We start from the raw sequence: 57,671 nt of genomic DNA, 5'->3' as shown, positions 1-57,671 counted from the left end.
TTTTCCGTCATCGTCATCGCCATCATCTATGCCGGTGTACAGAACGGAATCGAACGTGTTTCGAAGTTTATGATGCCGATTCTCGTCGTGCTGTCCGTGATCATCGCCGTCTATTCCGTGACGAGACCAGGTGCCTTCGAGGGCGTGAAGTACTTCCTCGTACCAAATGTGAAGAACTTCTCCTGGATGACCGTCGTAACCGCGATGGGCCAGATGTTCTACTCCCTGTCGATCGCCATGGGTATCCTTGTCACCTTCGGCTCCTACATGCGGAAGGAAACCGAAATCGAAGCGGCGACCGAGCAGGTTGAGATCTTCGATACCGCGATCGCCATCATGGCGGGTCTCATGATCATCCCGGCGGTCTTTGCCTTCAGCGGCGGAGATGCCGCGACCCTTCAGGCGGGTCCGTCTCTCATGTTCATCACGATCCCGAAGGTCTTCGCAAGTATGGGCTTCGGAACCCTGACCGGTGTGATGTTCTTCGTGCTGGTGCTCTTCGCAGCCCTCACCAGCTCCATCGCGCTGACCGAGAGTGCGGTTTCGACCTTCGAGGATGAGTTCAAGTGGAGCCGTAAGAAGTCGACGACCATCATCGGCCTCATCATCGTATCCCTCGGCACCCTGTCCGCCCTCGGCTACGGTCCACTCGCAGAGGTCACCATCATTGGCATGCAGTTCCTGGATTTCTTCGATTTCCTCACGAACACCGTCATGATGCCGATCGCCGCGATCGCCACCTGCCTGCTCGTCTCAAGAGTGATCGGTGTAGAGAAGATCGAAGCGGAGGTCACCGCAGACGGGGCACCGTTCAAGCGGAAGAAGATCTTCGCTTTCATGATCCGCTTCCTCTGCCCGGTCTTCGCCGCCATCATCCTGATCAGCTCGATCGCAAACGCCTTCGGCTGGATCTCGATGTAAGATTTTACCTCGTAACGATTAAAAAGCTGACGCTTCTGCGCCAGCTTTTTTTGTTCACGGATCCGATTCCGGCCACCTGTCTGAACTCTAATAAACCTCCATCTGATTTGGTATAAAATTCACAAATTTCTTGTATTAGGCTTTAATTTTTAGTAGAATACTAACTAATGAATACTTCGTATGCACAGGAGGGAAAGACTTATGAAGGTATATGACACCGGAAACATACGTAACGTTGTTCTTTTGGGACATGGCGGCGCAGGTAAGACGACCGTAGCAGAGGCTCTGGCCTATGTCACCGGCACCACCACCCGGATGGGAAGCGTCCCTGAGGGCAACACAGTTTCGGATTACGACAAGGAAGAAATCAAGAGAAAGTTTTCGATTTCCGCAACCACCGTTCCGATCGAGTATAAGGGTGAGCACGGAGATCTCAAGATTAATATACTGGACACTCCGGGTTATTTTGATTTCGTGGGCGAGGTGGAGGAAGCGATTTCTGTAGCGGATGCTGCCATCATCGTGGTGAACTGTAAGGCTGGCATCGAGCCGGGCACACTGAGAGCATGGGACATCTGTGAGAAGTTCCGCATCCCACGTCTTTTCTTCGTGACGAACATGGATGACGATCACGCATCCTTCCGTCAGCTGGTACTGAATCTGGAGAAGCAGTTCGGACGTTCCGTCGCACCGTTCCAGATCCCGATCCGCGAAAATGAGAAGTTTGTCGGCCTCGTAAATGTCGTAAAGATGGAGGGCCGTAAGTTCACGAAGCCGAACGAGTATGAGCCTTGTGAGATCCCAGAGTACGTTAAGAAGAACCTCGGTATCGCAAGAAATGCTCTTCTGGAGGCCGTTGCAGAGACCTCCGACGAGTTCATGGAGAAGTATTTCGGTGGTGAGGAGTTCACCGTCGAGGAGATCCAGACCGCACTTCGTCAGAACGTGAAGACCTGCAGCATGGTTCCGGTGCTCATGGGCTCCGGCGTAAACGTACAGGGCTTCAATGTCCTTCTTCAGGTCATCGACAAGTACTTCCCGGCACCGGACGAGTTCGAAACCGTCGGCGTCGATGTATCGAACGGCGAGCGTTTCACCGCGAAGTATAATTCTGATGTAACCCTGACTGCGAAGGTATGGAAGACCATCGTGGATCCGTTCCTCGGAAAGTACTCCCTCATGAAGGTCTGCACGGGTACCCTGAAGCCGAACACTGAGGTCTATAACGTAAATAAGGAAACCACCGAGAAGATCGGTAAGATCTACGTTCTCCGCGGTAAGGAATCCATCGAGGTTCCGGAGCTTAGGTCCGGTGATATCGGTGCCGTTGCGAAGCTCAGCGTCACGGCGACCGGTGATACGATGGCAGTTCGTAATGCGCCGATCATGTACCACGGCCCGCAGTTCTCGACCCCCTATACCTTTAAGGCATACGCTGCCGAAAACAAGACCGAGGAAGATAAGCTCGCGACCGCTCTCGCCCGCATGATGGAAGAGGATAAGACCCTCAAGACCGTTTCCGATCCGGAGAACCGTCAGTCCCTCATCTATGGTATCGGCGACCAGCAGCTCGACGTCGTGGCTTCTGAGATCAAGGAGCGCTACAACGTAACCCTCGTCCTGTCGAAGCCTCGTTTCGCATATCGTGAGACCATCAAGAAGAGCGCGAAGGTACAGGGCAGATATAAGAAGCAGTCCGGCGGACACGGCCAGTTCGGTGATGTCATCATGCAGTTCGAGCCGTCCGGTGATCTCGATCATCCATACGTATTCGAGGAGCAGGTATTCGGCGGATCCGTTCCGAAGAACTACTTCCCGGCGGTTGAGAAGGGCGTACAGGAGGGCTGTGAGAAGGGTCCTCTGGCCGGATATCCGGTAGTCGGTGTGAAGGCGATCCTCCTCGATGGTTCCTACCATCCGGTTGATTCCTCCGATATGGCGTTCAAGACGGCTTCGAACATGGCGTTTAAGGATGCCTTCATGAAGTGTCAGCCGATCCTTCTCGAGCCGATCGCGTCCATCAAGGTCACGGTTCCGGATGCCAATACCGGCGATATCATGGGTGATATGACGAAGCGCCGCGGTAGAGTCCTCGGTATGGAGTCGATCGGCCATGGCAAGCAGGTCATCCAGGCGGAGGTTCCGATGTCCAATCTGTACGGCTACGGCACCGACCTTCGTTCCATGACCGGCGGTACCGGCGATTATGAGTACAGCTTCGCTCGCTATGAGCAGGCACCGGGCGACGTTCAGAACCAGATCGTAGAAGAGAACGCAGCACAGGGAAACTAAGCCACTGTCATACGTAGTAAACCATATTCGGGCAATGTCTACATCAGGCATTGCCCGTTTTTTGCCGAATAAACAGGGCACAGCGGGCGGTGATAGACGCTCCTGCAGAAACATTGGCCAAACAACTGCCTGTTTTTTCACGTAAATTTCTGCATTCGAATTGCATTAAAGGCGTCGAAATTTTATACTTTAAGAGCAAAAGTGTCGATTTACTGAATGAAATAAAGAGATTGAGCAGGAAAAAACTATGATTTTTGAAGAGATTTTTATGGTGAATGGCACCGCTATCATCATGATGGCGTTTCTGTTGTATTGCCGCCATCGAAACAGAGAGAGCATACATGGGGATGATCGAATCTATGACTGGATGACGCTCATCACGCTGCTGGGGGCCGTGAATGACACCCTCACGTTCCTCGTGGATGGGCAGAGCTTCGTCAGCGCGCGCTTCCTGAACTATCTCACGAACAGCCTTGCGTATATGGGCACGGTCGTTATCGGTTTCCTCTGGTGTCTCTATGTCGACCTGCATATCTATAAGAACCATGCGCGGTATCGGCGGAACCTCCGCTACGTCGCGCTCCCGCTCCTGTTCGAGTTCGGCTGTCTCCTGTATAACCTGTGCGGGAACGGCTTCATGTTTACGATTTCAGCGGACAATATGTACAGCCGCGGCTTCTACTCGATCATCGGTTTTACCTCGGTTTATCTGTATCTGCTCTACAGCATTTACCTCGTATATCACTCGAGGGAAGTAGGCATAAACCTCGATTTCTTCCCGATTTTCTACTTCATAGGACCTTGCGTGCTCGGTATCGTCATTCAGTTCCTGTGCTATGGCATCACGAGCTCCTGGATTTCGGTCGCCATTTCGCTTACCTTCGTGCAGATGCAGGTGTACTCCGAGAATATCTCGACGGACTCGCTGTCGGGACTCTATAACCGACGTTACCTCGACCGTGTGCTCGCAAATAAGGAAAGACTATCGCGATTATCCGTCTACGGAATCATGATGGATGTCAATGACTTCAAGCAGATCAACGACCACTACGGTCACAGCATGGGGGACCAGGCGATCCGCGTGATGGGCAATATCCTCTCGAAGGCTCTTCCGGACGGGGGAATTCCGATCCGCTATGCTGGTGATGAGTTCGTGGCGCTGCTGATCTGCGAGGACTCGAACGAGGTCTTCGCGACCATGACGGAAATCAACCGTCGCCTCGATGTCTTCAACCGCTCCGGTGCGGAGCCGTTTAAGATCAGCGTCTCGATGGGTTATGCGAAGCTCGACCCGAGTGACACCGAAACCTTCCTCCGCGAGATGGACGAGCGGATGTATGAGGAGAAGCGACGCTATCATCAGCTGATACATGCGTGATTACGTGATTTCATGCTTTCAGAGCCCCGGAGGGCCTGCCTGAACCTTAAATGCAATTCTTGCAAAATGACTGTGTTCATATTAGAATAAAATGATGTTTTGATGTTAAATTCGAGATGTTTGCATCCAGAGTCTGAGCGATAGCGATGAATAGCAGCACGAAATTCCGGATACGGCAGTTCTCGAACAAAAAGGAGTATTATGGTCAGAATAGCAATCGACTGTATGGGTGGTGATCAAGCGCCTTCCGCGATCATGGATGGTGCGCTTCGTTCCCTTGCAGCTACGAAAGATACGAAGCTTTTTCTTTTCGGTCCGGAGGGACTTCTGAAGGAGGAGCTTCAGAAGAGTGCGAAGGCAGCCGGGGTGTCGGAGGCGGATCTCGCGGCGCGTGTCGAGATCTGTGATGCGGCGGAGGTGATTTCTCTGCATGAGGCACCGGTGCTTGCAATCCGTCGCAAGAAGGATTCCAGCATCGTGAAGGGTCTTCATTTCGTGAAGGAGGGCCATGCGGATGCCTTCATTTCCGCGGGCTCCAGTGGCGCGATTCTCGCCGGTGGTCAGCTCATCATCGGACGTGCGAAGGGTGTGCCACGTCCACCGTTCGGCGCACTGATTCCGACCAGCAGGGGCGTGACCCTGCTTCTCGACAGTGGTGCCAATGTTGACGCCAAGCCGGAGTGGCTGGTCCAGTACGCGAAGATGGGCTCCATCTATATGAAGGAGGTCTGCGGTATCCAGAACCCGACGGTCGGCCTCGTCAATGTCGGTGCCGAGGAGGAGAAGGGCAATGCCCTCGTGAAGGAGACCATGCCGCTCCTAAAGGAAGTGAAGGACATCAACTTCATCGGTTCCTGCGAGGCACGTGAGATTTCCTTCGGTGCCTGCGACGTCGTCGTATGTGACGCCTTCGTCGGCAACTGTATCCTGAAGATGTATGAGGGCGTCGGTAAGATGCTCCTCGGTGAGATCATGAGTGCCATCAAGTCCACCCCGATCTCACTCATCGGCGGAGCCCTCATTAAGGGCACCCTCAAGGGTACGCTGAAGAAGTTTGATGCGAAGCAGTATGGCGGTGCACCGATCCTCGGTCTCCGTAGCCTCGTCGTAAAGGTGCACGGTAACACCGACGGTCGCGAAATCACACACGCCATCCAGCAGTGCTACGACTTCGTCCACGCCGACGCGGTGCAGAAGATCGCCGCCAGCATCGAAGCCGAGAACGCCCGCGAATCTTAAGAATTTCGTAAGGGGGTCTGACCCCATTAAATTTTTATAAACAAAATCTAAAGTTGAAGTTTATGGGGTCAGACCCCATAAACAGATAGGAGAAACCATGGAATTTGAGAAGCTGAAGCAGATTATCGTGAATGAGGTACCGCGTGTGGATCCTGCGAAGATCACCCCGGAGGCTCGCTTCGTGGATGACCTCGAGATGGACTCCCTCGATGTCGTACAGGTCGTGATGGCCATCGAGGATACCTTCGGTATCCAGGTACCGGATGACGCCACTGAGCACATGAGCACCGTTCAGGATGCGGTCGACGCTATCCGGGAAGCGGTCAATCAGTAATTCTTAATCAAGCGGACGAAGTCGGAGCACAGTATGCACGGCTCACTTAGTTCAAAGTACAGAACCTTCAGCGCTGTTCGTGACTGACATACAGGCAAGCCAATCTGTCAGTCACGGACATCTCTGAAGAACCTGTTCTTTGAATGCGCAAGCTCGTGCATACTGTACCTCCGACTTCTGTGTAATGACGATCCTAAAAGGAGTTTTATGGAACAGAATTTAGATGTTTTACAGGAGGCGATCGGTTATCGCTTCCGGGATGTGTCTCTTCTGAAGCATGCGTTGACGCATCCTTCGTATAGTAATGAGAGCGGAGAACCGAAGGAGGCTTCGAATCAGCGTCTTGAGTTTCTCGGGGATGCTGTGCTGGAGCTGGTTTCCAGCGTTTTTCTTTTTAACCGCCGTCCGGTGATTCAGGAGGGTGTCATGACCAAGATTCGTGCCGCACTGGTATGTGAGCCGACGCTCGCAGAGGCAGCCCGAAAGGTGAACCTTGGTGATTACATCATCCTCGGAAAGGGCGAGGCGCGCGAGGGCATCAATCGTCGGGATTCCGTCATTTCCGACGCCTTCGAGTCTGTGATCGGCGCGATGTACCTCGATGGGGGCTTCGCACCGGCGGAGAAGTTCGTGCGTCGTTTCGTGCTCTGCGACATCGAGAACGCAGGGCTCTATCGTGATGCGAAGACGGTGCTTCAGGAGTACGTGTCGCAGAACAAAAAGTCCCTCGAGTACCGTGTCATCGAGGAATCCGGTCCATGTCACGACCGCTACTATCGAGTCGAGGCAGTGATTGATGGAGAGGCCTACGGGATCGGCGAGGGCTCCAGTAAAAAGAAGGGCGAGCAGGGCGCAGCGTACCAGACACTCAAGCGCATAAAGGCGGAAACAGGTTATGTATTTAAAATCTATTGAGATTCAGGGCTTCAAGTCCTTTGCGAACAAGACCGTCCTGGATTTCAGTAAGGGCATCACGGGCATCGTCGGCCCGAACGGCTCCGGAAAGTCGAACATCTCCGACGCGGTGCGCTGGGTACTCGGTGAGCAGAAGGTGAAGCAGCTGCGTGGAAGCTCCATGCAGGATGTCATCTTCGCCGGCACACAGCTCCGCCGCCCGCAGAGCTCGGCCTTCGTGGCGATCACCCTCGATAATTCGGACCGCATCCTGAACATCGATTACGATGAAGTCACGGTTTCCCGTCGCCTCTACCGCTCGGGCGAGTCCGAGTACATGCTGAACGGCACCGAGTGTCGTCTGAAGGACATCAACGAGCTTTTCTACGATACCGGTATCGGTAAGGACGGCTACTCCATCATCGGACAGGGCCAGGTCGACAAAATCCTCTCCGGTAAGCCGGAGGAGCGTCGTGACCTCTTCGATGAGGCCGTCGGTATCGTGAAGTTCAAGCGCCGGAAGGCCCTTGCCGAGAAGAAGCTCAGCGACGAGGAAGCGAACCTCACGCGTGTGACGGACATCCTCACCGAGCTCGAGCGCCAGGTCGGCCCGCTGAAGCGCCAGTCCGAGCAGGCCCGCGAGTACCTTTCGATCCGTGACGAGCTCGTAAACGCCGACGCGAACCTTTTCGTACGCGACATGGAGGACACGCTGAAAGGCCTCGACACGGTAAATGCCAATGCAGACACCGTCGAGCAGGACCTCGCCGCAATCAAGCAGGAGTCCGAGCAGCTGAATGGCAAGTACAACGCGCTCGAGGAGCAGATTCACGCCCTCGATGAGAAGCTTCAGCAGGCGAAGGATACCGTCAGTCAGTCGGATGTCCTGAAAACAAACCTCCAGGGACAGATCGATGTCCTGAACGAGCAGATCAACACCGAAAAGAACAACGCACTGCACTACACGCAGCGAATCAACGCCCTCGGAAAGGACGTGTTCGACCGTATCGCGCAGATCGAGGATAACCGGAGTCTTCTTCGCTGGATCCGTGATCAGATCACCTTCATCCGTGACAACAAGGCGGCGACCGACGAGATGATGGAAAACATCGACCTCGATCTCGAGATGATCGGCTCCACGATGGACGAGACCGAGCTCACCGTGTCGAGCTGCATGGGCCCGGACTTCGAGCTCGAGGAGCGTCCGGTGAAGGAAGCCGAGTCGAGCTCCCCGGTGAAGAACGACCACTTCCTCACGAACATCGAGGACCAGCGGAAGGAGCTCGCAGCGCTCGGTCAGCGCCTCGAGGAGGTCAATGCCATCATCGCGAGTGATACCGCGCTGGTGGATCGGCTCGGCACCGAGAATCAGCAGCTGCGTGAGCGGATCGTCGAGAAGAACCGTGAGCTCGATCGTCTCAAGAACCGCCTCGAGACCCTTCGTAACCTCGCGGAGCGCTATGAGGGCTACGGCAATGCGGTCAAGATGGTCATGGACCAGCGTGACCGGAGACGCGGCATCCTCGGCGTCGTAGCAGACCTCATCGAGGTCCCGGCGAAGTACGAGACGGCGATCGAGACGGCCCTCGGCGGCGCGATTCAGAACGTCGTCACCGAGGACGAAGCGACGGCGAAGGACATGGTCCAGTTCCTGAAGCAGCACCGCTACGGACGTGCCACCTTCCTCCCGCTCAGCAACATTCGCGGACGCCGCGATAACAACTGTGAGCAGGCGTCGCATGAGCGCGGCGCCATCGGACTCGCGTGCGACCTCATTGACCTCGACAAAAAGTACATCAGTCTCGCAGAGTTCCTGCTGGGCCGTGTGCTGGTGGTCGACAACATTGACAATGCACTGCAGATCCAGCGGAAGTACCGGCAGAGCCTCCGTATCGTAACGCTCGAGGGCGAGCAGCTGAATCCGGGCGGTTCGATCTCGGGTGGTGCCTTCCGCAACAGCTCGAATCTGATGGGCCGGAAGCGCGAGCTCGACGAGATCGAGGCGCAGATGCTCGAGGGCGAGAAGCAGGCTGCGGAGCTGCGTGCGAAGCTGAGCGAGGGCGAGAACCGTCGTGCGCTCGCGAAGGCGTCCGTGGAGGCGCATCACGAGGAGATCGAGCAGTTGAAGCTCGATCAGAACACGAAGACGATGGCGATCACGTCCCAGATCAATGTCGAGTACTCGTCCCTGTCGACCCGTACCGACTTCGTGACGGAGACCCTGCACCGCCTGAACGGCGAGCTCGAGGCCCTCACGACCGAGAAGGGTGAGATGGAGGATGCGCAGCAGAACAGCGACCAGGTGCTCGCAGAGAAGGCGGATCGCATCACCGAGCTCCAGGATCTGATTGCCAATGCAGACAACGTGGCGGCAGAGGCCCAGGCGGAGACAGCACGGGCCACGGAGGAGAAGGAGAAGCTCGTCGCCGAGCGGAAGTCCTTCTTCGGCCGCAAGGATGAGATCTCGCAGCGACTGCTCGATATGGAGAAGGAGTCGATGCGTGTGCAGAATAAGAAGGAGAAGCTCGACGAAAAGATCGACAAGCTCACGAGCTACATGTTCGACGAGTACGGGCTCACCTTCGATGAAGCGAAGAAGCGCTATTCCGAGGAGTATAAGAATACCTCGGAGGTGCGTTCCCTCGTGTCGAAGCTGAAGAATCAGCTGAAGGCGCTCGGTCCGGTGAATGTCGACGCGATCGAGCAGTATAAGGAGGTCAGCGAGCGTTACGAGTTCCTGAATAATCAGTACCTCGACCTCACGGAGTCCGCGAAGTCGCTCGGGAAGGTCATCGAGGAGCTCGACCAGGGCATGCGGAAGCAGTTCAATGAGAACTTCCAGCGCATCCAGGTGGAGTTTGACAAGACCTTCAAGATCCTCTTCGGTGGCGGACAGGGCCGTCTGGAGCTCGACACTTCGGATCCGGATGTGCTGACGACCTCGATTTCGATCATCGCCGAGCCGCCTGGAAAGAAGCTGCAGAACATGATGCAGCTGTCGGGTGGCGAGAAGGCGCTGACGGCGATCGCGCTGCTCTTTGCGATCCAGTGTCTGAAGCCGTCGCCGTTCTGTCTCCTCGACGAGATCGAGGCGGCACTCGACGACTCGAACGTTTCGCGTTTTGCCGAGTACCTGCATAATCTGAACCAGACGCAGTTTATCGTCATCACGCACCGTCGTGGTACCATGGAGAATGCGGATCGCCTGTTCGGAATCACCATGCAGGAGAAGGGTGTGTCGACGCTCGTGTCGGTGGATCTCGTCGCGGATCAGCTCGACGCGTGATTTAACCGGACGGATTCTGGACCACCCCCAGAGAGCACTCACTCAGTTCAAAGTACAGAACTGAGTTTACACGAACGGAAAATTCGACCGTCATATGGGGCACTCACTCAGTTCAAAGTACAGAACCTTCCGCCTTGTTCGTGCCTGCCATTACAGGCAAGCCTGTATGGCAGGACACGTACAATTCGGAAGAACCTGTTCTTTGAATTCGCAATCAGCCCCATATAACGGCTCGAATTTTCCTGTTGGTTTATAAAACAGCATTTGTTTTGATTTAAATAAATACAAAAGAGACAGTTACTTTCTGTTGTTTGATAAATATATTACGAAAGACTAAAGGAGCTTCTATGGCAAATTTTTTCTCGAGATTAATTAATAATATATTCCAGTCAAATGAGGTCGCGGATGACGCGTTCTATGAGGATCTGGAAGATGCGATGATCATGTCGGATGTGGGTGTGACGACGACGCTGAAGATCATTGATGCGGTGAAGTCGGAGGCGAAGCGTCAGGGTGTGAATACGACGCGTGAGGTGAAGAAGATTCTGAGGGACTATCTGTATGAGCTGATGCGTGTGGATGAGTCCTACTATGATTTCGAGCGGCAGAAGAGTATCATTTCGGTCATCGGTGTCAATGGCGTGGGCAAGACGACGTCGATCGGTAAGATGGCGTACTTCTTCCAGCGTCAGGGAAAGCGGGTGATCCTGGCGGCGGCGGATACCTTCCGTGCGGGTGCGATCGAGCAGCTGAAGGAGTGGGGTAAGAGGATCGATACGGATGTCATCGCGCAGAAGGAGGGTTCTGATCCGGCGGCGGTGGTGTTTGATGCGCTGCAGTCCTTCAAGTCGAAGAACGCGGATCTGCTGATCATCGATACGGCGGGTCGTCTTCATAATAAGAAGAATCTGATGCAGGAGCTGGGAAAGATCAACCGTATCATCGATAAGGAGTTCGCGGAGGGCTTCCGTGAAACCCTGGTCGTACTGGATGCGACGACGGGGCAGAATGCGATGTCACAGGCGGAGATCTTCAAGGATGCCTGCCAGGTGACCGGTATCATCCTCACGAAGATGGATGGCACCGCGAAGGGCGGCATCGCCCTCGCGGTCCAGTCCGAGCTCGGTATTCCGGTGAAGTACATCGGCACCGGCGAAAAGGCCACCGACCTGCGCCGCTTTGATGCTAAGGAGTACGTCGACTCGATCTTCGCGGATTAACAGCTTTAGAACGGGCCACGGGACATTCATATGCTGTCAACAAAAATAGTTGACAGCATATTTTTATGTGCTATACTAGCAAAGGTTTGAGGGTGATTATGGATGAATTTGTAGTGCGCGGCAACCTTTTCGAGCTGTATGGCGGGTTGCTGAATGAAAATCAGCGGAAGGTATATGAGTACCATGTCATGGATGACATGAGCTTCACCGAGATCGGTGAGGAGCTGGGCGTCACACGGCAGGCAGCGCAGGAGCTGTTCCGTCGCGCGGATAAGAAGCTGCAAAGCACAGAGGAAATCCTCGGACTTCAGCATAAGCTGGTGAGCATTCGTGAGAAGGCGGAGCGGATCTTCGATCTAAGCGGAGATGACGCGATTCGAGCCCTCGCGGGTGAGATCATAGATGGCGTCTGAGACTGCGTAAAGGCCAGAAGCATTGGCCGGACGAGGGGCGGACGCAGATGCACAGAGACGTTTGAAAATGCAGGAGAGTATATGGCATTTGAAAATCTGACAGATCGATTAAGTAATGTATTTTCAAATCTCGGTCGGAAGGGAAAGCTTTCCGAGGACGATGTCAATCAGGCGCTCCGCGAGGTGCGTATGGCACTGCTCGAGGCCGATGTCAACTTCAAGCTGGTGAAGGAATTCATCGCGAAGGTGAAGGAAAAGGCCATCGGTGAGGAGGTGCTGAACAGCCTCACACCGGCGCAGACGGTCGTGAAGATCGTCAACGACGAGCTGACCGAGATGATGGGCTCGGAGACCACCGAGATCACACTTCGTCCGGCGAGCGAGATTTCCGTCATCATGATGGTAGGTCTTCAGGGTGCCGGTAAAACCACGACGGCAGCGAAGCTGGCCGGAAAGTTCAAGTCGGCGGGCCGGACGCCTGTCCTCGTCGCCTGCGATATCTACCGTCCGGCGGCGATCGATCAGCTGCGTGTCAATGCTGAGAAGGTGAAGGTTCCGTTCTTCTCCCTGGGCGACAAGATCAGCCCGGTCGAGATCGCGCGGAGAGCCATCGAGGAGGCGAAGGCCCAGCACTACAACGTGGTGATCCTCGATACGGCGGGTCGTCTTCAGATCGACGAGAAGCTCATGGATGAGCTCCAGAACATCAAGAAGGCGGTCGATGTACAGTGGACCGTCCTCACAGTCGACGCGATGACCGGTCAGGAAGCGGTCAATGTTGCCGAGACCTTCACTGAGAAGGTGGGCATCGACGGTGTGATCCTCACGAAGTGTGATGGTGATACCCGTGGTGGTGCGGCGCTTTCCATCAAGGCGATGACCGGGAAGCCGATCCTGTACTTAGGTATGGGCGAGAAGCTCGACGACCTCGAGCAGTTCTATCCGGATCGTATGGCGGGTCGTATCCTCGGCATGGGTGATGTCCTTTCTCTCATCGAGAAGGCACAGAAGAACATCGATGAGGATAAGACGAAGGAGACCATGGGAAAGATCACCCGTGGCAAGTTCGACTACAACGACTTCATGGATCAGATGGAGCAGATGAAGAAGCTCGGCGGCTTCGGCGGTATCATGAAGCTGCTGCCTGGTATGTCGGGGCTCGGTGACATCGATACAGACGATGCTGAGAAGAAGATGAATCAGGTGAAGTCGATCATCCAGTCCATGACACCGAAGGAGAGAGCGAACCCGGATCTCATCAATCCGTCCCGTAAGCGTCGGATCGCGCGCGGTGCGGGTGTCGATATCGCAGAGGTGAACCGCCTTGTAAAGCAGTTCGAGCAGATGCGGAAGATGATGAAGCAGTTCGGCGGTGCGATACGCAGCAAGCATGGCCGCGGCGGTTTCGGAAACCTCGGCGGACTCGGAAATCTCGGCGGCTTGGGCCGTGGCCGGTTTCCGTTCTGATAAATATTCTTAATAGGAATCGCAGTTTTCGGAATCGGGACGGAATTTCCGTTCGTATAAGCCTTCCGGACAGCGTACGCAGCACGGAAGGCAACCGCACCGTCCCCGGGCGGGTACGTGCACAGAGGCCGATGACATTGGCCTCCCGATAAGTAACAGGATTCAACAGCACTGCTGTTAATCATATATATGTACATTTATTTTTAAAACAGGAGAAAAAGACATGTTAAAGATCAGATTAAGAAGAATGGGACAGATTCACGCACCGTTTTACAGAGTTATCGTAGCAGATTCCAGATCCCCGAGAAACGGCCGTTTCATCGAGGAGATCGGTACCTACAATCCATGCGTAGAGCCGTCTGAGATCAAGATCGACGCTGAGAAGGCGAAGCAGTGGATCGCAAACGGTGCACAGCCGACCGAGTCCGTTGCAAAGCTCCTCAAGAAGGCTGGTATCTGCTGATTATTTAGCCGAGAGGAGACCTCATGAAGGAATTACTCGAAACGATTGCCCGGGCGCTGGTGCAGAATCCGGACGACGTCAAGGTCGTCGAGGAAGATAAGGACGGCGAGATCGTGCTCACCCTCTCTGTAAATGAGCAGGATATGGGAAAGGTCATCGGTCGTTCCGGTCGCATCGCCAAGGCGATTCGCTCAGTGATGTCTGCCGCTGCCAGCAAGGCTGACGTTAAGGTTTCCGTAGACATCCGCTGAGACCATCCGATTACGGATCATAAGGATTTAATATGCAGGAAAAACTGAGAGTTGGTACAGTTGTTACCACCCATGGCCTCAAGGGCGAGGTGAAGGTTTATCCTACGACAGAGGATCCAGACAGATTTTTCGATTTAGATAAAGTCTGGCTGGATCTTTCCGGTTCTATGGAAAACCTGCGCGAGCTCCACGTCGAGCGCGTGCGCTTCTCGAAAAACCTGGCCATCGTAAAATTCGAGGGCATCGACTCGATCGATGATGTCCTCCCGTTCCGCCACGGCGAGCTGTACGTGGATCGCGCCGATGCGATCCCGCTCGAGGAAGGCGAGTATTTCGTCGGCGATCTGATCGGCATCGACGTCCTCGACGATGTGTCCGGCGAGTGCCTCGGCACCGTCAAGGACATCCTCGAGACCGGCGCGAATAATGTGCTGATCGTGAAGAATCAGAAGAAGGACCTCATGATCCCGTATGTACGCGGCCAGTTCATCACGGACGTACAGCCGGAGCAGGGATTTCTGAAAGTGCATCTGATTCCGGGCATCCTCGATCTCTGATACCTGGACCAGGCTATGCCAAGTTTCCGACGGACAGCAGATGGCTGTCCGCTGCAGAACCGGCTTCATCCATCTATGCGGCTGGTTTTCGGCGGACAGAACACTCCTGTCCGTCGATGATTTCTTATCCCCAGAAAGGCGGACGAATGAAAAACTACTATGTGATGACCCTCTTTCCGGAGATGATCGAAAACGTCGTCCGCGAGAGCATCAGCGGTCGTGCGATCAAGGCAGGACTTATAAATGTCGAGGCCTTCAATATCCGCGACTATACGAAGGACGCGCATAACCACGTCGACGACTATCCGTATGGCGGCGGTGCCGGCATGCTCATGCAGGTGCAGCCGATCGTCGACTGCTATCAGCATATCGTCGATCAGATCGGCCATCGCCCGGCCCGCGTGCTCTTCATGTCGCCGCAGGGACGCACCTTCGATCAGAGGATGGCCGAGGAGCTCGCTGCGGAAGAGGATATCCTGTTCCTCTGCGGACACTATGAGGGCATCGACGAACGCGCCCTCGAGATTCTCGACGTCGAGCATGTCTCGATCGGTGATTACATCCTGACCGGCGGTGAGCTGCCGGCGCTCAGCATGATCGATTCTATCTCGCGTCTCGTGCATGGTGTCCTGAATAAGGATGCCTCGCATGAGATCGAAAGCTTCTCCGACGGCCTCCTCGAGTACCCGCAGTACACGCGCCCGGAGGTCTACGAGGACCGCCGCGTTCCAGCGATTCTCCTCTCCGGAGATCATAAGAAGGTCGATGAGTGGCGCCACCAGATGAGCCTTGAGCGCACGAAGGAACGCCGCCCGGATCTGTATGAGGCGTATGTCGCCTCGCATGCGAAAGAGTTCGCACCGAAGAAGCCGAAGCGCCGCCGGAAACGTGCTGAATAGTAGCTGACTACTTCCGGAAAAAGAATTGCCATTTGATTGATTAATGGTAAAATTATTTATATAAGTTGATCAAGAGAAACGGACGGAAGGAGTAAGCGTATGGCTACACAGAACATGGGTATGGATATTCTCACGAGGGTAAATGGAATTCGCGCTGCAAACGGATTGAAACCACTTCGGTACGATACGAATCTGGATGCGCCTGCACTCGTAAGAGCGACCGAAGCTTCTACATTTTTTTCTCACACAAGACCAAACGGAACCGAATGGTACACTGTAAATGAGAACCTTATGTATGGTGAGAATCTGGCGGAGGGCTACCACACTGCAGATGAAGTTGTCAATGCATGGATGGCATCTCCTGAGCATAAGGCCAATATCTTAAAGCCGGATTTTACCACGATGGGCATCGGAATCGCAAATAAGAACGGAAAGAACTACTGGGCTCAGATTTTTGGCATGGCCTGAATGCCAGCATGCCTGCGTGGCGAAGTGCACAGCGTATAAAGTACGGAAAATCCCATGATGGAGCCTCTGTCATGGGATTTTAAATGCGTTCAAAAGACTCGTCCGGAAGGTAAAAACCGCTTGCAATTCCTCCGTATCTATGGTAAATTGTCAAGGTTGTGACTAAGAGAGATATTCCGCTGACGGTTCCATCTGCTTGGAATAGGTGATTCGGCTCGGGCCGAACGAGAAACTCCGTGAATGAATGTCGAATAGTACTAGGAGGTACACAATGTCTAATAACGAGATTATCAAGAACATCGAGCAGGGTCAGCTCAAGGCTGAGGTTCCAGCATTCAACACTGGTGACACCGTTCGCGTTTACAACAAGATCAAAGAGGGTAACCGTGAGAGAACTCAGATCTTCGAGGGTACTGTTCTGAAGATCCAGGGTGGTTCCAACAGAACTACTTTCACCGTTCGTAAGTCTTCCAACGGCGTAGGCGTAGAGAAGACCTGGCCGCTTCACAGCCCGATGGTTGAGAAGGTTGAGGTCGTTAGAAAAGGTAAGGTAAGAAGAGCAAAGCTCACATACCTTAGAGAGCGTACTGGTAAGGCTGCCAAGGTTAAGGCACTGTAATCAGAAGCGATGAATCATTGGGGGGCGTTCCGTTTTACGGGATGCCCCTTTTCAATGGTTTTATTTACTGGTAAAATCCCAGTTATGAAATGGTTTATGGGAAGGGGTCTGCCCCCATACGGGGTCAGACCCCTTGGCCTCCCGGCAGGTTATGGAGGGCGTTTTCCGGCCTTCGGATGAGTTTGCCAGCCAGGCAGAAGATCCGGTCGGTGACTGGATTATCGTTGCGGGAAAGGGGTCACCCCTGGCTTCCCAATATTGTTATGAGGTGAAGAATGCGAGAGAAGAGTCCGATTCAGAAGTTTGTCGGCACGGTGACGAACGTGATCGTCGTGATCGCGCTTGCGTGGTTTCTGGTGCACAGCTTTCTGACGACCGAGGAGATTTCCGGTCACAGCATGGAGCCGGCGATATCCGCGAGCGATCTCGTGCTGGTCGATCGGCTCACGTATAAGTTCATGAAGCCGAAGCGTATGGATGTCGTCATCTTCCAGCGAAGCGACGCGACACGGAACGTGAAGCGCGTCATCGGACTGCCGGGCGAGACTGTCGTGATCCAGAACGGTCGCATCTACATCGACGGTACCCTGCTGGAGAGTGATCAGATCTCCGACATCTCCCTCGGCGGTATCGCGGAGAAGCCGGTCGAACTGATGGAGGACGAGTATTTCCTGATCGGGGACAATGCAGACTCCTCCGAGGACAGCCGCTTCATCAATGTCGGTAATGTCAAACGCTCACAGATCCTCGGACGCATCTGGTTCCGGCTGTTGCCGTTTAAAAAGATCGGTTTCATCCGATGATGCTGCCCACTGCATCCGCAGCTTAAAGTGCATCTGGTTCCGGCTGCTGCCGTTTAAGAAAATCAGTTTCATCCAATGATGCAAGGTAATGTACATATAAGAAGTATAGAAGACAGGTGAATTATGACGATTCAATGGTATCCAGGCCATATGGCCAAAGCAAAACGAAACATCCGTGAGGACCTGAAGCTGGTCGATCTCGTCATCGAGGTCATCGACGCCCGCTGCCCGGAATCCTCCCGTAATCCGGACGTCGACAGCTTCGCGAAGGATAAGGCCCGCATCCTCCTTATCAATAAGGCGGATCTCGCGGATCGTCGTGAGACGAAGCGCTTCGCAGACTACTTCGCCGCCCGCGGCTACTATACACTCGAAATCGATGCGCGAAACAAGGGCAGCCTGAAGAAGCTGAATCCGCTCATCGATGAGGCGACGAAGGCGCTCGTCGAGAAGAACCTGAAGCGCGGCATCAAGACCCCGGTCATCCGTGCGATGGTTCTCGGTGTGCCGAACGTCGGCAAGTCCACCTTCATCAATTCCTATGTCGGAAAGTCCATGGCGAAGACCGGAAACAAGCCGGGCGTCACCCGTGGTAATCAGTGGATCAATGTCAATAAAAAGCTGCAGCTGCTCGACACCCCGGGTATCACCTGGCCGAAGTTTGAGCGCGAGATCGTCGGCCTGAATCTGGCCCTCATCGGCTCCATCAACGACCAGATCCTGAACATTGACGAGCTCGTATTCTACCTCATCAAATACCTCGTGCGCTATTACCCGGAGGCACTGATCGCGCGCTACGGCAGCTCCCTCGAAGGCCTCGAGGAAGCGATTCAGGTCTTCGACGAGATCGGCCGCCGTCGCGGCTGCATCATGAAGGGTGGAAACATCGACTACACGAAAACCGCGAAGATCATCCTCGACGACTTCCGCAGCGGACGCCTCGGCGCCATCACCCTCGAGCACGTTCCGACCACGGCCAGCCAGGAGACGGCAGAAGCAGACGCAGTGGAAAGCCAAGGGGTCTGACCCACGCCTGAATTCTGTGACCTCCTTGCGGCTTTCGGAAGGGGGTCAGACCCCTTTCCCAACACCATTTCACAACGATACCAGTAACAACCAGAAAGAGGAATTTCATGTCGAGAGAACTGAAGGGCGAGCGTCTGGAGAAGGAGCTCGCGCGTTTAGCAGCGATGCACGAATATGAAAACGCACATGCCGATGTCCGCTTCATCGCCGGCATCGACGAAGCCGGCAGAGGTCCGCTGGCGGGCCCAGTCGTGGCCGCCTGCTGCATCCTCCCGAAGGATGCCGTGATCCTCTATCTCAACGATTCGAAGAAGGTGACCGCACTCCGCCGCGAAGCGCTGCTGCCGGAAATCCAAGAAAAAGCCATCGCCTACGGCATCGGCATCGTGGATGAGAAACGGATTGATGAGATCAACATCCTTCAGGCGGATTATGAAGCGATGCGCATCGCAGTTCAGAAGACGAGCGCGATGCTCCAGGCGAAAGGACTCGCCGACGCACCAGGTCTCCTGCTGAACGACGCCGTCACGATCCCAGGCCTCGAGATCCCACAGGAGTCGATCATCAAGGGCGACGCGAAGTCCGTCTCCATCGCCGCCGCCAGCATCCTCGCGAAAGTGACGAGGGATCAGCTCATGGAGGCGTACGACGCGCAGTATCCGGAGTACGGCTTCGCCCGTAATAAAGGCTACGGCACGAAGGAGCACATCGAAGCCCTGAAACGCCTCGGCCCATGCCCGATCCACCGTCGCTCCTTCATCGGCCATTTCGTCTGACCCCTGTTGCTCACCGATTCCCGAGAGGCCAAGGGGTCTGACCCACGCGTGAATTCTGCGACCCCCTTTCGGCTTTCGGAAGGGGGTCTGACCCCTGAAACTAAAGGAACATCATGTACTTCAAAGAACTCCCCAAAATATTCACCGAGAAAATCGAGGATCCGAAACCTAGTCAGAAGCGCTCCGACGCGCGTCGTGGCAACCACGCAGACGGTGTCCGCGGGGAGGACATGGCCGCAGCATACCTCGAGACGGCGGGCTACCGGATCGTCGCACGAAACTGGCGCTTTCACCGGAACGAGATCGACATCATCGCGATGGACGGCGACACGCTCGTCTTCGTCGAGGTGAAGAAACGCCAGGACAGCGCCCACGGCTACGGTTGCGAGGCCGTAGACCATGCGAAACAGCAGCGGATCCGCCGGGTAGCGGAAGCCTATCTCGCCTGCACGAAGCGCTCACAGGCCGACACGAAGTGCCGCTTCGACGTCGTCTCGATCGACGATGACAAGATACTACTGTTTAAAAACGCATTTTAGTATGCTATACTCATAATAAGTTTGTGCATTTTATGGAGGCAGGCATGTTAGCAAAAGATTGTAAGCGTAAAGTTATCCTGACGGGCGATCGTCCGACCGGAAAACTTCATTTAGGACACTTTGTGGGTTCTCTCCAGCGGAGAGTACAGCTTCAGAACTCTGGTCAGTTCGACGAGATCAACATCCTCGTCGCGGACGATCAGGCCCTGACCGATAACTGGGATAACCCGAAGAAGGTACGTGATAACATCATCGAGGTCACCCTCGATTATCTCTCCGCAGGTATCGACCCGGATAAGTCCTTTATCTGCATTCAGTCCGGCATCCCGGCACTGCACGCACTGACGTTCTACTATATGAACCTCGTAACTACCCAGCGTCTGTCCAGAAACCCGACCGTCAAGTCCGAGATGCTCATGCGTGGCTTTAACGGCAGCGAGTCGGAGGATGACAATGTTGCCGGCCTTCCAGCCGGATTCTTCACCTATCCGGTATCGCAGACCGCCGATATCACAGCGTTCAAGGCGACCACCGTACCAGCCGGTGAGGACCAGATGCCGATGATCGAGCAGGCACGCGAGATCGCACATCGTTTCAACACGATCTACAAGTGCGATGTCCTCGTCGAGCCGGATATCCTGATTCCAGAGAATGCGGCACAGCGTCGTCTCCCGGGTATCGATGGTAAGGCGAAGATGTCGAAGTCGCTCGGCAACGGTATCTTCCTGTCCGATGACGCCGCGACCGTAAAGAAGAAGGTCATGAGCATGTACACGGATCCGACGCATATTAACGTTGCGGATCCTGGTCATGTCGAGGGCAATATGGTCTTCACCTACCTCGACGCCTTCCTGCGTGATGACAGCCAGTTCGCGGACTATCTCCCGGATTATAAGAACCTCGAGGAGATGAAGGAGCACTACCAGCGTGGTGGTCTCGGCGATATGAAGTGCAAGAAGTTCCTTCTCAAGGTCATGGAGGATCTCCTTCAGCCGATTCGTGAGAACCGTGCGAAGTGGGAGACAAACATCAACGACGTCTATGACATCCTGAAGGCCGGTACGGATCATGCGGTGCAGGTAACGAACCAGACCCTCCACGAGTGCCGTGATGCGATGCGCATCAACTACTTCGATGATAAGGACGCGATGGTGAAGAGCTGGGAGTCCTGGCTGAACGAGAGCCATACGAAGAACTGATGGGCACCTGGAAGTCCCGCGGGCTCCGTGGCTCACAGCTGGAGGAGCTCATCAACCGGACGAACGAGGCCTACCTAGAGAAGAAGCTGGCGGTCGTGCAGAAGATTCCGACGCCGATCACACCGATCAACATGAACGAGGACCATACGCAGATCACACTGGCCTACTTCGATCAGAAGTCCACGGTCGACTACATTGGCCTCGTACAGGGCATCCCGGTCTGCTTCGACGCGAAGGAATGCGCCACGAATTTCTGGCCGCTGCAGAATCTGCATCCGCACCAGGTCCGATTCATGCAGGCCTTCGAGGAGCAGGGCGGCATCAGCTTTATCATACTTTCATTTACGACCCGGAAGGAGATGTACTACATTCCCTTCCGGGATATTCAGTATTTCTGGAACCGTATGCAGAACGGCGGTAAGAAATCCTTTAATATTCAGGAGATCGATCTGAACTACCGGATCCGGTCTCACAAAGATATGTTTGTGCATTATCTGGAGCCGCTGCAGCGGGATCTCGACGAGCGGGACCGCGCCGGATCGGCAGAAGAGGATGGTGCAGACATCCCGTGACCCGAACCGCCTGGGTGGATCGTACGGATATCCTCAGGATGGATGCCGGTCGACACGGATCAGTTCGATAGACGATGGAGGAGCGTAGAGCTATGAACATTATTGTGGTTGGCTGTGGTAAGGTGGGATATTCTCTCGCCAGTCAGCTGAACAGGGAGAACCATAACGTAACGATCATCGACAACAACGAGAAGGTTCTTCGACATGCGGTAGATTCACTGGATGTCATGGGTATCAACGGAAACGGCGCGATGCTGGCGATCCAGCAGGAGGCCGGTGTCAAGAATGCAGATGTCCTCATCGCCGCAACCAACTCCGATGAAATCAACATGCTGTGCTGCCTGATCGCAAAGAAGGAAGGTAACTGTAACACCATCGCGCGTATCCGTAACCCGGAGTACAAGGATGAGATCACCTACCTCCGTGATGAGCTGAACCTCGCGATGGTCATCAATCCGGAGATGGCGGCCGCAAAGGAGGTCGAGCGTCTGCTTCGCTTCCCGTCGGTCATGAAGATCGACAGCTTCTCCCGTGGCAAGATCGACCTGATCCGCGTCAAGGTGCCGGAGAACAGCAACATCGTCGGTATCCGCATGTATGACATCCCGCGTATTCTGAAGGTCAACGTCCTGATCTGCTCGATCGAGCGTGGCGACCAGGTCATCATCCCGAGTGGTAACGACGCCATCATGAACGGCGATGTCATCAGCTATATCGCGAGTGCGGATCAGTCCAACGAATTCGTCAAGCAGCTGGGCGTCGATTATAAGCCGATCCGCAGCTGCATGATCGTCGGTGGCGGCAGGGTCACCTACTACATCGCGAAGTACATGCACGACTCCCATATGAAGTGCAAGCTGAAGGTGATCGATCACGATCGTGACCGCTGCGAGTTCCTTGCCGGCGAGTTCCCTGATGCGACCATCATCAACGGTGACGGTACCGACCAGGATCTTCTGATCCGCGAAGGCATCGAGAAGACCGACGCCTTCTGTTCCCTGACCGGCTTCGACGAGGAGAACATCATGCTGTCTCTCTATGCAGGCAAGCTTTCCAACGCGCGTCTCATCACGAAGATCAACCGTATCGCCTTTGAGAACGTCACCTCTGAGATGAACCTCGGCTCTGTCATCTACCCGAAGCAGATCGTCGCGGATCACATCGTACAGTATGTACGTGCGCTGAAGAACTCTGAAGGTTCGAACGTCGAGACCCTGTATAAAATCGCCGATGGAAGAGCAGAGGCCCTCGAGTTCAAGGTGGGCAATGATCCCGCCCTCTGCAATCATACCTTCGCGGATCTGACATTTAAGAAGAACGTTCTGATCGCGGCCATCGTCCGTGAAAACCAGATCATCACGCCGCGCGGCTCCGACTTCATGCTGCCGGGCGACAGCGTCATCGTGATCACCACGAATACCGGTTTCAACGATCTCAAGGATATTCTCGCATAAGGAGCGTTCGGTAATGAACTTTAGTATGATTATTTACGTGCTCGGATGGGTGCTGAAGCTGGAAGTCGTCATCATGATCCTGCCGATCATCTGTGCACTGATCTATCAGGAATTCTGGGCTGTACAGGCCCTGGCGGTTTCCGCCGTGCTAGCGCTCGTCATCGGTACCCTGGCCACCATAAAGGGGCCGAAGCGTACCGACTATTATGCGCGTGAGGGCTTCGTCATCTGTGCACTGAGCTGGATCGTAATGTCGCTGATCGGCGCATTGCCGTTTTATCTGACCGGCACGATTCCGTCCTACATCGATGCGGTCTTCGAGATCGTATCCGGCTTTACGACGACCGGTGCCTCGATTCTTGCGGAGGTCGAGCACCTTGGCAAGGGACTGCTTTTCTGGCGTTCCTTCAGCCACTGGGTCGGCGGCATGGGCGTTCTCGTCTTGGTTCTGACGATCCTTCCGCTCGGCGGCGGCTACAATATGATGATCATGAAGGCCGAGTCCCCGGGACCGGATGTCAGCAAGATTGTGCCGCGTGTTGCAGATACCGCGAAGGCACTGTATAAGATTTATGCTGCATTGACCCTCTTCTGGATCATCCTTTTCCTCCTGAGCGGCATGAGCATCTATGACTCGATCTGTATCGCCTTCGGCAGCGCCGGCACGGGTGGATTCGCCGTCCGTAACTCCGGTATGGCCGACTACAGCATGCTGAGCCAGTTCCTGATCGCCGTGTCGATGATCATGTTCGGTGTGAACTTCAATGTCTACTACCTGATGCAGAAGCGGAAGTTTCACGATGCGTTCCAGTGTGAGGAAGCGCGTGTCTACCTCGGCATCGTCGCTTTCAGTACCTTTTTCTTCGCGTTCAACATCGTGAAGATGTACGGCGGTGACTTCCTGTATGCACTGCATCACAGCTTCTTCACAGTCGGCGCGATCATCACGACCACCGGTTACGCGACCCTCGATTTCGCGACCTGGCCGCAGGCGAGCCAGATGCTCCTCCTGTTCCTGATGTTTACCGGTGCCTGCGCAGGCTCCACCGGCGGTGGCTTCAAGATTTCCCGACTCATCATCATGGTGAAGGAGATTGGAAAGGAGCTTCTCGTACTGGTACACCCGGAGGCCGTCAAGCACATCCGCCTCGAGCATAAGAGCCTCGAGCACAGCGTCGTGCGTTCCGTCAACTGTTACCTCATCATGTACGTGGTGATCTACATGGTCTCCGTGTTCCTGATCGCATGGGCAGATGATTTCGACTTCACGACGAATTTCTCCGCCGTAGCTGCGACCTTCAACAACATCGGACCGGGCCTCGCAGCCGTAGGTCCAACCTGTAATTTCAGCGCATATTCCGATTTCAGTAAAATCGTCCTGACCTTCGATATGCTCGCCGGAAGACTGGAGATCCTCCCGATGCTGCTTTTATTCCTGCCGAGAACCTGGCGGAAGTCGAACTGATGCTTCGGCATCCAGCTGGGAAACCCGGTGGAAGGCGAAGCAGATCCGTTGGCATGTACGCCATCGACAACATGCTTCATGATACGTTATATTTTGAAAGAAGGATGCATCGCGCATCCTTCTTTTTTTCGAGAGACCACTCATTTATCTTAAGAATTTCGTAATAGGGTCTGACCCCATTAAATTTTTATAAACAGAATCTAAACGGAAGTTCATGGGGTCTGACCCCGTTAAATTTTTATAAACAGAATCTAAAGTTGAAGTATAAGTCAGCCTTTGTAAACTAAAGAGTGATGATTAAACGGCATGTGTCGAGCAAATTTATGGTGATTCCGTGAATAACGTTTGATTTTAGCACAATATTGCGTTAAACTATGGTTATGCGCAATAATTCGGATTGCGAAGTGTCCGGGTGCTCTGCTTCACGGATGCCCGTATTCCGGCCCGCTGCCCCTGAATATATAAATATATATATTCTATTTATCATGTCTGTAGTCAAGCATTTACAATATATCCGGTGGATATTTATTTCTTCGCGCGATGCATGAACGCGATCTGCAGATGCAGACATGCACGCACTTATGAATGATACAGAAGGTGTTTCTTATGGCTTTAAAATACTATGAACAGATCGACCGTGACAATACAAAAAAGCTTCGTGAACTGCTCGATGAGCTTCCATATTTCTGCACGATGTATTTCCGCGGCATCGAAACGACGACGAGCTCACGTACCCGCATCGCCTATGCCCGTGATCTGAAGATATTCTTCCAGTTTCTTATCCATGAAAACCCGCTCTATAAGGACTACTCTCCGCGTGATTTCCAGCTGGAGGACCTTGATAAGCTTAGCGTCACGGATCTCGAGGATTATCTCGAGTATATCAAATATAGAACGGATGTTTCTGAAGATAAACATGGCAATAAAATCGAAAAGGAAGTCATCAACTCGAGAACCTCGATCAAGCGCAAGGTCGCGTCGATCCGAACCTTTTACCGGTATTTATACAGAGACCGGCTGATCAAGACGAATCCGGCGGATCTCCTGCAGATGCCGAAATTAAAGGAAAAAGACATCATCCGTCTCGATGCAAATGAGGTAGCGGACCTTCTTGACGAAGTCGAGAACGGCGAAAAGCTGACCCCCCAGCAGCAGGTCTTCCACGATAAGACGGAGCTTCGGGATGAAGCTATGATGACGCTCATGCTCGGTACCGGCATCCGTGTATCGGAGTGCGTGGGCCTCAATATGAACGACGTCGACTTCAACAACGACGGCATTCACATCCATCGTAAGGGCGGCAAGGAAGTTACGGTCTATTTCGGTGACGAGGTCGAGAATGCACTCCGCCCGTATGTCGAGTGGCGGAAGCACCAGGCCACGGCGCCAGGCCATGAGGACGCCCTCTTCCTCTCCCTCCGTATGCAGCGCATGAGTGTCCGCTCCGTCCAGTACATGGTGAAGAAATATGCAAAAACCGTCACACCGACGAAGCATATCACCCCTCATAAGCTGCGCTCCACCTATGGCACAAACCTCTATAAGGAAACCGGCGATATCTACCTCGTGGCGGATGTACTCGGCCATAACGATGTCAACACCACGAAAAAGCACTACGCCGCGCTCGAGGATGAGCGTCGACGCAGTGCCCGCAACAAGGTCCATCTGCGCTCGGATGACGAGTGAGTTTATAAAAATTTAACGGGGTCAGACCCCATGAACTTCCGTTTAGATTCTGTTTATAAAAATTTAATGGGGTCAGACCCTATCGCAAGCGAACGGCAACAAAAAGTGGCAGGCTCCGTGATGGAGTCTGCCACTTTAAAATTCATATTCACTTCATGCCGAGTCGCACGAGGCCGATGACCTTTCCGAGGATCTGGCAGTCCGGAACGATGATCGGATCCATGCTGTCGTTTTCCGGCTGGAGACGGATGTGGTCCTTTTCCTTATAGAAGCGCTTCACGGTCGCACTGTCGTCGACCAGCGCGACGATGATCTCGCCGTTCTCGCAGGTGTTCTGCTGCTCCACGATCACACGGTCACCGCTGAGGATACCACAGTTGATCATGGAATCACCCTTCACGGTGAGCATGAAGACCTTCTTGTTCGGCAGCATATCGACCGGCATCGGATAGTAATCCGTGATGTTCTCCTCCGCAAGCAGCGGTAGACCGGCAGCTACCGTACCGACCAGCGGAATCTCTGCGATCTCCCGCTCAGAAGAGGTCACCGTCGCACTCGCGGCACGCTCCGCGAAGGAATCACGCATCGTATCCTGACGGAACTCCTTCTCCGTGATCATCAGCGCACGAGGATGCGCCGGGTCCTTCTTGATGAGGCCCATCGTCTCGAGGTCGTTAATATACGTAAATACACTGGATGTAGACTTGAGTCCGACGGCCGCGCAGATATCACGCACGGATGGCGGGTAGTTCCGCTCCAGCACGCACTGCTTGATGTAGTCAAACACGGCCTGCTGCTTCGGCGTCATATGATTCGGATCTGGCTGCTTCTTATGTCTGCCCATGGTATACTCCTTTTCATTTTATGTTATTTCCATAATACCACGAACAGGCGTTCATTGCAAGACAAACATAAACATCTGTACTCAGAAATGCCATCAGAGAATCGGCATGATGACATTGACCCAGAACCAGCTGATCGGCATCACGAGGACCATCGCCGGAATCATATCCGCGGTCGGGAACATCTTCACCTTGATCATGCGGAAGCCAGTCGCAAGGAGCAGGATGCCGCCGCAGGCCTTGAAGTCACCGATCATCGCCGGGGTCGTCAGCGGATAGATCACGCCGGCGAGTGCGTACAGCAGCATGAAAATCACGAACTGCGGAAGCGCGATGAAGGACACGACCGGACCGAGGAGACAGGCGAAAATCATCGCCGTAAAGATATCGAGGATGGACTTCGCGATGAGGATCGTCTGATCGCCGGTCATGCCGGCCACGATCGACCCATAGATGCCGGTGCCGCTCGCACAGAACAGCACGATGATCGTGATCAGCGTCGAGCGGAACTCCTCCTCACTGATCGCGGACTCCTTTTTCGGCAGGACCTTCGAAACCACGCCCTCCATCACGGCGCATCCCTTCGCGATGAGCGCACCGAAATGAATCGCGAGACCGATCGCCGTGCCGACCACCACGGCGAAGATGACCGCCGGCATATTTTCCATAAGCACGATGCTGCTGATGCCCATCGTCATGGCACAGACGCCGAAGATCATATTCAGATTTTCCTTGAAATCGAGGCTCAGCTTATGGCCGACCAGCGTGCCGACGAGTCCTCCGATCGCAACCGATAGTACATTGATGATGATTCCTGTAGGCAAGGTCACAGCTCCTCCACTGATACGATCTTCTTTCCATCCGACCAGATGCGCTCGAGGTCGTAGAAGAGACGCTGCTCCTTATCGAAGATGTGCACGATGATGTCGTTGTAGTCGAGGAGGATCCAGCCGCTGTTGGTCACACCCTCACGGCGGCGAAGCTCGTAGCCGTGCTGTGCCATCTTATCCTCGACCTCGTCGCAGAGTGCATCCACCTGACGGATATTGTCCGCGGTCGCGATCACGAAATAATCCGCGATGACCGACACGCCGCCGATGTCCATGATGGAGATATCCTTGCCCTGCTTCTCCTCGAGTGCAGCGTAGACTACCTTTACCATATCCTTTGAATTACTCATTTCGTTCTCCTTTTTCTAAGGTTTTCAATGTCTGTAGATGCCGGCGGCTACCCGGGTGCCGCTTCGGCTTACGAAGCCTCGCCACTGTACGAAGCCTCAGGCTGTCAGCACATCAATCCGAGACCGTCAGGCCTCTCTCCTGCATCCGTGTGCGGTAGTACTGATAGGTATCGTACGAATCCTTACAGATGTAGCCGCCGGATGCCTCGAGGTAGTGGATCGTATCGTGATTGATCTCATACACCGCTCGCTCGAGGTCAGTAAATGCGAGCTGCCGGATCTCCGGGAGCCGTGCCGCCTTATCCCGCCGCGCCTCGATGTAGTCTGCCGTAAACACGATGGCCTCCAGAAGGCTCATATCCGGCTTTCCAAGCGTGTGGAAGTAAATGGCGGACAGAATCTCCGGATCCTCGATCCCGAAGCAGGTACGGGCGTACGTGGCGCCGTAGACGCTGTGAATCACCTGCGGTGCCCGCAGCATATCCTCCGTCAGCGCCACGCCGTCCTGCGCGCACGCCTTCAGGAGCTCCTCGTTCGAAAACTGCTTCGCACAGTCATGCACGAGCCCCGCAAGCTCCGCCTGATGGAGATCCACGCCATAGCGCATCGCGAGGCAGATACAGGTGAAGCTCACACTCAGCGAATGCTCATAGCGCGCCGGCTTCAGCATCGTCTGCAGCTTCGCACGGATCTCCAGGATGTTCTCCAGATCGGTCTTTCCGTTCCCCGTAGCTATATGATTTCCCATAGTGCTCCTTTTCGTAAATGTTCTTTCAGCTGCCCCGGAGGAACCGGTCTCGGAGTACTGTGCCTCCATTGCCGGCCCCTCCGGGCAGCGCTCTGCACTGAACTTCAGCGATACAGCTGATGCGCCTCGATGTACGTAGCGACGGCCGCCGGCACGAGCGCGGTGATGTCCTCGCCGCGCGCCGCCCGCTCCCGGATCTCCGTACTCGAGATATCCATCTCCTCGAACGGAAGCACCGCGACATCCGCGCCATAGCACTCCTCGAGATAACGCACCTGAGCCCCGAAGCTCCGCGGCCGGTCCGCATACTCCCGCTCCGCCGCCACCAGCGTTGCAAGACGCAGGATCGTCTCCGGCGCATGCCAGCGCTCGAGCTGGTAGAGGGAGTCCGAGCCGACGATGAAGTAGAAGTGTACGTCCGGATACCGCGCATGCAGTATGGTCAATGTCTCTGACGTGTAGGTTTCACCGCTCCGTTCCATCTCGAGCCGCGACAGGCGGAAGCCCGGATGACCCTCGATGGCGAGCGCCGTCATCGCCGCACGATCGGCGGCCGGACTTACCTTCCGGCTGTGCTTCAGGTACGGATCCCCGGCCGGCATAAACCAGACCTCATCGAGCGAGAGCTGAGCCTTCGCACACTCCGCAAGCGCGATATGCGCGTGATGGATCGGGTCGAAGGTCCCGCCCATGATCCCCACGCGTTTCCTGTTCTCCTTCTCCATCGCCTGCCTCACTTTCTATCCGCACCTGGACTGAAATCCAGCTGCACCGCATAAACCATCTGTGCAGTCTGTCCCGTCGTACGCACCCGCGTCCGCAGATGCATCCTCACGGCGATCACTCGCCGTCAAACTCGTTATCGAACTCCTCGTCGTCTTCCTCGACGAAACGAAGACTGAAACCGCCAGATCTCGCTGCATTCTTCGCATCCGCGATCTCCTGCTTGTGACCGGGACGCTTCGTACCCTTCGTCTGCTTCTCGAGCTCTGCCTTCGAGGTCTCGTACTTCCGCTTCTTGAAATCCGGATTCGGCTTATACAGCACGATCTTCCGACCGATCACCTGTACCACCTCGGACTGTGTACGTCCCGCAAGTGTATAGGCGATCTCGTTCGCATCATCATCGCAGTTCTTCAGAATATTGATCTTGATGAGCTCGTTCTTCACGATGTTCTCACGAACCGCATCGATAAACTCCGGTGTCAGGCTGTTCTTACCGATGGAAAGCACCGGCTCGATGGTCATGGCTGCGCCCTTCAGCTGGGAACGCATCTTACTGTCTCTGATATATTTCTTCATTTTATTCTCCTGTGTTAGTCGTCCTCGTTACCCTCGTCGTAGCCAATACCTTCGTCCTCGACCTCGTCACCCTTCTCCGCATGTCGCTTCGGGAAGGCCAGATCGATGGCCGACTGGAGGTCGCCCTCCTCATACGCATCGGTATCATAGAACTCGAAGGTATGACCATAGATCTTGATGGTATCGCCCTCCTGGATGCCCATCTTCTTCAGCTTCCGGATGATGCCCTGATCCACCAGGAACTGCTGGAAGAACTCGAAGCCCTTCTCTGCCTGCAGGTTCGTATAGCCGAGCATCTTCTCGATCTTCGGACCCTCGACGGAGTAGGTATCCGCATTCAGCTTCTTGAACTCGATGGCGAGCTGCTCCTTATGACCGAGCGTCTCGAGATCGACCTCGCTCTCATAGACCTCCGTCTTCTCCGCACCCGCTGCCTCGACATAGGTCCAGGCGGCCTCGAGCAGATCGCGAAGACCAGTATTCGTCGCTGCAGAAATTGCAAAGACCTTCACGCCCTGTGGCTCGTAGATCTCCTTGATGCGCGTGAGTGCACAGTCCGTCCCCTGCTCATCGATGATGAGATCCGTCTTATTGCATGCGATGATCATCGGCTTCTGGAGAATCCGCGGATCATACTTCGCGATCTCATCATTGATCGTCCGAATATCCTCGACCGGATCTCTGCCCTCCGAGCCGGAAGCATCGACCACGTGGATCAGCACCTTACAACGCTCGATATGACGCAGGAACTCGTGACCGAGGCCGACCCCCTCCGAGGCACCCTCGATGAGACCCGGAATGTCCGCCATGACGAAGCTGCGATCACCCTTCAAACCGACCACACCGAGATGCGGCGTCAGCGTCGTGAAGTGATAGTTCGCGATCTCCGGACGCGCATTACTGCACATCGAAAGAATCGTCGACTTACCCACGTTCGGAAGACCGACGAGACCGACATCCGCGATTACACGAAGCTCCATCTGTACCCAGAGCTCACGGGAATCCTGACCCGGCTGCGCGAACTTCGGTGCCTGCATGGCCGGTGTCGCGAAATGCATATTACCGAGACCGCCCTTACCGCCCTTCAGCAGAACCATACGCTGGTTCTCGCCGGACATATCCGCGATGATCTTCTTCGTCTCGAAATCACGAATGATCGTTCCCTCCGGAACACGGATCACCAGATCCTGACCATTCTTACCATGCATACGCTTTCCGCCGCCTTCTTCACCCGGCGTCGCGATATACTTCTGACGATTACGGAAATCCTCGAGCGTATTCAGCCCCTTATCCACCTCGACGATGATATCACCGCCCTTACCGCCATCACCGCCATCCGGACCACCCGCCGGCACGTACAGCTCACGACGGAACGACACATGACCATTTCCGCCCTTACCACTCTTGATGAAAACCTTTGCAATATCTGCAAACATAGAATCTTTCTCCTTTCCCGACTGTATCCTAGCGCCAGCTACAGAAGCCGTCGCTAACAACCGGAGAGCCATTAATATAACAGATACATTATATACTATGTATTCACAAAACAGAAGCCGAAGCATGGCGGGCACTAGCTTACGCATTCAAAGAACAGGTTCTGCTTTATGGTACGTGTTCTGACATACAGCTTGCTGCTATGACAGACGCGAACCATAAAGCAGGTTCTGTACTTTGAACTAAGTGAGCAGTGCCCACCATGTTCGGCTTCGTACGGAACATAATATAGGTAGCAAAAACCCTGTACTGAAGATTCAGTACAGGGTTTGATTCTTGTAGAAGCGCTCAGTAAATTACTCAGCATCCACTGGCATAACGGAAACCTGCTTCTTGTCTCTGCCGAGGCGGCCGAACTTAACGACGCCATCAACCTTTGCAAAAAGAGTGTAGTCATTGCCGAGACCTACATTAAGACCCGGGTGAATTCTTGTTCCGTTCTGCTTGTAAAGAACATTGCCAGCCTTTACGAACTGACCATCTGCTCTCTTCTGTCCAAGTCTCTTGGACTCCGAATCTCTACCATTCTTGGTAGAGCCCATACCTTTATGATGAGCCATGATTATCCTCCAAAAAACAAACTGATTAGCCGATAGAATCGATCTTTACTTCTGTAAAGAGCTGTCTGTGACCATTCTTCTTATGGTATCCAGACTTTCTCTTGTACTTGTAAACGATTACCTTCTTGGCCTTGCCATTCTTAGTTACAGTGGCAGATACCTTAGCACCATCAACGACCGGTGTACCGATCTTCATAGCGCCATCATTAAGAACAAGCACCTGATCGAAAGTAACCTTGTCGCCTTCCTTTACATCAAGCTTCTCAACTCTAATGATATCGCCTTCGCTTACCTTGTACTGCTTTCCACCTGTAAGGATTACTGCATACATTACGAGGGTCCTCCTTTTTATCATTACTCGCTGGCTTCGGTGGTGTTTTCACACACTTCTACCTCGCCACGCGGCATACTCATATAAATTACTCTTCCATACTCGATTTGTCAATAAGTTTTGCAAAATTTATTTCACAGGATTCGACCCTCCGTAACAGTTCAGACGACAGGGAGGGGACCCGGAGGGCCCCATCATCTGAACGGTTACGACCTCCGGGCCTTATTCGATCAGTTTCCGATAGTACGGATAGTTCGCCGTCACCTCACTCACCGACACGTTATTCGCGCCGGAGTTCTCATGGATAACGATCATGTTTCCGTTGCCGGCCCACTGCAGGAACATCACGACATGCGAGTCCGCGCCGACACGAACGATGATATCGCCCGGCTGCAACTCCGATCGCCGGATCTTCTGTCCCTCACCGATGAGCGTCGCCGTACTGCTCGCACCATTCAACCTTTTCCCGATCGCCGACCAGTAGACCCACTGTACCCAGCCGGAGCAGTCGAGCCCCCGCAGCACACGTCCCTTATAGTCCGCCTCGATGACACGACCGAAGCCGTTCTTCTCATAGCTCGCCGCACTCGCCTTTCCGCCCCAGTAATACGGGATCTTGCCGACCGATGAAAGCGCAAATTTGATAACCGCCTTCCGCGCCTCTGAAATATCGTCCGGCAGCGAGGACAGGTACTTCGAGATCTCCTCCTCTGTCAGCGGCTGCTTCGGATTGATGGTCGAGATCGAGAGACCATAGGTCTTGAACCAGTCCTGCGAAATCAGCTTCTGCACATAGCCCATCTGCTCCTCGGTCCAGCCATTCCAGCCATTCCGCGCGAGCGCTGCATCGAGGCTCTTCGTCGCCTCGTTTTCGTCCTGATCATCCGCCGAGAGCGCCACCGTGCGGAGGCCCTTCGCATCCTCGAAGCCGTAGATCGTCACCTTCACATAGAGGTCCACATGCCCCGGACAGTAGTTCTTGCTTTTGACATCGGTCTCCGTGTTCGCGCTCTGCTTCTCCTCTTCGGCTGCGAGGCTCTGCTGCACAAGCTGGCGAAGCGTATTCTCGTCCATGTTCTTGAGCTGCTCCCCCGTGAAGGTACCAATCACGGTCTGCGCGCTGTCGGCCAATGCAGTCGTCGACTGAACGTCACCACCCACACTGCTGTTCGCGTCCGCTGCGGTTGTCGCCTGCTTATTCACCTCATCGATGCCCTTGCCGGCTTCGTAACCCGCATAGCGCTTCTTTTTCTGCCCGTTCTCGTCCGTCTCGTACGTCGTATCCTCGGTACTCGTCGGTGTCGTCTGAGAAACGGCAGCCTGCGTCTCACTCGCTTCGGTCGAAACCGCTGCTGTCTCCGGCACCGCACTCGCGGCTGCAGTATCACTGTCTCCGAAGACCAGCATGCTGCTGGTCAGGGAAGCTGCTGCACGCGCGTTTTTCTGCGCCTCCGCATACTCCCTCGCCGTACCATAGCTGCCCGGCGCACCATAGTGAACGCCGTTCAGCGACGCCAGGGTCTCCTGCGCGGCCTGTGTGCTGCGCGTCGACATCTTCTTCACCGGCTTCATCGCCCCGAGCACCAGCATGCCACTGTTGCCGGACGCGGCCTGCGTCTGTGCGGCTGCCGCCTGGGTCTGGGACTGGGTCGGTGCAGCAGTCTGTGCCGGTGCTGCCGTCTGTGCGACTGCCTGCGTCTGGGCTTCCGTCGAGGCCGCCGCACTCTCCGGCACACTCGTCACTGCACTCTGGCTGCCTGCGCTTCCGCTGCCGCTGCCATCCGAGTGAAAGATGATCCCCTTGCCGCCGGCATTGCCCTCGGCGTCGGTCTGGGTTTCATAGTTCTTCATCTCCGCCGTCGTCGTGGTGCTGTCACCCGTCAGATTCAGTACCTGCTGGTTCTCAGCGGAAATCGCCGCGCTGCCCGCGGACAGTGCGTCCTGCGTGAGGAGTCCCTCGCTCCGGTTCGTCGCCGCCTGAAGCTGCAGCTTCAGCGCAGCCAGTGCCTCCTCGACCTTCTTCGCATCATCCGCCTCTTCCTTCGCCGTCCGGTTGATACAGCCGCTGTCGTAGTAGACCTTGCCGATGCTGATCGTGTAGCTTCTGGACTTGCTGTACAGCTCCTCACAGTACTTCTCGAAGGTATCGACGTCGAGGTAGTTGTGCGCATAGCCGTAAACGGACGCCATCGCCATGATGTCCTTGACGTTCGAGTACTCGTTCACCTGCTCGCCATCTGCGTTGTAGAAGGAGACATTGACATTTTTAAAGTTCGGGATGTACCAGGTCGAGGCATCATTCGGATCCTGCCCGCCGGCGTTCGGGTTATACTTACCCATGACGCGGCTTGAGCTCACGCCGAGGCGCTTCGCGAGATTGAGTGGCGAAACGCCCGCCTCATCGTAGATCTTCGCCAGGTACTCGTTATCCGCCGTCATCAGCTTCTGGTACACCTCACCGGCGTAGCTGTGGATGGTATCGCTGGTATCCGCGCCGTCGCGGTAGAAGTACGCGAGGTTCAGCTTATCCGGCGCCGGCTGGAACTGCGACGCGCTCTCGCTGTCCATGAGATTCGCGAGGGAGGAGCGCAGCCCACCGAAATTGAGGCCGTTCGCCTTCGGCAGCTCGCTGAGGGTGGCCAATGTTTCCTCCTCGACGACAGTCTCGGCCTCTGTTTCTGCAGCCGCCGTCTCTGCCGGTGCAGCGCCGTAGTGCTGCGCCGCGATGGACACAACAAGACCGGCAGCCAGTAAAACTGCTGTGGCTGCCGTCTGCTTTTTATTCATATGTAAATGGGAATCTTTAATTTTCATAGGCTTCATCATAGCACAGCCCAGCGCCCGAAAATTTTAATTTTTCTTGAATTTCAGCGAAGGGTCCCCTGCCTTAACTGTTATATTTATTCCGAAGCTTCGTCAGAAGCTCCTCGAAATACGCCGGATACGGCGAGCTGAACTCGACGTACTCCCCGGTCCGCGGATGAATGAAGCCCAGCACCTGCGCATGGAGACATTGGCCCTGAAGATCAAACGGGCACTTCTTCGGCCCATAGACCTCGTCCCCGAGCAGCGGATGACCGATGGAGGCCATGTGCACACGGATCTGATGCGTACGCCCCGTCTCGAGCGTGCACTGCACGAGGGTGTAGGCCCCGCCGAAGCGCTCGAGTACGTGATAGTGCGTCACAGCCGGGCGGCCGTTCAGCTCATCGATGGCTTGCTTCTTCCGGTCCTTCTTCGAGCGGCCGAGCGGTGCATCCACGGTGCCCTCGTCCTCCCGGAGGTTCCCGACCACGATCGCCACATAACGGCGGGTGATGGAGTGGACCTTCAGCTGCGCCGCGAGTGATTTATGAGCCTGATCATTCTTGCAGACCACGAGCAGTCCCGTCGTGTTCATATCGATGCGGTGGACGATGCCCGGACGCATCACCCCGTTGATGGAGCTCAGCTCCGAACCACAGTGATACATCACCGCATTCACGAGCGTGCCCTGCGCATGCCCCGCCGCCGGATGCACGACCATCCCCTTCGGCTTATTCACGATCAGCACATCCTGATCCTCGTAGATGATATCGAGCGGGATGTTCTCCGGCTCCACGTCGAGGGCCACCGGTGCCGGCAGGTCCAGTGACAGCACATCGCCCGCCTTCAGCTTCGTACTCGCCTTCGCCGGCTTCCCGTTCAGAAGGATACGCTTCTCCTTCAGCAGCTTCGCCGCATAGCTCCGCGAGATTTCCGGCTCCTTCAGCGTCGCGAGATACTGATCGATCCGGACCGGACACAGCGCCGATGGTACACGGATTTCTACGAAATTCATCTCACACCTCTTTGCTGCGATGCAGGAAGCCAAGTTCCTCATCCTTATAGTAGAAAAGGAAAAGCACGACCATCAGGGCGCAGCCCACCGTAACGTAGATATCGGCGACATTGAACACAGGAAAATCGATCGGGCTGAAATAGATGAAATCGACGACATACTGCTGACGGACACGATCGATGAAATTACCGAGCGCACCCGAAAAAATCAGCTCGCATACGAGCAGCAGCGGCAGAAAATGCCGGTCTCCCTGCGGGATGCGGTGCACGACATAGAAGATGCCGCACAGCACCACCACGGTGATGATATAGAAGAAAATCTGTGCCCCCTGCAGGCTGCCGAACGCTGCCCCGCGGTTCTCGATATACAGAAGGTACAGCACATTCCGGATGATCGGCACACGGTCTGCCCCCATGAGATGCTCTACCGCAAGCTGCTTCGTGAACTGATCGAGACCGACCAGCAGCAACGCAAGCAGCAGAAAAATACCCCAACGTTTCAAATTCTCTTTCATCTTACTCCCTGTTTTCCAGTGCTTCGCCCGCCTTTCACGGCCGCCGCACGGTTCTCATCCCGTGGCATAAATCAGCGCACCGACAGCGCCCGGCCCGCACTCCATGTTTTGTTCTCAGTCTGTCTGCATGATGGACCGAAGCCCCTCGAGCATCTGCGCATCCGACACGGCAAGATCGATATAGGCCTCGCCGAGCTGCCGAAGCAGGATGAAGCGCACATGACCATGGTCCATCTTCTTATCCTTCCGCGTCGCCTGGAGGATCTCCTCCTGGTTCATCGCCCGGCAGCGGGTCTCGAGACCGACCGTCGCCATCAGTCGCTCAATGCTGTCGACCTCCGCCGCCGTCATCGTCCCGGAAATCTGCATCGCCGCGAGACAGCCGAACGCCACGCACTGGCCATGGCTGTAGCTGAAGTTCGAGCACTTCTCGATCGCATGTCCTAAGGTATGACCGAAGTTCAGCAGCTGACGCTCCCCCTTCTCGGTCGGATCGACCTCGACCACCGCACGCTTGATGAGATTACTCTGGTAGACGGTCTCCATCAGTACGGCCATATCCCGAAGCTCAAGCTCCGCCTGATGTGCCTTCAGGTAGTCAAAGTAATCACGGCTTCGGATGAGGGCATGCTTGATGACCTCTCCCATACCGGAGGCATACTGGATTGCATCCAGACTCCGAAGCGTCGCCACATTGCTATAGACGAGGGACGGCATGTGGAAGGCACCGACCATGTTCTTATAGGCACGGAAATCCACGCCCGTCTTTCCGCCGATCGAGCTGTCGACCTGTGAAAGCAGGGTCGTCGGAATCTGAATGAAACGGATCCCGCGCATATACGTTGCTGCCGCAAAGCCCGTCATATCACCGACGACACCACCACCGAGGGCGACGAACACATCATTTCGGTCGAAGCTCGCCTCGACCGCCGCCGCATAGATCTCCGCGATGGAATCTGTATTCTTATGCTCCTCCCCCGGCACCAGCACCAGCTCATGAAGCTCACGGAAGCACGGACGAAGCGCCGCGCGCACCTCCTCGAGATACAGCGGTGCCACATGCGCATCCGTCACGATCAGCGCACGCCGCTCACGAAGCCCCAGCGTCTCTACAGCCGCTGCCAGCCCCGCGAAACTCTCCTCGATATAAATCGAGTAGGAAAAAGCCCCCTGATACATCACATCTAATTCTCTCGCCATCGATCGATCCCCCTGCAAAAAACTCTTCTCATTCTATCATACAGATCCCATAAAATACAGTTCAGAAAACTACTCACTGAGATACCTTACAGTTACATCCGTAATCTTTCAGGCAGGTGCCCCGGAGGGCCGGCAACAGAAGCCATACGGAGCGGTCGTGAAAGATCAAGCAGGAGCCCCTTAGCGGCACTTGGTGTTATCTCTCCTTGGAACCCTCTGCAACGCTGAGTTTTCATAAAGAAAACTCAGCGTTGCAGAGGGCCTAGTGCCGCTTAGGGGCTTCGGCTTAGAGCTTTCCGAGCGCGCAGTACTGTGCTTCTGTTGCCGGCCCTCCGGGGCACCTGTCCTAAGATGTAAAAAACGGAGGGACCTGCGTCCCTCCGCCCTGTATCCGTTTCGATTAAACCCGAAGATTCAGACCACCGATGTTTACATCTGCGCTCGCTGCCAGAATATTCTGGAAATCACCGGACAACTCCACATTTGGCGGTGTCGCGATGAAAATATAGTTCGAGATCTTCTGAAGATTTCCCTCCAGAGAATACGCTGCACCGGATGTGAAATCGATGATGCGCTGCGCGATCTCCATATGAAGGCCCTCCATATTGAGAACAACGGCCTTCCCCTGAAGCAGGTAATCACAGATCTCTCTGGAATCATCCATCGAGGTCGGCTTGATCATGGTGACCTCCATACCTCTATGTGTCGGCTGCGGCTGTGCCTGTGACTTTCTGGAGAAAAGTGTCGGCTTTAACGGGCGATCCTCTGCCCCGTCGTCGTCCATATCCTGCGACTTTGATCTCGTGAAGATGTTACCACCACGCTGTGACTCCTCATAATAATCGTCGTCATAATTATAATCGTCATCCAGATCGTAATCATCATCCTGATCGACGCGCATGGATTTCATGATATTACTGATAAAGCTCATTTACTTAACCCCCGTGTACACACAGTTTCCCTACTATTCATAAGGTCTATTTTATACAATTATCGTTCCTTGTCAATAAATACAACTCCGTGTTCTGACATGAAAACACAGAATAGTGAAATTTTACACCATTTTCACGGCTTGTAAAGTCTTAAATCACTGGTAAACGAGCTGTCCGTCCTTCACGAGTGACGCATTCAGTACGATATGATCATAGACCGAGATGCCGTAATCTGTATTCTCGGCGACGACGAGGTAATCCGTGTTCTGCTCGATCGGCACGATCTGTCGGAAGATGCAGTAGCCACGGTTGATGTTGTAGACACCCTGCAGGGACTTCACCGGTCCCACCGGATAGGTCATCGTCGAGTCGAGCTGACCGCTCGCCGCCGCTTCCGGTCGCACGAGGATGTTATTCGTTCGGATCGAACTCGTATTACTGTCATCTGGAATGCTGAGGTAGCAGTACTGATCATCGATACGGTAGATGTCCGTCGGTACGAACTCGACGGAAGCACCGGAACCATCCTGAGCCACGGCCTCACGATAGAAGCCGGTGCTGCCATCCGGCCCCGTCGTCTTAAACGCCTTCGGAACGATATAGAAATCCTTCTCCGTAACCGCGGTCACTGGAATCTTGAGTCCCTTCTGATCATTCGTCACGATATCGAACTGGATGAAACGCTCGTCACAGAACTGTTCCATCAGCTCTGTAAAATCGAGCTGACCATAGCTGTTTCCATCCTTGCCCGTAAAGACCTGAAGCGTCGCGTTCACCGTCAGATCCGATTCTGTAAAGTGAACCTTTACACTCTTCACATCCTGATACTTCGCCTTCCCTGCGTCATCGAGCTGGAACACGAGGCTCCACTTCTCACTGGTGATCAGCTTATACACCGGCTGACCGCTCTCTATCAGCGCACCCGGCTTCGTGATGTTCCGCTTATAGCCACTCATCGTGAAGAGATCCGCAGTTACTGCGTCTGCCGTCAGCGCCTCATCACCGTCGATGGTATACGAGACCACTCCGGCCTGATCTGCACTCACCCGCACATAGTTGATACCGAGCTTCTGCAGTACATCATCGAGGTCCTGCGCATTCGCTACGCTGGAGTACTCGAGTGCAGACGCATCGAGGGCGTACTTCGTGTTATACAGTGCAGAGAAATTGCTGTTTTTAAAGGACTGTGAAAACTGGGACAGACGATAGCGGATATCCGAGATCTGCTCACTCGTCATCTCCGTCGTAAGCTCCGGATGCTCCTTCAGATAGGACTGGAGTGCACCGGTCTCATCGATGGTATAGACATCACTGCCGACAGCCACTCTCCGGCCATCCTGGATATAGTAGTGCACATAGCCGGAGCTGGTTGCATTCACGGCCTGCTCCTGACGGATGGCGATGCCTGTATACTGCTGGTCACGGACGATGCTCCCCTTCTGAACCTCATAATATCGAATCTGGTCCCGGGAAACATAGGAGTATACACTAAAAACAATGTAGAGAAAGATAATCGCGAAGATTATCATCCCTACATTGAATTGAAATGGTCTTCTGTATTTAGCTGTAGATTTTACTTGCTGTTTAACGGCCATTGTGAACTGTGGATTAAAGCGCGATCGCTACATCCTTCTTAACGCTGTCAGGAAGCTCCTCGGCATCCATCGATACGCTCAGTACGAAGGTTACCTTGTACTTATCGCCGAGATCCTCTAAACGCTTGATGCAGTTTGTGATATCTGCGCCCTCAAGAGAAGAAAGCTTAAGGAAGCTGTCCAGGAACATGTACTCGAGGTCGTGATCCTGAGAAATAATACCGCTTACGAAGCCGATGAAAGCATCTTCGGAATCGATTGGGAACTCATTTACGTTAATAAGACGGATCTTATTACTGAGCTCATACATATGCTGTGCCGACTTATCAAGGAAATCCACGCTGCCGTTGGCTTCCTTTACTACTGAGTTTGCCTTATCAAGAAGCTGCTTGGTCTTACCTTTGCCTCTCTTGCCTACAATCAACTGTACCATAGTCAAGTACCTCCTAACTTTTGTAGGTTTAGTATATCTCATTCGGGGGTCTAATTCAAGGAGCAATCACAGAACATGGCTTCTAAAAATCCGAGCGCACACCCCGGAGAGCCGGCACCAGAAGCACAGTACTGCGCGCTCGGAAAGCTCTAAGTCGAAACCCATAAGCGGCACTAGGCCCTCTGCAATCACTGAGTTTTCTTTATGAAAACTCAGCGTTGCAGAGGGTTCCAGGGAGAGATACACCAAGTGCCGCTAATGGGTTGCGACTTGATCTTTCACGACCACTTCGTATGGCTTCTGGTGCCGGCTCTCCGGGGTGTAGCTCAGTGGATCTTCTCCAGTAGCATCGTCATATTTGCGTAGAGATCATCGCGGGTTTTCGCCTTCATGACGGTGCTGATGAACTCCTCGCCGGTGGCTTCTTTTTCCGTCGCCTGGGTGAGGCAGTAGCCGGCGGCCTTTGTGGTGCCGGTCTTTCCGCCGAGGACGCGGAGGCCGTCCGGTGTCTCGACTTCACCAAGCATGTACTTGTTCGAGACGGTCCACTCCTGCTTCTTCGGCATGCCGTTCGCGTCCTTGTACTCCGGATCGTAATGCACGCTTCCGACGATCTCACGGAAGGCGTCATACGCGAGGGCTGCATGCAACGTCAGGTAGATATCATACGGCGTCATATAGTGATTCTCGTCCGGCAGTCCGTTCACGTTTACGAAGTGACAGCCGGTGGCACCGATCTCCATTGCCGTTTCATTCATCATCTCCACGAAGGCGTCAACGGAGCCGGCCGTGGCCTCCGCGACAGCCACCGCGGCATCATTTCCGGACGGCAGCAGCATACCATAGAGAAGCTCCTCGATGGTGAGGGTCTCGCCCGGATGGATATAGGCCATGGAGGATCCGGAAACCGTGATTTTCGAGTTCTGCGTGACCGTGAACTCCTGCTGCAGGTCGTCGACATGCCGGAGGCACACGAGGGCCGTCATCACCTTCGTGATGGATGCCGGGTAGGTGCGGACATACGGATTCTTCGAGACGAGCACCTGTGGATCGTCGCCCTCGTTCGAGACGAGAAGGGCTGCCTCTGCTGTGAGGCCGTCTGCCCCGACCGCCTGCTTCGCATCTGGAAGCGCGAGTCCCTTCGAGAAGCCATCTGCGTGCTTCCCGGAGACGTCGCTGACGCTGACCGCATTCATGCGGGTGAGTCCCATGCGGATGTCATAGCTGTGCTCCAGCTTCTTTCGCCCGCAGCCGGCGAGCGGTATCATAAAAAGCAAGCATAAAAGAAACGGAAGGAGTCTTCGCTGGAAGCTCCCTCCGGATGGTTTCATGCTGCGATCGCGATTCTTTCGATTCTGTCTAAGCATGTATCTGTTTATCTCCTGTCGTAATCTTTGTTGCCCTGATCTCGCACCGAGCGGACCGTGAAACCGTACCGACGCGCTGCGCTTGCAGGCAGCGGTTTCAGCCGGGCCATGGTCAATGTCTACATCAGATGTTTCGCCACTCGAGATCGCCACGCTCCAGCGCCTTGATCAGAAGCTCGGCGGTCGCGAGGTTCGTCGCGATCGGGATATTGTAGCTGTCGCACAGACGAACGATGGAGTTGACCTCCGGCTCCTGTGCCTTCACATGTAACGGGTCACGCAGGAAAATCACCATATCGAGGTTTCCCTGCTCGATCTGTGATGCCAGCTGACGAGCGCCGCCCGTCTCTCCCGGAAGGAATTTATGTATACGAAGATTCGTGACCTCCTCGATGAGGAGTCCGGTGGTACCGGTCGCATAGAGCTCATGCTTGCTCAGGATGCCACGGTAGGCGATGCAGAAGTTCTGCATCAGCTTCTTCTTTGAATCATGTGCGATTAATCCGACATTCATTATTGAGACCTCTCTGACCTTACTTTTTCATTGTACAACATAGAAGCATGACGCCCTTCAAAAAGGAGCGTTGATTCACGCACGATTGCTTCTCTGCAATGCTACATTTAACACGATGCCCATACCGGCATAGACGGAAACCAGTGAACTTACGCCTCTCGAGAAAAAAGGAAGTGTGATGCCGGTATTCGGGAAGATTCCCGTGGTTACCGCAATGTGCGTATAGGTCTGAAAGCCGATCCATGCCATCATGCCGACACAGATCAGACGTCCACTGAGATTTCGAGCCTTCCTTGCTATTATAAGACATTCTACGATAATCAACAAGAATAATATGATAATTATCAGCGATCCACGGAAGCCGAGCTCCTCTCCCACGACTGCAAAAATGAAGTCATTATCCTCCTCCGCGAGGAAATTACCGTTTTTCACGGAAAAAATGGAGCTGTTGTAGAGCCCCTTGCCCGTCAGCTTTCCGGAGCCGATCGCCATCATGGAGTACATCTGCTGGTAGAAGGTCTGCGTGTTCTCCGACGGGTTCAGGAAGGTCAGGATACGCTGTGCCTGATAGCCACGCAGCAGCGGGATCTTATCATAGAGGCCCGACCGGAACAGATAGACGAAGATCAGGGCGAAGGGAACGATGGCGAGGACCACACCGAGGATCCACCGGAAGCTGATATCCGACGCAAAGACCATGGCCGCTACGATGATCGTGATGATGATACTCGTACTCAGGTTCGGCTGCAGAAGGATCAGCAGGATCGGGATCATAAACCACACGAAGGCCATCAGCACGATGTGCGGCAGATTGATCTGGTCCTTCGCCCGCTGAAAGTAGGCAGCGAAGAACACGATGAGTCCGATCTTCACGAACTCGGCCGGCTGGACCTGTCCGATGACCGGCAGCTGTATCCAGCGGACCGCATCGTGTCCGGCGGCGGTTCCGTAGATCAGAACACCCGCGAGGAGCAGGACGCAGAACAGGTAGATCAGATTCGCCTGCTGCACGATCCAGCGATAGTCCACGAGCGACAGGGCGATGCAGATCGCCAGCCCGGCGAAGGAACCCAGGATCTGACGCACGACCTGTACGTCCCGAAAGCTCTCGGCACCGACCGCGGAGCGCATGACGAGCACGCCGAAGATGTTCAGCACGATCATATAGAGGACGAGCCGGAAATCATAATGCTTAAAATTGTAATCAAACCTCATATGTCTACTCTTCTATGAATGACTGCCTGTGCTGCGCAGCGCCTGTTGCCTACACATGCGCACGCGCACACACGGAAAGGAAGGTGACGATGCTTAGTCGGAAACATTGACCGAGGAAACGTAGGACGCATCCCGTGAAAGGATGGCCTCGAGACTGTCCTTGCCATAGCAGTAATTGTATACGTTGTTTGCGAGACTCGCGGCGTTACCGGAGGAATATCCGTACAGGATGTTCACGGTGACGGCGATCTCCGGATTGTCATACGGCGCGTAGGAAACGAAAACCGCATGGTTACCACGGTCCTCACGCTCCTCTGCGGTACCGGTCTTACCGGCGATCGGGATATTCTGACCGCTGAAGACGTTCTTCGCGACACCATCCGTGATCATCTCACGAAGTCCGGTCTGCACCGCGTTCCAGGTTACCGTGCTGAACTCAAGCTGGTCCTTCACCTTCGGCTCGATCGTACGAAGCACGTTTCCGTCGGAGTCCGTCACCTTGTCGAGGATCGAGAGGTCGAAGACTGTGCCACGGTTTGCGACAGCGGTGATATAGCGGGCGAGCTGCACGTTATTGTATGCATGATTACCCTGACCTATCGCAGAACGCTCCGGATCGTAATCCGAGATGTGCGGCTTCGTCTCATCGATTTCGACGCCCGAGAGGGAATCGAGTCCGAAGGCAGCGGCGTACTTTGCGATCCGCTCGAGACCGAGAGTCTGGCTGTAGATGCCGTTCGGATCCGTCGCCAGTCGATGGCCGACCTCGGCGAAGAAGAAGTTGCAGGAGTTCTTGATACCATCGATGATATTCTCCTCCCCATGCTTCTCCGGGTAGATCCAGCAGCGGATGTTCGGTACGACGTCCTTGTAGATACCGGTACAGTCGATGATGGTCGAGAGGTCGATGACGCCCTCTTCCATCGCCGCGATCGAGGTGATCGGCTTGAAGGTCGAACCAGGTGCGAGCTGGGTCTGGGTTGCGTTGTTGAGAAGCGGCAGGGACAGGTCCTTGTTCACCTTCGCGAGGTAATCACTGTCCGTGATCCGGTTGTTGTCGAAGCCCGGATAGGTCACGAGGGCCCGGATCTTTCCAGTCTTCACATCCGTCACGACGACCGAGCCGTTGCACGGATCCAGCGCAAGCTGTGCCGGGGTCAATGCAATCTGCCGGACCTTCTTCACGAGGAAGGTGTAGGCATAGTGCGCGTCGCCGGTTGAAAGCTGCAGGTAGGCCTGTGCATCCTCCGGGAGAACGCCCTGCTCGAAGAGGGCCATCAGTAAGAGGTAGCCCTGAAGGGTGTTGTCCGCGATCGCGTACTTATAAAGGACCTTGTCAAAATCCGTATCGTCCCGGAGCCGCACCATCAGCTGCTCGACGAGCAGCTGGTAGATGTTCTCGGTATCATAGTAATCTTCGGAAAGCGACAGCTTCGAGGTATCGAGCCACGCCTCCTCGAGGCCGGCGATGATGAAGTCGTGGAGACTGATGGTGTCGTTTCGCCATGCCTGGTAGGCCTCCGAATCCTTAAACTTCTGATTCGAGCTCTGAATCATACCCGAGGCGTCACTCAGAAGATAGTCATAGATGTAGACGATGAAGGCCTGCATATCCTTCGGAAGCGCATTCAGTTCACTCGTACTCGGGTTCAGGAGCTCCTGCTCGATGCGCTGAAGCTTCTTTTCCTTATTGTCCGCGAAGATGTCCGCGATCTGGCGCTCGGCGCTGCCCGGCGCAGCCTCGGCGAAATGGGCGGAATCCAGCACGTTATTATTGATGAGCTGGAAGTAGGCGTCCTTCACCGGGATGGTGATCTGGGACTGCTTTACCTGCACGTTCTGCGGAGCATCCGATTCGACGATCTTCGATGCGAGTATGCCGGCCAGCTCCTGCTCGAGCAGGTGGTAGATCGCGATCTGGTCGTTCGCGGAGATGGTGGTATAGATATCATTGCCCGCCTTCGCCTCGGATTCCGAGACGACCTCGAGGACAGAGCCGACGGAGTTCAGGTACATCTCGCGGTAGCCCTTCTGTCCCTTCAGCTCGGACTCCATGCTCTTCTCGAGACCCCAGACGCCGACGGTGTCGTTCAGCTCGTAACCCTCATCGATCTTTCGGAGCTCTGCGAGCTGATCCTCCCGGACCTGGCCGGTATAGCCGACGATGTGGCTCAGGTACGGCGCATAGTTGTACTTTCGTACGGAAACATTTTCGATATCGACACCCTGCAGCTCGCCCTTCGCCTCGAGGATCTCCGCCATGCACTCCTTCGACACGTTCTTTACGATGGTCGTGGTCTGGTAGCGCTGGTAGGCGGTGAGACGCATGGTATAGAAGATGTTGATCATATCGAGGGCGGTCTCGTCATCGAGGACGATCGCCATGCCGTTTTCATCCTTGATGTTATCGAAGCGGTAACGACGCTTCGAGGTGTTGAAGGCCTCCTGTGCACTTACGTTAAAGTCCTTGGCGCTTAGGTCGGAGACATTGCGCCCGCGGATGTTCGCGATAAAGCGCTTCCGGTCATTTTCGGAGCTCGTCGTGAACTGAAACTCATGATTCTCATCGAGCCGGATTTTATACTGTCCGTCGACGGAATAGCCGTACTTCTCGATGATCTCCGTCAGGTGATACAGCATCAGATTCCGGCGGTTGATGCCCTGATCCGTCGTGTCGTAGGCACCGTTGTCGGCGATCGTGATGTTGTACTGAAGCTCGTTATACGCGAGGAGACGACCGTCGCGGTCATAGATATTGCCCCTCGTACCGACCGTGGTCACCTTCGTCAGGGTACGGTTCTGATAATCCGAGAGGTACTGGTCTCCGTTCACGATCTGCAGCTCGAACAGGCGTCCTGCGAGTACCGCAAATAAAAGCGTGAAAATCAGCCCCAGTGCAAAAAGACGGGAGCTGATGAAACGGATGATAAATTCTTTAACTGCGCTCAGTAATTCCTTGAACAATGAAGACTCCTCTAGCGTTCGATCCGCTCATGGGCGGAGAAGAAGAAACGATACAGTACCAGTGTGACGAGCAGTGAAAATACGATGGAGGGCAGTACGACGTGCAGTCCATAGTACAGAAGATTCAGCTTCAGTCGGATCAGGAAGCGGAACACATAGATGTAGATGTGGTAGATCATGAGATTGAATACGCACATGAACATCGGCAGGGTGATGTACTCTTCGTAGTAGAAGCGGCTGAAGAAGCCGTTGAGATAGCCGATCAGGACGAAGACCAGGCTGTAGAAGCCGAAGGGACCGGAGTAGAAAAGGTCCATCAGAAGGCCGGCCCCGAGTCCGTAGATCATGCCCGGCAGACTGCCGTGCAGGAAGCCGAAGGAGAAGGTCAGGATCAGCAGCAGGTTCGGGGAAGCGGCGAGAAACGGAATCAGCGGAAATACGCTGGTCTGAATCAGGAACGCAAGCCCCAGGGATGCGATATAAAAGAGGATACGAAGACGCTGCTTCGTCTTCCGCTTCAAAGGCTTACATTTCGGTAATTTTCGTTTCGTAACTGCGTTCATATCCTATCCGACCTCACCCTGCATTCTCGTCTGTGCTCTCGTCAGAGGCACTCGTCTCGCCGGTGATGTCGCTGAGCGGCGTCAGCCCTTCCATCCCGGACCACTGTGAAGACGCCTCCGTGGACGCGATGCTCTGTCCGTCTGCTGCAGTGGCACTCTCCTCGGCGGTTGCACTCTCCTCGGCTGCACCACTCTCCTCTGCGGCCGTTGTGTCCGTCAGGTTCTTCATCAGGACATCCTGTCCCTCATTCGTGTCGAGGAAGTGGTCGGACTTTACATCCTTCAGCACGAGGACCTCGGTGAGATCATCGAAATCAGCTGCCGGAATCAGATAGCCGGTCTTCATCAGCTTCTTCTCGTCATCCTGGATATCGACGGCATAGCCGATGAGGATCCCCGGCATGAACTTCGAGGAGATGTTGGAGGTGACGATGCGGTCACCGTCCTGGATCGTCGCGTCCTTCTGCATGTCGGTGATGCGGAGCCGTCCCTGCTGGTAGAGGGTCAGGTCGCCGGCGACGATGCAGGTGCTGCTCGACTGCAGGCACATCGCAGAAACGCGGGACTCGTCGTCGATGATGGAACGGACGGTCGCGTAATTCAGGCCGACGTCGGTCACGATGCCGACGAGTCCACCGTTCGCCATGACGTTCTGATCGACGCGGATGCCGTCCTGGGAGCCCTTATCGATACGAAAGACCTGGAACCAGTTCTCGGAATCCTTTGCGATGACGCGGGCGGCTACCTTCTCATACTGAAGGTAATCCTGATCCAGGGCATAAAGATCACGGAGGCGACTCAGCTCGCCCTCGTTCTGGGCGAGCCGGTTGTTCTCCTCCGTGAGCAGGTCGATCTGTTCATTTAAGCGCTTGTTCTCCTCCTGTACGGCCTTCAGGCTGCGATGGTCCTCGAGCTCCTCATAGAGCCCGTAGCCCACGCGGTTCACGCCGGTCTGGAGCGGCACCAGCACATAGCCGATGGTGTTTCGGATCGGGTTCATGAGACCGTCCTTTACGCTCGAAAGGACGATCATCATGACGCATAGTACCGTAAGAACAATAAAGATATATTTACTCTTCCTGTTTTCCACTGATTAATTCCTGTTCTCTGAAGCTGATATAGCGATGGTCGCCGATGATGACATGATCGATGAGGCGTATCCCGACGAGCTGTGCGGCCTGCTCCAGCTCACGCGTGAACTTGATATCCTCCTCCGACGGTGCCGGATCTCCGCTCGGGTGATTGTGCACCATGATGAAGCAGGCGGCATGAATGCCGAGCGCTTCGATGAAGATCTCCCGTGATGAAATCGCAGAGCGACAGCAGGTGCCGGTCGAAAGGAGCTTATCCTTCAGAAGCTGCATCTGGTAGTCGAGGTAGAGGATGCGGACGACCTCATGATCGAGATACCGGAGATCCTCCATATAGTACTCTGCCACCAGCTCAGGGCGTGAAAACACGGTATGCTTCACTCTCTTCGCCCGCTGCCAGATGCGGTGCGCGATTTCACCGACGACGCTGAGCTGAACGGCCTTCACATAGCCGATCCCCTCCACCTGCCGGTACTCCTCCGGCGTAAAGTGCATCATCCCGACGAGTCCGTCAAATTCCGGATTCATGGACAGCACCTTTTCTGCCACCTCCAGCACTGTGTGATTCTTCGTGCCGGTGCGCAGCAGGATCGCGAGGAGCTCCGCGTCGGTGAGGCTCTCCGCCCCCAGCGTCATGCACTTCTCGTACGGCATCTCCTCAGGTTTCAGATTATTCCATTTATTACACATATTTACTCCTTGTCCCAGGGAAGAACATGGAGCCCACGATGCCTTATTCTAACATAAAGCGGCAAAACCGTAAACGCCTAAGAGTTTACGGTTTTGTGATGATTCTGTGTCTTGTTTTTTAATATTTAAATCGTGATGAGGCCCTTTTCCAGCATCTTCTGTACGGACATCATGATGCCGAGCTTTCCGTGGTACCAGGTGAGGCCGCCCTGGAAGTAGACGTTGTATGGTGCGCGGATCGGGCCGTCGGCAGAGAGCTCGATGGAGCTGCCCTGAACGAAGGCACCGGCTGCCATGATGACCTTGCTGTCGTAGCCCGGCATATCGTCCGGATACGGAGTGACGAAGCTGTCGATCGGTGCGGCTGCCTGGATGCCCTGGCAGAACGCAACCATGGCCTCCTCGGAGCCGAGGGTGATGGCCTGGATGATGTCGTAGCGGGTGGTGTCTGCACTCGGGTGGCACTGGAAGCCTAAGCGCTCATATACCTTTGCAGCGAAGATGGCGGTTTTCTCAGCATTGGCCGTGATGACCGGGGACATGAAGAGGCCCTGGTAGAACAGCTTGTTGTTATCGAGGGAAGCACCGACCTCCTTACCGAGGCCCGGGGTCGTGAGGCGTACGGCTGCACGCTCCACGCAGTCCTTCGTGCCGGCGATGTAGCCGCCGAGTGGCGCGAGTCCGCCGCCCGGGTTCTTGATGAGGGAGCCCACGACCATGTCGGCTCCGTACAGGGACGGCTCCTCACGGCGGGTGAACTCACCGTAGCAGTTATCGACCATGCAGATCACGTCCGGCTTGATGGACTTCACGAAGGCGATGAGCTCGCCGATGCGCTCCGGAGAGAAGGTATCCCGGCTTGCGTAGCCCTTCGAGCGCTGGATCTCGACGAGATGCGTACGCTCGTTGATGGCGGCACGGATGCCGTCGTAGTCGAAGCCGCCGTCCGGCAGCAGGTCGACCTGACGGTACGTGATGCCGTACTCGGCGAGGCTGCCGATCGACGGACGGATGCCGATGATCTCCTCGAGGGTGTCATACGGGCCGCCGGCCGGACAGAGGATCTCGTCCCCCGGACGGGTGTTGCCGGCGAGGGCGATGCCGAGGGCGTGTGTGCCGGAGGTGATCTGTGAGCGGACGAGTGCATCCTCGGTGCCGAAGACATTGGCATACACCTGCTCGAGGGTATCTCGACCGATATCGTCGTAGCCGTAGCCGGTGGTGCCATAGAGATGCGCCTCGGATACGTGCGCGTCCTGGAAGGCCTTCACGACCTTCAGCTGATTGTACTCGGCGATGCTGTCGATCTCTGCGAAGCGGTCGCGGAGGTCGGCGAGGGCCTCCTCACAGAGTGTATATACTTCTTCCTTTATGCCCAGTGCACGGAACATGTCTCGATTATCCATTCTACTATCTTTTCCTTCTTATATTCAAAATTCTGGAGCTCGATCCAGTGGACGTCGCGTTCGCGGCGAAACCAGGTGAGCTGGCGCTTCGCATAATTCCGCGAGTTCTGCTGAATCTTAGCGACAGCCTGAGCCATTATAACACGATTCTCCGGGGTTTCAAGCGGAAGGGCCCGGAGTTCCGCCTCGGAAACCACGGATTTCGAGGCTTCTTCGACGGAAATCCCCTTCTGATACGCGAGGATCGTGTCGAGCGCCGCGAGGACCTCGCGGTAGCCGATCCCCTTCATCGAGGTGCGCTCCGGCGGCAGGTTCCGGGCACGGAGCCGGATGCACTCGTCGAGGAGACCGTCCGACAGCATCCCCTCGACGCGCTGGTTGATGCGCGCGTAGAGCTTCTCCCGTTCGTCGTTCAGGACGAAGAAGACACTGTCGTAGATGGCGGTCTTCGCCCTCTCCTCTTCGTTATGGGCAGAGATCGGGGTGCCGTGGAGCTCGTAGAAGCTGAGGGCACGGATCACGCGGCGGATATTGTGGGCGTGGATCTTTTCGGTCGATGCCGGGTCGACCTCACGGAGGCGCTCGTAGAGCTGCTCTGCTCCGCCCGGCTGGTCGGCGATCGCCTGGAGGCGGGCCGATACTTCCTGATGCTTCGTAGCATCCTCTTCCGTGAAGTCGATGCCATAGAGAAGCGCCTGGATATAGAAGCCGGTGCCGCCGACGAGGATCGGGATATGGCCGCGCCGGTAGATGCCGTCGATCGCTTCCGACGCCATCTGCTGGAAGGCCTGCACGTCATAATCGGTGTCGACGTCGATGACGTCGATGAGGTGGTGCGGAACACCCTCCATCTCCTGCTTCGTCACCTTCGCAGAGCCGATGTCGAGGCCTCGGTAGACCTGAACGGAGTCCGCCGAGACGATCTCACCGTCGAGCGCTTTCCCGAGCGCCACCGAGGTGCTCGTCTTCCCTACGGCGGTCGGGCCGGCGAGGATGATGAGCGGTCTCTTCGCAATGTTGATATTCATAGCCTGCTTCCTTTCGGTGGCCGGAGGGCTTCCTGCGGCCCACCTTACATGAATGTCTGGTATTCAGACAATTCTTTTAAACTTCTTCTCGAGCTCTGTCTTCGACATGGAGATGATCGTCGGGCGGCCGTGCGGGCAGGCGTACGGGTTCTCGAGGGTCAGGAGCTCGCCGATGAGGGCGTCGGCTTCCATGAGGCTCAGTTTATTGTTGCCCTTGACGGCGGCCTTGCAGGACATCGAGGCGATTTTGTCGTAGATGGTATCCGGGGTCGTCATGCCGGCTTCGTCCGTGAGCTCGTCGAGGATCTCGAGGAGGAGTTCCTTCTTGCTGAGCTCCGGAAGGTCGGTCGGGATGGCGGAGATGCTGTAGTCACGATCCCCGAGGCTGGAAATCACATAGCCGAGCTGCTCAAAGTAGCTCATGTGCTCCTCGAGGACACGGGTTTCGTCGGCGGTCAGGGTCAGAAGAATCGGTGGATTCAGGTACTGGCTGGCCGGCTTCTTCTCGCGGAGGCGCTTCATCATGCGCTCGAAGTTCACCTTCTCGTGGGCGGCGTGCTGGTCGATGATGTAGAGCTTATCACCGTACTCGACGAGCCAGTAGGTCTCGAAGACCTGCCCGATGATGCGATGCGCGGTGCGCGCCTGTTCACTGAGGAAGCGCTCCGAAAACAGGGTTTCCTGCTCCGGCTTCTGTGACGCAGGTGCGGGTGCAGCGGTCTCCGGCGACGTAGATGGCGCTGGTGCTTCTGCGGTGGTCTCCGATAACGCGGATAATGCAACGTCGGCAGAGGTACTCTTCTCTTCCGAAGAGGCAGAAATCGCAGATGCATCGGTCGCATCCTTCACATCGTGCGCCACCGAAACAGCGCTCGTTCCAGCGGCTGCCTGAATGTCCTTCGTAACTGAAACATCATCTGTTGAAAGACGTTCAGCAACAGTAGCTTTCTGTTCTCGTGCGGCAGTCATGGTATCAGACGGTGTGGTCACGGCACACGGCATCTCCGCTTCGCTTCTGCGCTCATGGAGTCCGTCAGAGCTTCCGCTGCTGCCGTTGCGTGGCTGTCCCTGGAGGTAGATGTCCTCCTTCGGGGCGGCGTCCGGGTGCAGCTGCGGGCGGAGGGCTTCCGCGAAGACTTCACGAGTCGCCTCCACGCGCTTCTTTTCGAACGGCTCGACATGTGGCATGACCGGGGGTTTCGGCACGGCACTTCCGCTGCCAGTCGAAGTGGCGGCGTGTGCGCCTCTGCCGTCGGCAGCATTGTCCAGATCCGTGTTTACGATCAGCTCCGTCTGGCGGAGGGCGTTCTGCACGGCGTCGAGGACGGAGTTATAGATGAGCATGCCGTCGGAGAAGCGCACCTCGAGCTTCTGCGGGTGGACGTTCACATCGACGATCTCCGGATTCACGTCGATCATCAGCACGACAAACGGGAACTTGTGCTGCATGAGGAAAGCGCGGTAGCCGTCCTCGATCGCCTTCATGATCATCGGGTTCTTCACGAAGCGCTCGTTCACGAAATAGAGCTCGAAGTTGCGGTTCGCGCGGGTGATCACAGGCTTTCCGATGAAGCCGCGGACGGTGACCGCCGGGAGTCCGGTGAGGGCCGAGCGCTGGTAGGCGCGGTTCACGGTGATGAGCTGGTTCGTGACGTCGCGGCCGTAGATCGAGTAGACCACGTCCAGGAGGGAGCCGTTGCCGAGCGTCGCGAGGAGCTGGCGGCCGTCCTGCAGGTAGCGGAAAGCGACCTCCGGGTGGGCCAATGCTTCTTTCTCCAGGATATCCTGGATCCGGGCCGCTTCGGCCTGCGGACTTTTCAGGAATTTACGGCGCGCCGGGACGTTTTTAAAGAGATCCCGCACGATGAAGGTCGTGCCGTCGGGTGCGCCGATCTGGGCGAAATCCTTCTCGACACCGCCTTCGATCTGGTAATGCACAGCCATGAGGGCACCCGGGGTCTTCGTGATCAGCTCGACGCGGGCGACACTGGCGATGGAGGCGAGGGCCTCACCGCGGAAGCCGAGTGTCTGGATACTGAGGAGGTCGCGGGCATCGCGGATCTTCGAGGTGGCATGGCGGACGAAGGCATTACGCACATCCTCCTCTGCGATGCCGCCGCCGTTATCCGTCACACGGATCATGGAGATGCCGCCGTCGTGGATCTCGACCGAGACCGCGGTGCTGCCAGCATCGATGGCGTTCTCGAGGAGCTCCTTCACGACACTGAGCGGCCGCTCGATCACCTCGCCAGCCGCAATCTGATTGATGGTCTCATCACTTAAAATGTTGATTTTCATGTGTCAATCCTCGATTCATAGAGTCGGAGTCCTGATGGCTCCCGGAAGTCACCGGGGTCAGACCCCCTTGTGGATAGATTCAAGGGGGCATAAACGATAGAAGTGGGTCTGACCCCTTGGCCTCCCGATAGTTTACGGTCGGAGCTGCATTAACTCCCGGAAGTTACTGGGGTCAGACCCCCGAATGGCTGAATTTACGGGACTCAGGCCGTAAAGCGTGGGTCTGACCCCTTGGCCTCGCGGACATGTTATGACAGCTGGAAGCGGTCCTTCAGTTCGTAGAGGGTGTTCATGGCGTCGAGCGGGGTCATGTGGTTGATGTCGATGCTGCGGAGGTAGTCGAGGGCGTCGCGGATCGATGCCGGGAGTGCCGGTTCGGTACCTGCCGCACCAGCTGGTGTCGTTGCACCTGCCGGGGCTGTGCCGTCGGCTGTGGAGCCAGCTGCTCCGCGCGTAGCCTCGGGCATCCGCTCTGCGACCATGCCGTTCGGCGCATCCCCTGCGCCGAACAGGAGGTCGCTGTCCGCGCCGGCGCCGCTCTCCTCGAGCGCGAGGCTTTCCTGACGGAAGCCTGGCTCGCAGTCGAGCTCGCGCGCCTTCGCGAGGATATCCGCGTCGCTGAGCTCCGCGGCGATCTCCTTCGCCCGCTCGATGACCGGGCGCGGCACGCCGGCGAGGCTCGCCACGTCGATGCCGTACGACTGGTCGGCGCCCCCAGGGATGATCTTCCGGAGGAACACGATATCCTGATCGTGGTTGGTGACCGCGATACAGTAGTTGTTGACGCCGTCCAGCCGTCCCTCGAGCTCGGTGAGCTCGTGATAATGCGTGGCGAAGAGAGTCTTCGCCCGAACGACCTTCGCGATGTACTCGACCACGGCCCAGGCGATGCTGAGGCCGTCGAAGGTCGAGGTACCGCGACCGATCTCATCGAGGATCAACAGCGACTTCGTCGTCGCATTCCGAAGGATATTCGCCACCTCGTTCATCTCCACCATGAAGGTCGACTGACCGGACGCGAGGTCGTCGCTCGCGCCGACCCGCGTGAAGATACGATCGCAGATCGAGATATCCGCATGGCTCGCCGGCACGAAGGAGCCGATGCTCGCCATCAGCACGATCAGCGCCACCTGCCGCATGTAGGTCGATTTACCGGCCATGTTCGGTCCGGTGATGATGGCGATCCGGTCCTTCGCATCGTCGAGGCGGGTATCATTGGTCACAAACATCCCATCCTGGAGCAGCTTCTCGATGACCGGATGACGCCCATCCCGGATCTCGATACGGCCCGCCTCGTTGATCTCCGGACGACAGTAGTTGTTGCTCGTCGCGACCTTCGACAGCGAGATCAGACAGTCGAGCAGCGCCACATAGTGCGAGGTCTTCTGCACGCGCTGCACATTCTCCGCGATGGTATCCCGCACATCGCAGAAAAGCTCGTACTCGAGCTGGTGCAGCTTCTCCTCCGCACCGAGGATCTCATTCTGAAGCTTCTCAAGCTCCTCCGTCGTGTAGCGCTCCGCACCCGTCAGGGTCTGCTTCCGGATATAGTCTGCCGGCACGAGGTCCTTGAAGCTGTTCGTCACCTCGATACAGTAGCCGAAGATACGGTTAAACTTCACCTTCAGGGTCTTGATTCCCGTGCGCTCCCGCTCCCGCTGCTCGAGCTCCGCGAGCCACTGCTTACCGTTCAGCTTCGACTGCATGTAGCGGTCCGCCTCCGCGTGGTAGCCCTCCCGGATGATGCCGCCATCGCGACTCGATACCGGCGGATCCTCCACGATCGCCTGGTCGATGCGCTGGTAGAGCTCCTGCATCTCGTCGATGCCCTCATAGATCTCCTTCATAAGCGGTGACTGGAAGAGCCCAAGCTCCTGCCGGATGTCCGGCAGCATGCGAAGCGACTGCTTGAAGGCGATGAGATCCCGCGGATTTGCCGTCTTATAGCAGATCTTTCCGAGCAGACGTTCGAAATCGTAGACGGTGTTCAGGTACTCGGACATCTCCTCCCGGTCGATATAGTGCCCGCAGAGCTCCTCGATCGCGTCCTGCCGCGCGAGGATCTGCGCCCGGTCGATGAGCGGCTGCTCGAGGAAACGACGGAGCATACGTGCGCCCATCGCCGTCCGGGTCTTGTCGAGAACCCAGAGCAGCGTGCCACGCTTTTTCTTCTCCCGCATCGTCTCGATCAGCTCGAGATTCCGCTGGGTCGCCGTGTCGATGATCATGTACTGGCTGCTTGCGTAGTAGCGGATGTTCGAGATATGCGCGACGCTGTTCTTCTGCGTCTCATAGACATAGTGCAGTGCCGCCGCCGCACTCAGGCGCGATAGATCCCGGTCCGCGAGGCCGATTCCCTGAATGCTCGCATGGAAGTGCTCCTCGAGCAGCTTCGTCGCCGCCTCATCCTTATACACCCCATCCTCGAGCTCCGTGATGATCAGATTGAAGCGCTCCTTGATGAAATCCGTATCCGCGCCCGAGATCATAAACGCCTGATTACACACGATCTCCGCTGGCTGGAAGCGGCTCAGCTCATCGAGCACCTCCTTCACCGTGCCGCAGGTCGTCGTCAGAAACTCGCCGGTCGACACATCGACGCTGCTCACGCCGAAGCCCGACGCATCGTAGAAGATGCTCATGAGGAAGTTGTTCTTCGTCTCATCGAGCCCCTGCTCGGCGGTCAATGTTCCCGGTGTCACCACGCGGATGACCCCTCGCTTCACGAGTCCCTTCGCAAGCTTCGGATCCTCGAGCTGTTCCGCGATGGCCACCTTATAGCCCGCACCCACGAGACGCGTCACATAGCTGTCCGCCGCATGAAACGGGATGCCGCACATCGGTGCCCGCTCCGCCTGTCCGCAGTCCTTCCCGGTCAGCACCAGATCCAGCACCGACGACGCGGTCTTCGCATCCTCATAGAACATCTCGTAGAAATCGCCGATCCGATAAAAGAGGATGCAGTCCGGATACTGCTTCTTGGTTTCGAGGTACTCCGCCATCATCGGCGACAACTTTTTCTCAGCCATCTGTTTCCTTTCGCTGCCTGCGCCCCGCAGGCCCTTCTGTCTTCCATTCCGCCCACTGCCGGGGCCAATGCACACATCTGCCTTCCGCCCGTCACTGTTGAAACGTCGTTAAGTCAAGACGTAGCTCGGCGGACAGCAGCCGGAAGCCATACGTAGAGACCGTGTGAAATCAAGTCAGGTCCCCTTAGCGGCACTTGGTATATATCCATGCGCCTTTGGCGCGTGGATGCCCCCGGGCGGCGAGGCCGTTTTGCCACCTTGGTGGCAAAATCAAGCGACGATGCCCGCGCCGTAGGCGCATCTAATGGCATCGTCTCCTTGCGTCATTTTCCTT

Annotated in this window: 50 protein-coding genes and 2 pseudogenes (1 of these 52 running past the window's edge); 25 read left to right on the top strand and 27 right to left on the bottom strand. The window is 55.5% G+C overall.

From position 1 onward, the window contains the following. From ACTQ52_RS09600 to ACTQ52_RS09480, 25 genes are all read left to right on the top strand, one after another. On the top strand, positions 1-921 hold the 3' portion of the coding sequence (locus tag ACTQ52_RS09600) for a sodium-dependent transporter (RefSeq protein ID WP_441982481.1). Its footprint begins 450 nt before the window's first position; the window shows 921 of its 1,371 coding nt (coding positions 451-1,371); its start codon lies off the left edge, out of view; it ends in the stop codon at positions 919-921. Positions 922-1,122: 201 nt separating this feature from the next. Further along, positions 1,123-3,213, top strand: coding sequence for an elongation factor G (locus ACTQ52_RS09595; protein WP_441982480.1), 2,091 nt, complete (start codon positions 1,123-1,125; stop codon positions 3,211-3,213). 247 nt (positions 3,214-3,460) lie between these two features. Then, positions 3,461-4,591, top strand: coding sequence for a GGDEF domain-containing protein (locus ACTQ52_RS09590; protein WP_441982479.1), 1,131 nt, complete (start codon positions 3,461-3,463; stop codon positions 4,589-4,591). A 201-nt stretch (positions 4,592-4,792) separates the two neighbouring features. Next, positions 4,793-5,830, top strand: coding sequence for a phosphate acyltransferase PlsX (gene plsX / locus ACTQ52_RS09585; RefSeq protein ID WP_441982478.1), 1,038 nt, complete (start codon positions 4,793-4,795; stop codon positions 5,828-5,830). 97 nt (positions 5,831-5,927) lie between these two features. Next, a complete protein-coding gene (acpP, locus tag ACTQ52_RS09580) occupies positions 5,928-6,164 on the top strand; it encodes an acyl carrier protein (protein WP_410043568.1) in 237 nt (78 codons plus the stop codon). Between the two features lie 207 nt (positions 6,165-6,371). Then, positions 6,372-7,079: a ribonuclease III gene (rnc, locus tag ACTQ52_RS09575; RefSeq protein WP_410043569.1), complete on the top strand. Its 708-nt coding sequence runs from the start codon at positions 6,372-6,374 to the stop codon at positions 7,077-7,079. Then, positions 7,060-10,344, top strand: coding sequence for a chromosome segregation protein SMC (smc, locus tag ACTQ52_RS09570; protein WP_441982477.1), 3,285 nt, complete (start codon positions 7,060-7,062; stop codon positions 10,342-10,344). The genes rnc and smc overlap by 20 nt, the downstream gene beginning before the upstream one ends. A gap of 347 nt (positions 10,345-10,691) precedes the next feature. After that, entirely contained in the window at positions 10,692-11,564 is an 873-nt protein-coding gene (gene ftsY / locus ACTQ52_RS09565) for a signal recognition particle-docking protein FtsY (protein WP_410043571.1), read from the top strand. A 98-nt stretch (positions 11,565-11,662) separates the two neighbouring features. Next, positions 11,663-11,977 (top strand): sigma factor-like helix-turn-helix DNA-binding protein, encoded by a 315-nt coding sequence (locus ACTQ52_RS09560; protein ID WP_410043572.1) that lies wholly within the window; start codon positions 11,663-11,665, stop codon positions 11,975-11,977. 81 nt (positions 11,978-12,058) lie between these two features. After that, positions 12,059-13,444 (top strand): signal recognition particle protein, encoded by a 1,386-nt coding sequence (ffh, locus tag ACTQ52_RS09555; protein WP_410043573.1) that lies wholly within the window; start codon positions 12,059-12,061, stop codon positions 13,442-13,444. A 223-nt stretch (positions 13,445-13,667) separates the two neighbouring features. After that, entirely contained in the window at positions 13,668-13,907 is a 240-nt protein-coding gene (rpsP, locus tag ACTQ52_RS09550; RefSeq protein ID WP_410043574.1) for a 30S ribosomal protein S16, read from the top strand. A 23-nt stretch (positions 13,908-13,930) separates the two neighbouring features. Then, positions 13,931-14,158, top strand: coding sequence for a KH domain-containing protein (locus ACTQ52_RS09545; RefSeq protein ID WP_410043575.1), 228 nt, complete (start codon positions 13,931-13,933; stop codon positions 14,156-14,158). 32 nt (positions 14,159-14,190) lie between these two features. Next, positions 14,191-14,715, top strand: a complete 525-nt coding sequence (gene rimM, locus ACTQ52_RS09540) for a ribosome maturation factor RimM (protein WP_441226223.1) — start codon at positions 14,191-14,193, stop codon at positions 14,713-14,715. Between the two features lie 146 nt (positions 14,716-14,861). After that, complete coding sequence (trmD, locus tag ACTQ52_RS09535) at positions 14,862-15,614, top strand: tRNA (guanosine(37)-N1)-methyltransferase TrmD (protein ID WP_441982476.1); 753 nt, start codon at positions 14,862-14,864, stop codon at positions 15,612-15,614. Positions 15,615-15,713: 99 nt separating this feature from the next. Then, a complete protein-coding gene (locus ACTQ52_RS09530) occupies positions 15,714-16,082 on the top strand; it encodes a CAP domain-containing protein (protein WP_410043578.1) in 369 nt (122 codons plus the stop codon). A gap of 271 nt (positions 16,083-16,353) precedes the next feature. After that, on the top strand, positions 16,354-16,701 hold the full coding sequence (rplS, locus tag ACTQ52_RS09525; RefSeq protein WP_410043579.1) for a 50S ribosomal protein L19: 348 nt from the start codon (positions 16,354-16,356) through the stop codon (positions 16,699-16,701). 275 nt (positions 16,702-16,976) lie between these two features. Next, positions 16,977-17,504 (top strand): signal peptidase I, encoded by a 528-nt coding sequence (lepB, locus tag ACTQ52_RS09520; protein ID WP_410043580.1) that lies wholly within the window; start codon positions 16,977-16,979, stop codon positions 17,502-17,504. A gap of 123 nt (positions 17,505-17,627) precedes the next feature. Beyond that, on the top strand, positions 17,628-18,530 hold the full coding sequence (gene ylqF / locus ACTQ52_RS09515; RefSeq protein ID WP_441226221.1) for a ribosome biogenesis GTPase YlqF: 903 nt from the start codon (positions 17,628-17,630) through the stop codon (positions 18,528-18,530). A gap of 107 nt (positions 18,531-18,637) precedes the next feature. Beyond that, a complete protein-coding gene (locus ACTQ52_RS09510) occupies positions 18,638-19,306 on the top strand; it encodes a ribonuclease HII (protein WP_441982475.1) in 669 nt (222 codons plus the stop codon). 113 nt (positions 19,307-19,419) lie between these two features. Next, a complete protein-coding gene (locus ACTQ52_RS09505) occupies positions 19,420-19,845 on the top strand; it encodes a YraN family protein (RefSeq protein ID WP_410043582.1) in 426 nt (141 codons plus the stop codon). 44 nt (positions 19,846-19,889) lie between these two features. Further along, complete coding sequence (gene trpS, locus ACTQ52_RS09500; RefSeq protein ID WP_410043583.1) at positions 19,890-21,044, top strand: tryptophan--tRNA ligase; 1,155 nt, start codon at positions 19,890-19,892, stop codon at positions 21,042-21,044. Beyond that, positions 21,044-21,616 carry a Holliday junction resolvase RecU gene (locus ACTQ52_RS09495; RefSeq protein ID WP_410043584.1) on the top strand — a complete coding sequence of 191 codons (573 nt, stop codon included), beginning with the start codon at positions 21,044-21,046 and terminating at the stop codon, positions 21,614-21,616. The genes trpS and ACTQ52_RS09495 overlap by 1 nt, the downstream gene beginning before the upstream one ends. A gap of 92 nt (positions 21,617-21,708) precedes the next feature. Next, positions 21,709-23,070 carry a Trk system potassium transporter TrkA gene (gene trkA, locus ACTQ52_RS09490; RefSeq protein WP_441226218.1) on the top strand — a complete coding sequence of 454 codons (1,362 nt, stop codon included), beginning with the start codon at positions 21,709-21,711 and terminating at the stop codon, positions 23,068-23,070. A 13-nt stretch (positions 23,071-23,083) separates the two neighbouring features. Further along, positions 23,084-24,535: a TrkH family potassium uptake protein gene (locus tag ACTQ52_RS09485; protein WP_410043586.1), complete on the top strand. Its 1,452-nt coding sequence runs from the start codon at positions 23,084-23,086 to the stop codon at positions 24,533-24,535. Positions 24,536-25,141: 606 nt separating this feature from the next. Next, complete coding sequence (locus ACTQ52_RS09480) at positions 25,142-26,221, top strand: tyrosine-type recombinase/integrase (RefSeq protein WP_441227036.1); 1,080 nt, start codon at positions 25,142-25,144, stop codon at positions 26,219-26,221. Between the two features lie 148 nt (positions 26,222-26,369). Here ACTQ52_RS09480 and lexA read toward each other — a convergent pair whose 3' ends face one another. From lexA to mutS, 27 genes and pseudogenes are all read right to left on the bottom strand, one after another. Continuing rightward, a complete protein-coding gene (lexA, locus tag ACTQ52_RS09475; protein WP_410043588.1) occupies positions 26,370-27,065 on the bottom strand; it encodes a transcriptional repressor LexA in 696 nt (231 codons plus the stop codon). Between the two features lie 93 nt (positions 27,066-27,158). Next, complete coding sequence (locus ACTQ52_RS09470) at positions 27,159-27,893, bottom strand: DUF554 domain-containing protein (protein ID WP_441982474.1); 735 nt, start codon at positions 27,891-27,893, stop codon at positions 27,159-27,161. Next, on the bottom strand, positions 27,890-28,243 hold the full coding sequence (gene rsfS / locus ACTQ52_RS09465) for a ribosome silencing factor (RefSeq protein ID WP_410043590.1): 354 nt from the start codon (positions 28,241-28,243) through the stop codon (positions 27,890-27,892). Before rsfS ends, ACTQ52_RS09470 begins: the two co-directional genes overlap by 4 nt. Before the next feature lie 112 nt (positions 28,244-28,355). After that, the gene (yqeK, locus tag ACTQ52_RS09460) at positions 28,356-28,991 is read right to left on the bottom strand and encodes a bis(5'-nucleosyl)-tetraphosphatase (symmetrical) YqeK (RefSeq protein ID WP_441982473.1); all 636 of its coding nucleotides are present in this window, start codon (positions 28,989-28,991) and stop codon (positions 28,356-28,358) included. Positions 28,992-29,095: 104 nt separating this feature from the next. Next, entirely contained in the window at positions 29,096-29,716 is a 621-nt protein-coding gene (gene nadD / locus ACTQ52_RS09455; RefSeq protein ID WP_441982472.1) for a nicotinate-nucleotide adenylyltransferase, read from the bottom strand. Positions 29,717-29,999: 283 nt separating this feature from the next. Further along, positions 30,000-30,293 (bottom strand): annotated as a pseudogene (locus ACTQ52_RS09450) (YhbY family RNA-binding protein); the annotation flags it as partial. A gap of 14 nt (positions 30,294-30,307) precedes the next feature. After that, positions 30,308-31,729, bottom strand: coding sequence for a GTPase ObgE (gene obgE, locus ACTQ52_RS09445; protein WP_441982471.1), 1,422 nt, complete (start codon positions 31,727-31,729; stop codon positions 30,308-30,310). Between the two features lie 354 nt (positions 31,730-32,083). Continuing rightward, on the bottom strand, positions 32,084-32,347 hold the full coding sequence (gene rpmA, locus ACTQ52_RS09440) for a 50S ribosomal protein L27 (protein ID WP_410043594.1): 264 nt from the start codon (positions 32,345-32,347) through the stop codon (positions 32,084-32,086). Positions 32,348-32,372: 25 nt separating this feature from the next. Then, on the bottom strand, positions 32,373-32,678 hold the full coding sequence (gene rplU, locus ACTQ52_RS09435; protein ID WP_031553068.1) for a 50S ribosomal protein L21: 306 nt from the start codon (positions 32,676-32,678) through the stop codon (positions 32,373-32,375). A 222-nt stretch (positions 32,679-32,900) separates the two neighbouring features. After that, positions 32,901-35,492, bottom strand: a complete 2,592-nt coding sequence (locus ACTQ52_RS09430) for a C40 family peptidase (protein WP_441982470.1) — start codon at positions 35,490-35,492, stop codon at positions 32,901-32,903. Between the two features lie 73 nt (positions 35,493-35,565). Continuing rightward, complete coding sequence (locus ACTQ52_RS09425; RefSeq protein WP_441982469.1) at positions 35,566-36,498, bottom strand: RluA family pseudouridine synthase; 933 nt, start codon at positions 36,496-36,498, stop codon at positions 35,566-35,568. A 1-nt stretch (position 36,499) separates the two neighbouring features. After that, positions 36,500-37,012 carry a signal peptidase II gene (lspA, locus tag ACTQ52_RS09420; RefSeq protein ID WP_441982468.1) on the bottom strand — a complete coding sequence of 171 codons (513 nt, stop codon included), beginning with the start codon at positions 37,010-37,012 and terminating at the stop codon, positions 36,500-36,502. A gap of 114 nt (positions 37,013-37,126) precedes the next feature. Continuing rightward, positions 37,127-38,212, bottom strand: coding sequence for a 3-dehydroquinate synthase (aroB, locus tag ACTQ52_RS09415; RefSeq protein ID WP_441227027.1), 1,086 nt, complete (start codon positions 38,210-38,212; stop codon positions 37,127-37,129). A 400-nt stretch (positions 38,213-38,612) separates the two neighbouring features. Further along, positions 38,613-39,143 carry a cell division protein SepF gene (locus ACTQ52_RS09410; RefSeq protein WP_441227026.1) on the bottom strand — a complete coding sequence of 177 codons (531 nt, stop codon included), beginning with the start codon at positions 39,141-39,143 and terminating at the stop codon, positions 38,613-38,615. Between the two features lie 156 nt (positions 39,144-39,299). Further along, a complete protein-coding gene (locus ACTQ52_RS09405; protein ID WP_441982467.1) occupies positions 39,300-40,739 on the bottom strand; it encodes an HlyD family efflux transporter periplasmic adaptor subunit in 1,440 nt (479 codons plus the stop codon). A gap of 13 nt (positions 40,740-40,752) precedes the next feature. Continuing rightward, positions 40,753-41,172 (bottom strand): twitching motility protein PilT, encoded by a 420-nt coding sequence (locus ACTQ52_RS09400; protein ID WP_410043601.1) that lies wholly within the window; start codon positions 41,170-41,172, stop codon positions 40,753-40,755. 326 nt (positions 41,173-41,498) lie between these two features. Next, on the bottom strand, positions 41,499-42,539 hold the full coding sequence (locus tag ACTQ52_RS09395; protein WP_441227023.1) for a D-alanyl-D-alanine carboxypeptidase family protein: 1,041 nt from the start codon (positions 42,537-42,539) through the stop codon (positions 41,499-41,501). 124 nt (positions 42,540-42,663) lie between these two features. Next, positions 42,664-43,053, bottom strand: coding sequence for a methylglyoxal synthase (locus tag ACTQ52_RS09390; RefSeq protein WP_410043602.1), 390 nt, complete (start codon positions 43,051-43,053; stop codon positions 42,664-42,666). A 75-nt stretch (positions 43,054-43,128) separates the two neighbouring features. Then, entirely contained in the window at positions 43,129-44,268 is a 1,140-nt protein-coding gene (locus ACTQ52_RS09385; RefSeq protein WP_410043603.1) for an FtsW/RodA/SpoVE family cell cycle protein, read from the bottom strand. Between the two features lie 93 nt (positions 44,269-44,361). Further along, on the bottom strand, positions 44,362-47,232 hold the full coding sequence (locus tag ACTQ52_RS09380; protein ID WP_441982466.1) for a penicillin-binding transpeptidase domain-containing protein: 2,871 nt from the start codon (positions 47,230-47,232) through the stop codon (positions 44,362-44,364). An 11-nt stretch (positions 47,233-47,243) separates the two neighbouring features. Beyond that, entirely contained in the window at positions 47,244-47,795 is a 552-nt protein-coding gene (mreD, locus tag ACTQ52_RS09375; RefSeq protein ID WP_441982465.1) for a rod shape-determining protein MreD, read from the bottom strand. 271 nt (positions 47,796-48,066) lie between these two features. Next, positions 48,067-48,885: pseudogene (gene mreC, locus ACTQ52_RS09370) on the bottom strand (rod shape-determining protein MreC); the annotation flags it as partial. Next, positions 48,866-49,576, bottom strand: a complete 711-nt coding sequence (gene radC, locus ACTQ52_RS09365) for a RadC family protein (protein ID WP_441227021.1) — start codon at positions 49,574-49,576, stop codon at positions 48,866-48,868. The pseudogene mreC and the gene radC, both read right to left, overlap by 20 nt. A 125-nt stretch (positions 49,577-49,701) precedes the next feature. Further along, positions 49,702-50,982, bottom strand: a complete 1,281-nt coding sequence (locus ACTQ52_RS09360; protein WP_441227020.1) for an aminotransferase class I/II-fold pyridoxal phosphate-dependent enzyme — start codon at positions 50,980-50,982, stop codon at positions 49,702-49,704. Beyond that, complete coding sequence (miaA, locus tag ACTQ52_RS09355; RefSeq protein ID WP_441982464.1) at positions 50,946-52,010, bottom strand: tRNA (adenosine(37)-N6)-dimethylallyltransferase MiaA; 1,065 nt, start codon at positions 52,008-52,010, stop codon at positions 50,946-50,948. Before miaA ends, ACTQ52_RS09360 begins: the two co-directional genes overlap by 37 nt. 63 nt (positions 52,011-52,073) lie before the next feature. Further along, entirely contained in the window at positions 52,074-54,308 is a 2,235-nt protein-coding gene (gene mutL, locus ACTQ52_RS09350; RefSeq protein ID WP_441982463.1) for a DNA mismatch repair endonuclease MutL, read from the bottom strand. Positions 54,309-54,556: 248 nt separating this feature from the next. Further along, complete coding sequence (mutS, locus tag ACTQ52_RS09345; RefSeq protein WP_441982462.1) at positions 54,557-57,337, bottom strand: DNA mismatch repair protein MutS; 2,781 nt, start codon at positions 57,335-57,337, stop codon at positions 54,557-54,559. Positions 57,338-57,671 lie beyond the last annotated feature (334 nt).

Origin of the sequence: Oribacterium sp. Sow4_G1_1, from assembly GCF_052116105.1 — a bacterium.
Classification (GTDB): Bacteria; Bacillota; Clostridia; order Lachnospirales; family Lachnospiraceae; genus Oribacterium.
The sequence above is the reverse complement of the archived record's forward strand: the minus strand, read 5'-3'. Positions and strand labels throughout refer to the sequence as shown.

Coding starts and splice junctions, on each gene's coding strand:
- ACTQ52_RS09590 (WP_441982479.1), top strand. CDS start 3,461: ATGATTTTTGAAGAGATTTTTATGGTGAATGGCACCGCTATCATCATG.
- ACTQ52_RS09410 (WP_441227026.1), bottom strand. CDS start 39,143: ATGAGCTTTATCAGTAATATCATGAAATCCATGCGCGTCGATCAGGAT.
- ACTQ52_RS09390 (WP_410043602.1), bottom strand. CDS start 43,053: ATGAATGTCGGATTAATCGCACATGATTCAAAGAAGAAGCTGATGCAG.
- ACTQ52_RS09495 (WP_410043584.1), top strand. CDS start 21,044: ATGGGCACCTGGAAGTCCCGCGGGCTCCGTGGCTCACAGCTGGAGGAG.
- ACTQ52_RS09385 (WP_410043603.1), bottom strand. CDS start 44,268: ATGAGGTTTGATTACAATTTTAAGCATTATGATTTCCGGCTCGTCCTC.
- yqeK (WP_441982473.1), bottom strand. CDS start 28,991: ATGGGAAATCATATAGCTACGGGGAACGGAAAGACCGATCTGGAGAAC.
- rplS (WP_410043579.1), top strand. CDS start 16,354: ATGTCTAATAACGAGATTATCAAGAACATCGAGCAGGGTCAGCTCAAG.
- rpsP (WP_410043574.1), top strand. CDS start 13,668: ATGTTAAAGATCAGATTAAGAAGAATGGGACAGATTCACGCACCGTTT.
- rimM (WP_441226223.1), top strand. CDS start 14,191: ATGCAGGAAAAACTGAGAGTTGGTACAGTTGTTACCACCCATGGCCTC.
- trpS (WP_410043583.1), top strand. CDS start 19,890: ATGTTAGCAAAAGATTGTAAGCGTAAAGTTATCCTGACGGGCGATCGT.
- obgE (WP_441982471.1), bottom strand. CDS start 31,729: ATGTTTGCAGATATTGCAAAGGTTTTCATCAAGAGTGGTAAGGGCGGA.
- ACTQ52_RS09530 (WP_410043578.1), top strand. CDS start 15,714: ATGGCTACACAGAACATGGGTATGGATATTCTCACGAGGGTAAATGGA.
- ACTQ52_RS09505 (WP_410043582.1), top strand. CDS start 19,420: ATGTACTTCAAAGAACTCCCCAAAATATTCACCGAGAAAATCGAGGAT.
- ACTQ52_RS09595 (WP_441982480.1), top strand. CDS start 1,123: ATGAAGGTATATGACACCGGAAACATACGTAACGTTGTTCTTTTGGGA.
- ACTQ52_RS09425 (WP_441982469.1), bottom strand. CDS start 36,498: ATGAATTTCGTAGAAATCCGTGTACCATCGGCGCTGTGTCCGGTCCGG.
- ACTQ52_RS09430 (WP_441982470.1), bottom strand. CDS start 35,492: ATGAAAATTAAAGATTCCCATTTACATATGAATAAAAAGCAGACGGCA.
- ACTQ52_RS09560 (WP_410043572.1), top strand. CDS start 11,663: ATGGATGAATTTGTAGTGCGCGGCAACCTTTTCGAGCTGTATGGCGGG.
- ftsY (WP_410043571.1), top strand. CDS start 10,692: ATGGCAAATTTTTTCTCGAGATTAATTAATAATATATTCCAGTCAAAT.
- ACTQ52_RS09395 (WP_441227023.1), bottom strand. CDS start 42,539: ATGCTTAGACAGAATCGAAAGAATCGCGATCGCAGCATGAAACCATCC.
- ACTQ52_RS09510 (WP_441982475.1), top strand. CDS start 18,638: ATGTCGAGAGAACTGAAGGGCGAGCGTCTGGAGAAGGAGCTCGCGCGT.
- ACTQ52_RS09485 (WP_410043586.1), top strand. CDS start 23,084: ATGAACTTTAGTATGATTATTTACGTGCTCGGATGGGTGCTGAAGCTG.
- ACTQ52_RS09400 (WP_410043601.1), bottom strand. CDS start 41,172: ATGGTACAGTTGATTGTAGGCAAGAGAGGCAAAGGTAAGACCAAGCAG.
- aroB (WP_441227027.1), bottom strand. CDS start 38,212: ATGGCGAGAGAATTAGATGTGATGTATCAGGGGGCTTTTTCCTACTCG.
- radC (WP_441227021.1), bottom strand. CDS start 49,576: ATGTGTAATAAATGGAATAATCTGAAACCTGAGGAGATGCCGTACGAG.
- ACTQ52_RS09480 (WP_441227036.1), top strand. CDS start 25,142: ATGGCTTTAAAATACTATGAACAGATCGACCGTGACAATACAAAAAAG.
- rplU (WP_031553068.1), bottom strand. CDS start 32,678: ATGTATGCAGTAATCCTTACAGGTGGAAAGCAGTACAAGGTAAGCGAA.
- mreD (WP_441982465.1), bottom strand. CDS start 47,795: ATGAACGCAGTTACGAAACGAAAATTACCGAAATGTAAGCCTTTGAAG.
- lspA (WP_441982468.1), bottom strand. CDS start 37,012: ATGAAAGAGAATTTGAAACGTTGGGGTATTTTTCTGCTGCTTGCGTTG.
- rpmA (WP_410043594.1), bottom strand. CDS start 32,347: ATGGCTCATCATAAAGGTATGGGCTCTACCAAGAATGGTAGAGATTCG.
- ylqF (WP_441226221.1), top strand. CDS start 17,628: ATGACGATTCAATGGTATCCAGGCCATATGGCCAAAGCAAAACGAAAC.
- smc (WP_441982477.1), top strand. CDS start 7,060: ATGTATTTAAAATCTATTGAGATTCAGGGCTTCAAGTCCTTTGCGAAC.
- ACTQ52_RS09405 (WP_441982467.1), bottom strand. CDS start 40,739: ATGGCCGTTAAACAGCAAGTAAAATCTACAGCTAAATACAGAAGACCA.
- mutL (WP_441982463.1), bottom strand. CDS start 54,308: ATGAAAATCAACATTTTAAGTGATGAGACCATCAATCAGATTGCGGCT.
- acpP (WP_410043568.1), top strand. CDS start 5,928: ATGGAATTTGAGAAGCTGAAGCAGATTATCGTGAATGAGGTACCGCGT.
- ACTQ52_RS09360 (WP_441227020.1), bottom strand. CDS start 50,982: ATGGATAATCGAGACATGTTCCGTGCACTGGGCATAAAGGAAGAAGTA.
- trkA (WP_441226218.1), top strand. CDS start 21,709: ATGAACATTATTGTGGTTGGCTGTGGTAAGGTGGGATATTCTCTCGCC.
- trmD (WP_441982476.1), top strand. CDS start 14,862: ATGAAAAACTACTATGTGATGACCCTCTTTCCGGAGATGATCGAAAAC.
- ffh (WP_410043573.1), top strand. CDS start 12,059: ATGGCATTTGAAAATCTGACAGATCGATTAAGTAATGTATTTTCAAAT.
- lepB (WP_410043580.1), top strand. CDS start 16,977: ATGCGAGAGAAGAGTCCGATTCAGAAGTTTGTCGGCACGGTGACGAAC.
- rnc (WP_410043569.1), top strand. CDS start 6,372: ATGGAACAGAATTTAGATGTTTTACAGGAGGCGATCGGTTATCGCTTC.
- mutS (WP_441982462.1), bottom strand. CDS start 57,337: ATGGCTGAGAAAAAGTTGTCGCCGATGATGGCGGAGTACCTCGAAACC.
- plsX (WP_441982478.1), top strand. CDS start 4,793: ATGGTCAGAATAGCAATCGACTGTATGGGTGGTGATCAAGCGCCTTCC.
- rsfS (WP_410043590.1), bottom strand. CDS start 28,243: ATGAGTAATTCAAAGGATATGGTAAAGGTAGTCTACGCTGCACTCGAG.
- lexA (WP_410043588.1), bottom strand. CDS start 27,065: ATGGGCAGACATAAGAAGCAGCCAGATCCGAATCATATGACGCCGAAG.
- nadD (WP_441982472.1), bottom strand. CDS start 29,716: ATGGAGAAGGAGAACAGGAAACGCGTGGGGATCATGGGCGGGACCTTC.
- miaA (WP_441982464.1), bottom strand. CDS start 52,010: ATGAATATCAACATTGCGAAGAGACCGCTCATCATCCTCGCCGGCCCG.
- ACTQ52_RS09545 (WP_410043575.1), top strand. CDS start 13,931: ATGAAGGAATTACTCGAAACGATTGCCCGGGCGCTGGTGCAGAATCCG.